The organism is Sphaerisporangium melleum, assembly GCF_014646695.1.
Lineage (GTDB): Bacteria > Actinomycetota > Actinomycetes > Streptosporangiales > Streptosporangiaceae > Sphaerisporangium > Sphaerisporangium melleum.
The window spans coordinates 139,197-196,603 of the sequence record NZ_BMNT01000012.1 but is presented as its reverse complement, the minus strand read 5'-3'; the positions used below and the strand labels follow the sequence as shown (position 1 = coordinate 196,603).

General features: G+C 69.4%; 53 protein-coding genes, 1 tRNA gene and 1 pseudogene (1 of these 55 only partly in view). 28 read left to right on the top strand and 27 right to left on the bottom strand.

Going from position 1 to position 57,407, the window contains the following annotated elements; translation table 11 throughout:
- The 3 genes in view from IEY93_RS13005 to IEY93_RS12995 are tightly spaced (at most 42 nt apart) and all read right to left on the bottom strand, a layout consistent with a single transcriptional unit that may run on beyond the window.
- Window positions 1-616, bottom strand: the 5' portion of a protein-coding gene (locus tag IEY93_RS13005; protein ID WP_189163276.1) for a hypothetical protein. It extends 284 nt beyond the left edge of the window; only the first 616 of its 900 coding nucleotides appear in the window; it begins with the start codon at window positions 614-616; its stop codon lies off the left edge, out of view.
- Window positions 613-1,131: an RNA polymerase sigma factor gene (locus tag IEY93_RS13000; RefSeq protein ID WP_189163275.1), complete on the bottom strand. Its 519-nt coding sequence runs from the start codon at window positions 1,129-1,131 to the stop codon at window positions 613-615. Before IEY93_RS13000 ends, IEY93_RS13005 begins: the two co-directional genes overlap by 4 nt.
- Before the next feature lie 42 nt (window positions 1,132-1,173).
- Window positions 1,174-2,205, bottom strand: coding sequence for a S8 family peptidase (locus tag IEY93_RS12995; RefSeq protein ID WP_189163274.1), 1,032 nt, complete (start codon window positions 2,203-2,205; stop codon window positions 1,174-1,176).
- A 203-nt stretch (window positions 2,206-2,408) separates the two neighbouring features.
- On the opposite strand from IEY93_RS12995, the gene IEY93_RS12990 reads away from it, so the two are divergent.
- On the top strand, window positions 2,409-2,903 hold the full coding sequence (locus IEY93_RS12990) for a DUF3145 domain-containing protein (protein WP_189163273.1): 495 nt from the start codon (window positions 2,409-2,411) through the stop codon (window positions 2,901-2,903).
- 567 nt (window positions 2,904-3,470) lie between these two features.
- Here the strand turns inward: IEY93_RS12990 and IEY93_RS12985 are convergent.
- From IEY93_RS12985 to IEY93_RS12945, 9 genes are all read right to left on the bottom strand, one after another.
- Entirely contained in the window at window positions 3,471-4,898 is a 1,428-nt protein-coding gene (locus tag IEY93_RS12985; RefSeq protein ID WP_189163272.1) for an acyl-CoA carboxylase subunit beta, read from the bottom strand.
- Window positions 4,899-4,911: 13 nt separating this feature from the next.
- The gene (gene fabF, locus IEY93_RS12980) at window positions 4,912-6,174 is read right to left on the bottom strand and encodes a beta-ketoacyl-ACP synthase II (protein WP_189163271.1); all 1,263 of its coding nucleotides are present in this window, start codon (window positions 6,172-6,174) and stop codon (window positions 4,912-4,914) included.
- Between the two features lie 45 nt (window positions 6,175-6,219).
- Window positions 6,220-6,459: an acyl carrier protein gene (locus IEY93_RS12975; RefSeq protein WP_189163270.1), complete on the bottom strand. Its 240-nt coding sequence runs from the start codon at window positions 6,457-6,459 to the stop codon at window positions 6,220-6,222.
- A gap of 73 nt (window positions 6,460-6,532) precedes the next feature.
- Complete coding sequence (locus IEY93_RS12970; RefSeq protein WP_189163287.1) at window positions 6,533-7,480, bottom strand: beta-ketoacyl-ACP synthase III; 948 nt, start codon at window positions 7,478-7,480, stop codon at window positions 6,533-6,535.
- 5 nt (window positions 7,481-7,485) lie between these two features.
- The gene (locus tag IEY93_RS12965) at window positions 7,486-8,427 is read right to left on the bottom strand and encodes an ACP S-malonyltransferase (RefSeq protein ID WP_189163286.1); all 942 of its coding nucleotides are present in this window, start codon (window positions 8,425-8,427) and stop codon (window positions 7,486-7,488) included.
- Between the two features lie 117 nt (window positions 8,428-8,544).
- A complete protein-coding gene (locus IEY93_RS12960; RefSeq protein ID WP_189163285.1) occupies window positions 8,545-9,654 on the bottom strand; it encodes a PucR family transcriptional regulator in 1,110 nt (369 codons plus the stop codon).
- 125 nt (window positions 9,655-9,779) lie between these two features.
- Window positions 9,780-10,229, bottom strand: a complete 450-nt coding sequence (locus tag IEY93_RS12955) for a DUF350 domain-containing protein (RefSeq protein WP_189163269.1) — start codon at window positions 10,227-10,229, stop codon at window positions 9,780-9,782.
- 87 nt (window positions 10,230-10,316) lie between these two features.
- A complete protein-coding gene (locus IEY93_RS12950) occupies window positions 10,317-11,468 on the bottom strand; it encodes a glutathionylspermidine synthase family protein (protein ID WP_189163268.1) in 1,152 nt (383 codons plus the stop codon).
- A gap of 1 nt (window position 11,469) precedes the next feature.
- Entirely contained in the window at window positions 11,470-11,835 is a 366-nt protein-coding gene (locus IEY93_RS12945; RefSeq protein WP_229691089.1) for a hypothetical protein, read from the bottom strand.
- Window positions 11,836-12,096: 261 nt separating this feature from the next.
- Between IEY93_RS12945 and IEY93_RS12940 the strand changes: the two genes are divergently transcribed.
- Both IEY93_RS12940 and IEY93_RS12935 read left to right on the top strand, forming a co-directional pair.
- Window positions 12,097-13,134 carry a PHP domain-containing protein gene (locus tag IEY93_RS12940; protein ID WP_189163267.1) on the top strand — a complete coding sequence of 346 codons (1,038 nt, stop codon included), beginning with the start codon at window positions 12,097-12,099 and terminating at the stop codon, window positions 13,132-13,134.
- Window positions 13,135-13,225: 91 nt separating this feature from the next.
- Window positions 13,226-14,005, top strand: coding sequence for a helix-turn-helix transcriptional regulator (locus tag IEY93_RS12935; RefSeq protein ID WP_189163266.1), 780 nt, complete (start codon window positions 13,226-13,228; stop codon window positions 14,003-14,005).
- Window positions 14,006-14,089: 84 nt separating this feature from the next.
- Here IEY93_RS12935 and aceE read toward each other — a convergent pair whose 3' ends face one another.
- Window positions 14,090-16,846 carry a pyruvate dehydrogenase (acetyl-transferring), homodimeric type gene (gene aceE / locus IEY93_RS12930; RefSeq protein ID WP_189163265.1) on the bottom strand — a complete coding sequence of 919 codons (2,757 nt, stop codon included), beginning with the start codon at window positions 16,844-16,846 and terminating at the stop codon, window positions 14,090-14,092.
- 558 nt (window positions 16,847-17,404) lie between these two features.
- On the bottom strand, window positions 17,405-17,938 hold the full coding sequence (locus tag IEY93_RS38095) for a hypothetical protein (protein ID WP_229691088.1): 534 nt from the start codon (window positions 17,936-17,938) through the stop codon (window positions 17,405-17,407).
- Here IEY93_RS38095 and IEY93_RS12925 point away from each other — a divergent pair.
- Window positions 17,823-18,608 (top strand): ABC transporter permease, encoded by a 786-nt coding sequence (locus tag IEY93_RS12925; protein ID WP_308425752.1) that lies wholly within the window; start codon window positions 17,823-17,825, stop codon window positions 18,606-18,608. The two genes, IEY93_RS38095 and IEY93_RS12925, sit on opposite strands and share 116 nt — an antisense overlap.
- Window positions 18,602-18,832, top strand: a pseudogene (locus IEY93_RS38090) (ABC transporter permease); the annotation flags it as partial. The gene IEY93_RS12925 and the pseudogene IEY93_RS38090, both read left to right, overlap by 7 nt.
- Before the next feature lie 85 nt (window positions 18,833-18,917).
- On the opposite strand, the gene IEY93_RS12920 reads toward IEY93_RS38090, so the two are convergent.
- Together IEY93_RS12920 and IEY93_RS12915 are read right to left on the bottom strand one after the other, a co-directional pair.
- Window positions 18,918-20,270 carry a LuxR C-terminal-related transcriptional regulator gene (locus tag IEY93_RS12920; RefSeq protein WP_189163264.1) on the bottom strand — a complete coding sequence of 451 codons (1,353 nt, stop codon included), beginning with the start codon at window positions 20,268-20,270 and terminating at the stop codon, window positions 18,918-18,920.
- Between the two features lie 59 nt (window positions 20,271-20,329).
- Window positions 20,330-20,746: a hypothetical protein gene (locus IEY93_RS12915; protein WP_189163263.1), complete on the bottom strand. Its 417-nt coding sequence runs from the start codon at window positions 20,744-20,746 to the stop codon at window positions 20,330-20,332.
- A 20-nt stretch (window positions 20,747-20,766) separates the two neighbouring features.
- Here IEY93_RS12915 and IEY93_RS12910 point away from each other — a divergent pair, with 20 nt between their 5' ends.
- From IEY93_RS12910 to IEY93_RS12880, 7 genes are all read left to right on the top strand, one after another.
- Complete coding sequence (locus tag IEY93_RS12910; protein WP_308425751.1) at window positions 20,767-21,063, top strand: DUF1918 domain-containing protein; 297 nt, start codon at window positions 20,767-20,769, stop codon at window positions 21,061-21,063.
- A gap of 10 nt (window positions 21,064-21,073) precedes the next feature.
- A complete protein-coding gene (locus IEY93_RS12905; RefSeq protein WP_189163261.1) occupies window positions 21,074-21,481 on the top strand; it encodes a secondary thiamine-phosphate synthase enzyme YjbQ in 408 nt (135 codons plus the stop codon).
- Between the two features lie 135 nt (window positions 21,482-21,616).
- Window positions 21,617-22,045 carry a DUF3052 domain-containing protein gene (locus IEY93_RS12900; protein ID WP_189163260.1) on the top strand — a complete coding sequence of 143 codons (429 nt, stop codon included), beginning with the start codon at window positions 21,617-21,619 and terminating at the stop codon, window positions 22,043-22,045.
- 284 nt (window positions 22,046-22,329) lie between these two features.
- Complete coding sequence (locus tag IEY93_RS12895; protein WP_189163259.1) at window positions 22,330-22,791, top strand: peroxiredoxin; 462 nt, start codon at window positions 22,330-22,332, stop codon at window positions 22,789-22,791.
- Window positions 22,792-22,884: 93 nt separating this feature from the next.
- Window positions 22,885-23,172, top strand: coding sequence for a hypothetical protein (locus tag IEY93_RS12890; RefSeq protein ID WP_229691087.1), 288 nt, complete (start codon window positions 22,885-22,887; stop codon window positions 23,170-23,172).
- Between the two features lie 192 nt (window positions 23,173-23,364).
- A complete protein-coding gene (locus IEY93_RS12885) occupies window positions 23,365-24,384 on the top strand; it encodes an ROK family protein (protein WP_189163257.1) in 1,020 nt (339 codons plus the stop codon).
- Between the two features lie 34 nt (window positions 24,385-24,418).
- Window positions 24,419-24,493 (top strand) — tRNA-Val (locus IEY93_RS12880).
- Window positions 24,494-24,549: 56 nt separating this feature from the next.
- Here IEY93_RS12880 and IEY93_RS12875 read toward each other — a convergent pair.
- From IEY93_RS12875 to IEY93_RS12855, 5 genes are all read right to left on the bottom strand, one after another.
- Entirely contained in the window at window positions 24,550-25,683 is a 1,134-nt protein-coding gene (locus IEY93_RS12875) for a tyrosine-type recombinase/integrase (protein WP_229691086.1), read from the bottom strand.
- A 29-nt stretch (window positions 25,684-25,712) separates the two neighbouring features.
- Window positions 25,713-26,069, bottom strand: coding sequence for a helix-turn-helix domain-containing protein (locus IEY93_RS39345; protein ID WP_189163255.1), 357 nt, complete (start codon window positions 26,067-26,069; stop codon window positions 25,713-25,715).
- A complete protein-coding gene (locus tag IEY93_RS12865; RefSeq protein ID WP_189163254.1) occupies window positions 26,041-26,814 on the bottom strand; it encodes a DUF2637 domain-containing protein in 774 nt (257 codons plus the stop codon). Before IEY93_RS12865 ends, IEY93_RS39345 begins: the two co-directional genes overlap by 29 nt.
- Before the next feature lie 205 nt (window positions 26,815-27,019).
- Window positions 27,020-28,792: a ParB/RepB/Spo0J family partition protein gene (locus IEY93_RS12860; protein WP_189163253.1), complete on the bottom strand. Its 1,773-nt coding sequence runs from the start codon at window positions 28,790-28,792 to the stop codon at window positions 27,020-27,022.
- A 258-nt stretch (window positions 28,793-29,050) separates the two neighbouring features.
- Window positions 29,051-29,449, bottom strand: coding sequence for a hypothetical protein (locus IEY93_RS12855; RefSeq protein ID WP_189163252.1), 399 nt, complete (start codon window positions 29,447-29,449; stop codon window positions 29,051-29,053).
- A gap of 1,158 nt (window positions 29,450-30,607) precedes the next feature.
- Between IEY93_RS12855 and IEY93_RS12850 the strand changes: the two genes are divergently transcribed.
- Window positions 30,608-31,066: a hypothetical protein gene (locus tag IEY93_RS12850; RefSeq protein WP_229691084.1), complete on the top strand. Its 459-nt coding sequence runs from the start codon at window positions 30,608-30,610 to the stop codon at window positions 31,064-31,066.
- On the opposite strand, the gene IEY93_RS12845 is transcribed toward IEY93_RS12850, so the two are convergent.
- Window positions 31,032-32,795, bottom strand: coding sequence for a hypothetical protein (locus IEY93_RS12845; RefSeq protein WP_189163250.1), 1,764 nt, complete (start codon window positions 32,793-32,795; stop codon window positions 31,032-31,034). The two genes, IEY93_RS12850 and IEY93_RS12845, sit on opposite strands and share 35 nt — an antisense overlap.
- Before the next feature lie 251 nt (window positions 32,796-33,046).
- On the opposite strand from IEY93_RS12845, the gene IEY93_RS12840 reads away from it, so the two are divergent.
- From IEY93_RS12840 to IEY93_RS12825, 4 genes are all read left to right on the top strand, one after another.
- Window positions 33,047-34,000, top strand: a complete 954-nt coding sequence (locus IEY93_RS12840) for a hypothetical protein (RefSeq protein WP_189163249.1) — start codon at window positions 33,047-33,049, stop codon at window positions 33,998-34,000.
- A gap of 602 nt (window positions 34,001-34,602) precedes the next feature.
- Complete coding sequence (locus tag IEY93_RS12835) at window positions 34,603-36,648, top strand: tellurite resistance TerB family protein (RefSeq protein ID WP_189163248.1); 2,046 nt, start codon at window positions 34,603-34,605, stop codon at window positions 36,646-36,648.
- Entirely contained in the window at window positions 36,645-37,997 is a 1,353-nt protein-coding gene (locus IEY93_RS12830; protein ID WP_189163247.1) for an ATP-binding protein, read from the top strand. Before IEY93_RS12835 ends, IEY93_RS12830 begins: the two co-directional genes overlap by 4 nt.
- A complete protein-coding gene (locus tag IEY93_RS12825; protein ID WP_189163246.1) occupies window positions 37,969-40,962 on the top strand; it encodes a DEAD/DEAH box helicase in 2,994 nt (997 codons plus the stop codon). The genes IEY93_RS12830 and IEY93_RS12825 overlap by 29 nt, the downstream gene beginning before the upstream one ends.
- A 440-nt stretch (window positions 40,963-41,402) precedes the next feature.
- Here the strand turns inward: IEY93_RS12825 and IEY93_RS12820 are convergent, their stop codons facing one another.
- The 5 genes from IEY93_RS12820 to IEY93_RS12800 all read right to left on the bottom strand — a co-directional run bounded on the left by IEY93_RS12820 (window position 41,403) and on the right by IEY93_RS12800 (window position 44,616).
- Window positions 41,403-41,837 (bottom strand): helix-turn-helix domain-containing protein, encoded by a 435-nt coding sequence (locus IEY93_RS12820; protein WP_189163245.1) that lies wholly within the window; start codon window positions 41,835-41,837, stop codon window positions 41,403-41,405.
- Between the two features lie 97 nt (window positions 41,838-41,934).
- Window positions 41,935-42,450 (bottom strand): C40 family peptidase, encoded by a 516-nt coding sequence (locus IEY93_RS12815; protein ID WP_189163244.1) that lies wholly within the window; start codon window positions 42,448-42,450, stop codon window positions 41,935-41,937.
- A 496-nt stretch (window positions 42,451-42,946) separates the two neighbouring features.
- Entirely contained in the window at window positions 42,947-43,444 is a 498-nt protein-coding gene (locus IEY93_RS12810) for an MAB_1171c family putative transporter (RefSeq protein ID WP_189163243.1), read from the bottom strand.
- Window positions 43,445-43,502: 58 nt separating this feature from the next.
- Entirely contained in the window at window positions 43,503-43,832 is a 330-nt protein-coding gene (locus IEY93_RS12805; RefSeq protein ID WP_189163242.1) for a hypothetical protein, read from the bottom strand.
- 352 nt (window positions 43,833-44,184) lie between these two features.
- Window positions 44,185-44,616, bottom strand: coding sequence for a helix-turn-helix domain-containing protein (locus tag IEY93_RS12800; RefSeq protein ID WP_189163241.1), 432 nt, complete (start codon window positions 44,614-44,616; stop codon window positions 44,185-44,187).
- Between the two features lie 262 nt (window positions 44,617-44,878).
- Here IEY93_RS12800 and IEY93_RS12795 point away from each other — a divergent pair, with 262 nt between their 5' ends.
- The 11 genes from IEY93_RS12795 to IEY93_RS12745 form a co-directional block, all read left to right on the top strand.
- Window positions 44,879-45,202, top strand: coding sequence for a hypothetical protein (locus tag IEY93_RS12795; protein WP_189163240.1), 324 nt, complete (start codon window positions 44,879-44,881; stop codon window positions 45,200-45,202).
- Between the two features lie 18 nt (window positions 45,203-45,220).
- Window positions 45,221-45,970, top strand: coding sequence for a DUF8175 domain-containg protein (locus IEY93_RS12790; protein ID WP_189163239.1), 750 nt, complete (start codon window positions 45,221-45,223; stop codon window positions 45,968-45,970).
- Window positions 45,971-46,022: 52 nt separating this feature from the next.
- Window positions 46,023-47,528, top strand: a complete 1,506-nt coding sequence (locus IEY93_RS12785; protein WP_189163238.1) for a hypothetical protein — start codon at window positions 46,023-46,025, stop codon at window positions 47,526-47,528.
- Window positions 47,525-49,069 (top strand): SCO6880 family protein, encoded by a 1,545-nt coding sequence (locus tag IEY93_RS12780; RefSeq protein ID WP_189163237.1) that lies wholly within the window; start codon window positions 47,525-47,527, stop codon window positions 49,067-49,069. Before IEY93_RS12785 ends, IEY93_RS12780 begins: the two co-directional genes overlap by 4 nt.
- Window positions 49,070-49,323: 254 nt before the next feature.
- Complete coding sequence (locus IEY93_RS12775) at window positions 49,324-50,568, top strand: VirB4 family type IV secretion system protein (RefSeq protein WP_372444491.1); 1,245 nt, start codon at window positions 49,324-49,326, stop codon at window positions 50,566-50,568.
- Between the two features lies 1 nt (window position 50,569).
- The gene (locus IEY93_RS12770; protein ID WP_189163235.1) at window positions 50,570-52,420 is read left to right on the top strand and encodes a type IV secretory system conjugative DNA transfer family protein; all 1,851 of its coding nucleotides are present in this window, start codon (window positions 50,570-50,572) and stop codon (window positions 52,418-52,420) included.
- Entirely contained in the window at window positions 52,417-53,232 is an 816-nt protein-coding gene (locus tag IEY93_RS12765) for a hypothetical protein (protein WP_189163234.1), read from the top strand. The genes IEY93_RS12770 and IEY93_RS12765 overlap by 4 nt, the downstream gene beginning before the upstream one ends.
- Window positions 53,233-53,334: 102 nt before the next feature.
- Window positions 53,335-54,348: a DnaB-like helicase N-terminal domain-containing protein gene (locus IEY93_RS12760; RefSeq protein WP_189163233.1), complete on the top strand. Its 1,014-nt coding sequence runs from the start codon at window positions 53,335-53,337 to the stop codon at window positions 54,346-54,348.
- 15 nt (window positions 54,349-54,363) lie between these two features.
- On the top strand, window positions 54,364-54,684 hold the full coding sequence (locus tag IEY93_RS12755; RefSeq protein WP_189163232.1) for a hypothetical protein: 321 nt from the start codon (window positions 54,364-54,366) through the stop codon (window positions 54,682-54,684).
- Entirely contained in the window at window positions 54,681-56,408 is a 1,728-nt protein-coding gene (locus IEY93_RS12750) for an RNA polymerase sigma factor (protein ID WP_189163231.1), read from the top strand. The genes IEY93_RS12755 and IEY93_RS12750 overlap by 4 nt, the downstream gene beginning before the upstream one ends.
- 21 nt (window positions 56,409-56,429) lie before the next feature.
- On the top strand, window positions 56,430-57,407 hold a 978-nt coding region (locus IEY93_RS12745), incomplete at its 3' end, for a hypothetical protein (protein WP_229691083.1).

The window sequence follows — 57,407 nt, the reverse complement described above, 5'->3', positions numbered from 1 at the left end:
AGGCTCCGTGACCGCCGGAACGCACCCCGGCCGGGACCCTGGGCAGCGCCGACCCGGGCCCGATGCCCGGCAACGGTCCCGGATCCGGCCACCGCCACGGGTCGGGCGGCATCCCTGGAATCGGCCACGGCTCTGAACCGGGCGGCATCCCTGGAGCCGGCCACGGCTCTGAACCGGGCGGTGGCGCCGAGCCGGGCCGGGAGCCGGTGCCGGATGGGGGCCCTGCGCCGGGTCGTCCCGGCCCTGCCGAGGGCTGTGGACGTGGCGGTGGTCCGAAGCCGGACCAGGGCTCCCATGATCCGGGGTGGGACTGCGGGCGGGAAGGCGATCCGGTGCCGGGCGGAAGTGGCGGCTCCGGCACCGGCCGGGCGCCGGGGAGCGGTGGCGCTTCGTCCGGCCACGCCGTTCCGGGCCGGTGGCCCTGGGCGTCGCCCTCGTGCCCGTCGCCGGTAGGGGCCTGCTCGGCGGGCGAGGGGAGGGGGACGGGGGCCGCTATCAGGGCGCCGGGGAGGCGGAGGGAGTGGACGGCCTGGGCGTCGGAGATGACGCGGGCCGGGACCGGGTCGGCTCCCGCGGCGATGCGCAGGGCGGCCAGCAGGAAGTCGTCGTCGATCACAGTTGGTCCTTCATCAGGGATCGCAGGCGCTTCAGACAGCGGATGCGGGTGGGGCCGATGCTGCCGATGGGCATGTCCAGCCGCCGGGACAGCTGGGCGTAGCTCGCGTCGGGCGCCATGACGATCAGCCGGACCAGCGCGCGGCACGGACCGGGCAGCGTGTCGACGGCCGCCCACAGTCGCCGCCCCTCGTCGTCGGTGAGCGTCATGGTGGCCGGGTCGGCGTCCGGCGCCGCGATCTCGGCGGGCATGCCGGACGGCCCATCGCCGGCCCGTCGCCGGGCGACCCGCACCGCCTCGTGCCGCGTCGTGGTGACCAGCCAGGCACCGACGCGCTCGGGGTCGCGGATGGTGTGCCGGCTCTCCAGCAGGCGCAGCCACGCGGCCTGCACGGCGTCGCCCGCATCGGCCGGGTCGAGGCCGATGGCACGGGCGACGGCCCACATGCGGTAGCCGAAGCGGGCGACCAGGTCACGCCAGGCCGTCTCGTCGAGGTGGTCCAGATCGTATGGCATCGATGACTTCACGTGGTGGGGAGAGTGCGCTGCGTGAGCAGACTAGCGGGGTCCGGGGACATGAACCCCGAGATCGGGGAATCGCCCGGCGCCGGCGGACTGCAGGACGTGCCGTGCGGCCTCCTGCGCGGACATGTGCCGGGCGGCGGACGCGATGGCCCCGGCGACGACGGCGGTCGCGAACGACGTGCCACTCCACATCGCGTAGCCGTCGAACGGGTGAAAGTCCACGAAAGTGCTGGTCAAGTCTTCGCCGCGCGCGCAGGCGTCCACCCAGGGGCCGTAGGCGGAGAAGCGTGCCCGCCCGCTCCCGGCGGCGTCCAGGGCGGCCACGGCGATCACGCCGGGCAGGGCGGCCGGCCAGAACGGGCGCGAGGACCCCGTATTGCCCGCGCAGGCGACGACCACCGTGTGCGGGAAGGCGCCCAGCGCGCGTTCCACAAGAGGCGAGGGCAGGTCGTCGTACGTGTGGCACCCGAAGGAGAGCACGAGGACGTCGACGTGGGTGTCGCGCAGGACGCCGAGCGCGCGCAGCACTCCGGCCTCGTCGCCCACGCCGTTGCCGTCGAGCACCCGCGCGACGCGCAGCCGCGTCCCGGGAGCCTGACGCAGCAGCAGGCCGGCGATGAACGTGCCGTGCCCCGCCTGGGCGTCGAGCAGCCCGTCGCCGTCGGCGTCCGGCACCTCGCCCGGCTGCCCGGCGAACCAGTCGGCGTCCCGGAACCAGGGATGCGGGGCGAGGCCGGTGTCCAGCACCGCGACGGTCACCCGGGACGGCTCGCCGGCGGCGTGCCGGGGCGGTGGCGCCGGCCGCGGGGCTCCGGTGGGACCGCCGAAGAACAGCGGTTGCCCGGTGACGACATGGTTGGGCGAGGCGTCCACCCCTCGCTCGCGGAGCGCGGCGGCGATCTCACACGGGTCGGCGCCGGGCGTCAGGTGCAGCTCGAACAGGTCGCCCGCGCGCTCGGCGGACTGCGTCCACCGCTCGGCGGCGACGGGGGAGCGGGTGAGCAGGACGCCGGGCCGGATGAAGGCGCGGCGGCCCGGCAGATGCTCCACTGCCTGCACGTTCACGACAGGCACCTCCCTGGGATGAGCAAGGAAATGACCAGCACGGAGTGCGTCTTTCCCTATGCGGAGAGTTGCCAAGCGTGATTAGGTATGACCCGGCTCTGGTGCCCCGCCACGACGGACGGTAGTCTCTCCCTCAGTCACTTGTGATCATCCCAGTATGAGGACGTTGGGGAAGGCGCACCTCGTACGAAACGGGAGGTCCGGTGTCTGCTCGTGGCGTGCTGTACGTCCACTCGGCTCAGCCCGCGCTGTGCCCGCATATCGAATGGGCGGTCGCGGGTGTCCTTGGCATACCCGTCGACCTGTCGTGGACCCCGCAGCCAGCCCAGCCTGGCACCGTGCGCACACAGGCCGAGTGGGAGGGGCGCCCCGGCACGGCCGCGGCGATCACCTCGTCCCTCATGGGCTGGCAGCGCATCCGCTTCGAGATCACCGAGGACCCCTCGCCGGGGGTGGACGGCTGCCGGCACGCCTACACGCCGACCCTCGGCGCCTTCACCGCGATGATCAGCGTGTCCGGCGACATCATGGTCCCGGAGGACCGGCTGCGGAACGTCATGCTGATGGCGACCCAGGGCCGGGCGGTGCTGGAGGAGGAGCTCGACAAACTGCTGGGCAAGCAGTGGGACGAGGAGCTCGAGCCGTTCCGCTACGCCGGCGACGGCGCCCCGGTCCGCTGGCTGCACGCCGCCGTGTGACCGCCGCGCCACCATGCCCCGCGTGCCGGTCCCGCCACGCGGGGCGGAAGGCGGACACCTACCGGCCTCGGATGGGCACTCCGCCGGTCCAAGACGGTTCTCGCCCTCGGGAGAACCGCTCTTCACCGCCCCGTAGGCCCCCTCCATGCCCCCGAGCCCAGCCCGCGCCTCATCGGTGTCCTGGCCCGCGGGCACCGATCCTTCCCTCGCGGCGCCGTGTCATCGCCTGCCCGCACCTCCCGGAGCCGCCGCGGCTTGCCGGCTCTTGCCGAACCCCGTCCTCCCGGAGCGCGGCCTTCCCCGGAGGAGGGCCCTTCTCGCGGATCCGGCGCGGCCCGGCCGCCGCGAGCCGATGCGAATGCGCTTCCTGGCGGGCCCTCGCCCGTGCCTCCCCGGAACGTGTCCCCGTGCGCGACCTTCCGGAGTACGGTCCTGCCTCGCCGAGCCGCTCATCGTGCCGTCCGGAAACGGAGCGGGAAGCACCCGTAAGCGCCGCGAGGCCCCGCACCAGAGGGTGCGGGGCCTCGCGGAGGCCGCTGCCGGCCTTCAGGAGGCCGGCCGGGACGGTCAGAGCGGGATGTTGCCGTGGGCGCCGCGGGCCGGGGTGGCCTGGGCGAGGACCTTGGCGATGGCGGTGCGGGTCTCGGCGGGCTTGATGACCTCGTCGATGACGCCGATCTGGATGGCGCGGTCGAGGCCGCCCGAGAGCTTCTCGTGCTCCTCGGCCAGCCGCACCTCCAGCGCGGACCGCTCCTCCTCCGGGGCGGCGGCGATCTCACGCCGCTTGAGCACCCGGACCGCCGCCACGGCGCCCATCACGGCGACCTCGGCGGTCGGCCAGGCGAACACCTTGGTGGCGCCGAGGGCCCGGGAGTTCATCGCGATGTAGGCCCCGCCGTACGCCTTGCGGGTGACCAGGGTGACGCGCGGCACCGACGCCTCCGCGAAGGCGTGCAGCAGCTTGGCGCCGCGCCGGACGACCCCGTCGTGCTCCTGCCCCACACCGGGGAGGTAGCCGGGGACGTCCACCAGGACGACCAGCGGCACGCCGAGCGCGTCGCACATGCGCACGAACCGGGCGGCCTTCTCGGCGGAGGCGGAGTCCAGGCAGCCGGCCAGCCGCATCGGGTTGTTGGCGATGACGCCGACGGTGCGCCCGCCGAGGCGGCCCAGCGTCGTGACCACGTTGGGCGCCCACTTGGGATGCAGCTCGACGCCGGGCTCGTCCAGCAGGCCGTTGACCAGCGGCTGCACCGAGTACGCCCGGCGGGGCTCGTCGGGCAGCAGGCCGGAGAAGTCGACGTCCTGCACGGAGTCCATGCGGACGCGGCCCTGGTGGCCGAGCAGCACGGCCAGGCGCCGGGCCCGCAGCACCGCGTCGGCGTCGGTCTTGGTGACGATGTGCACGACGCCGCTGCGCTTGCTGTGCGGCTCGGGGCCGCCGAGGCCGGCCATGTCGATCTGCTCGCCGGTGACGCTGCGCACGACGTCCGGGCCGGTGACGAAGATGCGGCCCTGGTCGGACAGGATCACCAGGTCGGTGAGCGCCGGGCCGTAGGCCGCGCCGCCGGCCGCGGGGCCGAGGACCACGGAGATCTGCGGCACCACGCCGGAGGCGCGGGTCATCGCGGCGAAGACGCTGCCCACCGCGTGCAGGGACTCGGCGCCTTCGGCCAGGCGGGCGCCACCGGAGTGCCACAGGCCGACGATCGGGACGCGCTCGCGTACCGCGACGTCGTAGGCGTGCACGATGTGCTCGCAGCCGGCGCCGCCCATGGCGCCGCCCTGGACGCGGGCGTCGCTGGCGAACGCCACCACCGGCGTCCCCTCGACGCGGCCCATCGCGGCGAGCGCGCCGCTGCGGTCGTCGGCCGGGGAGAGCAGGTGGATCGTGCCCTCATCGAAGAGGGCGGACAGACGTATATGTGGATCGCGAGGATCAGGGGGCTCCGTCACGGACGGCGGGCCCGCCACCTCGTTGTCGAGCACGGTCACTGGCGCTCCAATATCAGACGCTGGCGAAGGCGACGGCGACGTTGTGGCCGCCGAAGCCGAAGGAGTTGTTGATCGCGGCGATCTGGCCCCCGGGGAGCTTGCGCGGCTCACCGCGCACGATGTCCACCTCGACTCCCGCGTCGAGGTCGTCGACGTTGATGGTGGGCGGGACGACGCGGTCGTACAGGGCCTTGATCGTGAAGACGGTCTCGATGCCGCCGGCGCCGCCGAGCAGGTGACCGGTCATCGACTTGGTGGCCGTGACGACCGGGTGGTCACCGATGATCTCCTGGATCGCCACCGCCTCCACGACGTCCCCGGCGGGGGTGGAGGTGGCGTGCGCGTTGACGTGCAGGATGTCCCGGCCGGTGAGGCCGGAGTCGGTGAGGACGTTGCGCGCCGAGCTGCGGATGCCGGCGCCGCTCGGCTCGGGCTGGGCGATGTGGTGGGCGTCGGCGGAGTAGCCGACACCGGCGGCCTCGGCGTAGATGCGCGCGCCGCGGGCCAGGGCGTGCTCCTCGGACTCAAGGACGATGATGCCCGAGCCCTCACCGAGGACGAACCCGTCGCGGGCCTTGTCCCACGGGCGGGAGGCCAGCCCCGGCTCGTCGTTGCGGGTGGACATGGCCCGCATGGCGGCGAAGGAGGCGATGTTCAGCGGGTGGATGGCGGCCTCGGTGCCACCGGCCACCACGACGTCGGCCCGGCCCGTCCTGATCATCTCAAGGGCGTAGCCGACGGACTCCGCGCCGGTGGCGCAGGCGCTGACCGTGGCGTGCACGCCGGCGGTGGCGCCGAGCTCGATGCCGATCCACCCGGCGGCGCCGTTGGGCATCAGCATCGGGACGGTGTAGGGCGACAGCCGCTGCCAGCCCTTCTCCTTGTAGGTGTCGTAGGCGGCGAGGATGGTGGTGATGCCGCCGATGCCGCTGCCGACCACGACGCCGAGCCGGTCGGGGGCGACCTTCGGCGCGCCCGCGTCCTGCCAGGCCTCCCGGGCGGCGATCAGCGCGAACTGCTCGGCGCGGTCGAGGCGGCGCGCCTCGGGCCGCGGCAGGACCTCGCCAGGTTCGACGGCGGCCCTGGCGGCGAACTTCACCGGCACCGTGTCGACCCACTCCTCGGTGAGGGGCCGCACTCCCGACCGCCCGGCGAGGAGCGCCGACCAGGTCGAGGTCACGTCTCCGCCGAGGGGCGTCGTCACGCCGAGCCCGGTGACAACGACACGTACCCGATCTCTGCTCACTTGGTGCGCTCCTTCTTCGACGCGAAGCATGGGGGGCTCAGACGCCCGGGCCGGAGCCGGACGCCTGAGGTGGATCTAGTTCTGGATGAAGTTGACGACGTCCTTGACGGTCTTCAGGTGCTTGAGCTGGTCGTCGGGGATCTCGACGCCGAACTCGTCCTGCGCGGCGACGGCGATCTCGACCATGGAGAGCGAGTCGATGTCCAGGTCGTCCACGAAGCTCTTCTCCGGGGTCACCTCGGAGGCCGGGATGCCGGTGATCTCGTTGATGATCTTGCCGAGGCCCGCGAGGATCTCCTGCTCGGTCAGTGCCATGTCGCGATTTCTCCTTGGATTCGGGTGCTTCTCTTGCGGTGTACGGCGCGCCGTGCGGGCCTTCCGTACAAGATCAGGGGATCTCGACCACTTGGCCGGCGTAGGTCAGGCCCGCGCCGAAGCCCAGCAGCAGGGCGAGACCGCCCGACTCGACCTCGCCGCGCTCGATCATGCGGCTGAGCGCGAGCGGGATCGAGGCGGCCGAGGTGTTGCCGGCCAGGACGATGTCCTTGGCGATGACCGCCTTGTCCGCGCCGAGCTTGCGGGCGATGGCCTCGATGATCCGGAGGTTCGCCTGGTGGGGCACGAAGGCGGCCAGCTCTGCGGGGTCCACGCCCGCACGCTCGCACGCCTCACGCGCGACCGGGTGAAGGGCGGTGGTCGCCCAGCGGAACACGGTCTGTCCTTCCTGGTGCAGGAAGGAGTCGCGGTCCTTGACGATGATGGCGTCGGACTTGTCTCCGGCGCTGCCCCACACGACCGGGCCGATGCCGGGTGTCTCGGACGGCCCGACCACGGCCGCGCCCGCGCCGTCCGCGAAGATCACGCAGGTGGCCCGGTCGGTCCAGTCGACCCACTGGGAGAGCTTCTCGGTGCCGACGACCAGCACGTTGGTGGCCGAACCGGCCCGCACGGCGTCGCCCGCCGCGGCCAGCGCGTAGCAGAAACCGGCGCAGGCGGCGTTCACGTCGAAGGCGCCGGGGGCCTGGATGCCGAGGCGGTGCGCCACGCGGGCGGCGGCGTTCGGGATCTGCGCCTCCAGCGTGCAGGTGGCGACGATCACCAGGTCGATCTCGCTCGCCGACAGCCCGCTGGCGGCCAGCGCCTTGCCCCCCGCCTGCACGGCGATGTCGATGTCGGTCTCTTCGGGGCCCGCGACGCGGCGCTCCTTGATGCCGACGCGGCTCTGGATCCACTCGTCGTTGGTGTCGATCGTCTTGGCGAGGTCGTCGTTGGTGACCACGCCGGCGGGCTGGTATCCGCCGAAGGCGAGAACCTTCGCGCCGGGGGCGCCTCGCATGATCCTCACAGGCCGGACTCCTTGGTGGTAAGGGCGCGGGCGGCCGCGAGGTCGTCGGGGGTCTTGATCGCGACCGTCTCGACCCCGCGCATCGCGCGCTTGGCCAGGCCGGTCAGCGTACCCCCGGGCAGCAACTCGATCATGGCGGTGACGCCGAGGTCGGTCATGGTGGCCATGCACAGATCCCACCGGACCGGGCGGGCCACCTGGTCGACCAGCCGCTCGACGAACCCCGCGCCGCTCGGGACGGACTCGCCGTCCGCGTTGGACAGCAGCGTCACGCGCGGGTCGGCGGGGGTTATCTGGGCGGCCTCGGCACGCAGGTGCTCGACGGCGGAGGCCATGTGGCGGGTGTGGAAAGCTCCGGCGACCGACAGCGGCCGCAGCCGTGCCCGCGCCGGGGGCTCGGCCGCGAAGGCGGCGAGCTGCTCGGTGGTGCCGGCCGCGACGATCTGGCCGGCTCCGTTGATGTTGGCGGGGGTGAGGCCGTGGCGCTCGATGGCGGCCAGGACCTCCTGCTCGTCGCCGCCGAGGACCGCGGTCATGCCGGTCTCGGTGACCCCGGCGGCCTTGGCCATCGCCTGGCCGCGCTGGGTGACGAGCGCGAGCGCCTGCTCGGGGGTGAGGACGCCGGCGACGGCGGCGGCGGTGAACTCACCCACGCTGTGCCCGGCGAGCACGCCCGGCACGATCGGACCCGCGGGGGTGTCACCCTCGGTAGTCAGCAGCACCTCGGCGACGGCGAGACCGGCCGCCACCAGAAGCGGCTGCGCGACGGCGGTGTCCCGGATCTCGTCCGCGTCGGCCCTGGTGCCGTAGGCGATCAGATCGAGGCCGGTGACGTCCGACCACGCCGACAGCCGGTCGTGAAGACCGGGGATCTCGAGCCACGGAGACAGGAAGCCTGGAGTCTGGGCGCCTTGCCCGGGAGCGACGATGACGAGCACAAAATCCACCATGCCCTGTAGGAGTTCACCACACTGCTAATGATCCGTACGAACTTTGTCGGTGGGTCTTTGTAGGAAACCTCCAGCGAAGGTTTCCGGACCGTTACCGAACCCTGGTTAGGTTACGGTTGCCCGCGACAGTCTCCCGAGGATCAGGCCGACCTGCAGAGTGAAGGCGGACCGGCCCTCGGTGGGCTGGTAGCCGGTCAGTTCTGTGATCTTCTTCAGACGGTAACGCACGGTGTTCGGATGGACGAACAACAGACGGGCCGTGGCTTCCAAAGATGTCCCCTGCTCCAGGTAGGTCGCCAGGGTGTCGAGCAGCGGAGTGCCCTCCAGGGGCTTGTAGACGTTCTCGATGAGCTGCGCGCGGGCGTCCTCGTCGCCGTCGATCGCCCGTTCGGCCAGCAGGTCCTCGGCGAGCACCGGGCGGGGGGCGTCCGGCCACCCCTGCGCGGCGCGCAGGCCCGCCACGGCCGCCCGGGCGGAGTTGGCGGCGGCGTGCAGGTCGGGGACCTCCGGTCCGATGACGATCGGGCCGGGGCCGAAGCGCGGCACGACGTGCCGGGCGGCGTCCTTGATGCTGTCGGCGCCTCCCACGATGACGATCAGCCGGTCGCCCTGCACACCGGCCAGCAGGTCGTGGCCGAGCCGCCGGCCCTTGTCCCGCATGCCGTCGATGACCGTCTGCGGGTCGGCGTCCGGGGCGTACCCGGCCAGCACCACCACGGGGGAGGACGTCCAGCCGAGCGCCGCCGCCCATGAGTGCAGCCCGTCGTCCACCTCACCGCGCACCAGCGCGTCCACGATGAGCGCCTCCAGGCGGGCGTCCCAGGCGCCGCGCACCTCGGCCTCGCGGGCGTAGACCTGCGCCGCGGCGAACGCCACGTCGCGGGTGTAGCGGAGCATGGCCTGCCGGAGCTGCTCCTCGCCGCCGGGCGCGGCGAGCTCCTGCACCTCGGCCTCGACCACCTCGACGACGACGCGCACCAGGTCGACCGTCTGCTGCAGGGAGACCGAGCGCTTCAGCTCGCGCGGGGCGGTGCCGAAGATCTCGATGCTGGGGGTGGGGCGGCCCTCGTCGGCGTGCTGGAACCACTCCACGAAGGCGGCGATGCCGGCCTGGGCGACCAGGCCGACCCACGAGCGGTCCTCCGCCGACAGCGCGCGGTACCACGGCAGCCGTTCGTCCATGCGGTTCATCGCGGCGGTGCCGAGACTTCCCATCGCCCGTTCGAGCCGTCGTGCGGTGTCCTCGCGTACCCGGTCGTTCACATCCCTAGGGTGCCAGGTCGGCTCGAGTGCGGTGGCCGCGCCCGGCGCACATGGCCGCGGCGTGCCACGCGAGCGGCCTAGATGACCGCCACGGCGGTGATCAGCCCGATGGCCAGGTGGGTGACGGCGAGCAGGACGGCGCCAGGCTGGAGCGACGGCTCGCGCACCAGGTCGCGCACCTTGATGCCCGCCACCCGGTCGAACAGCAGCGTGCCGAGCGCCTGGACGACGATGCCGGTCAGGCCGAACACGAGCGTGGCCAGCAGCCCTTCCTGCAGCGCGCCGCCGGACGACCAGATGGACGCGGCGACGATCAGTCCGATGGCGGCCAGGCCGGAGGCGGTGAGCAGCGCCGCGTTCGGGTTGCGGTCGTGCTGGATCACCTTGCTCAGCCGTCCGGGGGTGGCCATGTCGACGACGTAGAAGCCGGCGATCAGCAGCAGCACGCCCAAGATCGCGTACGCGAGGATGGCGAGGGATCCGCGTCCGAGCGCCTCTCCGAGGGGGCCGGCGAGCGCGTTGGTCATCGTGGTGCTCCTTGGACGTGCTAGGCGGTGCGGTGGGGACGGATCGGGTCGAGCGGGTCTGGCGGGGGGCGATCGCCTCCGTCGCGTTCAGGCGATGCGGTGGGGGACGAAGGAGGAGGTGTCGTCGGTGATCAGCCCGGAGGTCTCCCGGATGCCGAGCCCGGCGGCCTCGTCCCCGACGACCCAGGCGCCCAGCACCGGGCGCCAGCCGTCGAAATCGGGCAGTTCCCGGAACTCCTGGTAGACGTGGCCCTCGGCGCCGTAGTCGCCCTCGGTGCTCTGTGTGCCCGCGGGGGTCACGACGCGCATGCCCGCGCCCTCCCGGCCGAGCAGCGGCTTGACGATGTGGGCGGGCAGATCGCGGGGACCGTCGAGGTAGGCGGGCAGCAGGTTGGGGTGGCCGGGATACATCTCCCACAGGACGGCCAGCAGCGCCTTGTTGGACAGCAGCATCTTCCACAGCGGCTCGATCCACGTCATGGAGACCTGCTGCGCCACCGCCCGCGGCCCGAACGGGTCGGCCACCGCCCACTCCCACGGGTAGAGCTTGCACAGCGTGCGGATCACCCGGTTCTCCATGTCGACGAAGCGCAGCGCACGAGCGTCCCAGCCGACGTCCTCCATGGCGACGGCGGCCGTGACCAGGCCCGCCTGCTCGGCGGTCTCCTGCAGGTAGCCGAGCGTCATCGCCTCCTCGCCGGTCTCGTCCATGTTCGTCCAGGCGAAGTGGGCCGGGCCGCTCTGCAGCGGCAGCTCCCGCCACCGCTGGACCAGACGCTCGTGGATGGAGTTCCACTGGTCGTCGCCGGGGTGGACGTCCTTGAGCCAGAACCACTGGACGACCGAGCTCTCCACCAGGCTGGTGGGGGTGTCGGCGTTGTACTCCAGCAGCTTGGCCGGGCCGCGCCCGTCGTAGCGCAGGTCGAAGCGGCCGAACACGTGCGGGTCGCGCCGCCGCCAGGACGCCTCGACCTCCGGCCGTGCCCAGGCGGGGATGGCGAAGTCGCCTTGCCGGCCTGAGGCGATGACGTGCTCGACCGCCTCCAGGCACATGGCGTGCAGCTCCTCGACCTGGCGCTCCAGGTCCAGGACCTCGTCCATGCCGAAGACGTAGTGCACCCCTTCGTCCCAGTACGGGCGGGCCAGGTGCACCGGGTGCGCGGAGCGATGGTAGGCCAGGCCCTGCTCCTCGACGGTCTTCTCCCAGCCGTCCCGGCGCGTGGACGCCTGCCTGCGCACCTCAGCCGCCCCCGGAGCCGCGGCCGCCGAAGCCGCCGCGCTGGATCACGCTGCCCGAACGGGTGCTGATGTGGGCGTCGGAGGGCCTGATGGTGGTGCCGAGGGCGACTCGGCCGGCCTGGCGGCGGCCGCCGTAGTACCAGCCGTAGGCGCCGTGCGAGCCGTGGTAGCCGGACCCGGACGAGCCGGAGTGGGAATCGTCATCGTCGCAGAGGTCGTCGTCCACGACCTCGTACGAGCCGTCGGGTCTGCGGCTGTCGAGGTTCACGCAGTCGGCCGTCACCTGTTCGGAGAACGTGCCCTGCTGGGCGGCGCAGAACCCGACCACCAGCGTGGAGAGCAGCCCCATCGTGCCCAGGGTGATCATGCTGGAGGAGAGCTTCCTGCCGGCCGCCGGATTCGGCGCGGGCCCCGCCGCGCCTTTCGCGAGCGGATGCGGCGGCCGCACGGGCTTCGGCCGGTCTTGCGCCATCGACTTCCATTTCTCGAAAAGTGAGCACAGCGTACCGTTCCGCCGGATCAACGGGCAGAGGGGAATAGAAGTTTCTAGGCGCAGCTAAATGCCGAAATTTCCCTGTCAAACGGCCGTTCAGCGCCCAAGGCCCGGCGTGCGGGTAGATTCGCCTGCGTGGATCCGGTCGAAGCGTTGAAAAGGATCGCCTTCCTGCTCGAACGCGCCGGGGAGCCGACCTACCGCGTACGCGCGTTCCGCGGCGCCGCGGCCACCGTGGCGGCGCTGCCACGCCAAGAGCTCCTGCGGCTCGCCCGCTCCGGCGGCCTCACCGGGCTCAAGGGCATCGGCAAGGTCACCGCCCTGGCGATCACCGAGGCCCTGGACGGGCAGGTCCCCACCTATCTGCGCCGCCTGGAGGACACCGCCGGCCTGGATCTGGACGAGGAGACCGCCGCTCTGCGCGCCGCGCTCAGGGGCGACCTGCACAGCCACTCCGACTGGTCCGACGGCGGCTCGCCGATCGAGGAGATGGCCGAGGCGGCCCGCGGGCTCGGCCACGCCTACCTCGCCCTGACCGACCACTCGCCGCGCCTGACCGTCGCCCGCGGGCTTTCGGCCGACCGGCTGCGCGAGCAGCTCGACGTGGTCGGCGAGCTGAACGACAGGCTCGCGCCGTTCCGGATCCTCACCGGCATCGAGGTCGACATCCTGCCCGACGGCTCGCTGGACCAGGAGCCCGGGCTGCTCGACCGGCTGGACGTCGTGGTGGCCAGTGTCCACTCCAAGCTGCGCATGGACGCCGCCGCGATGACCCGCCGCATGGTCACGGCCATCGCCGACCCGCGCGTCGACGTGCTCGGCCACTGCACCGGACGCGTCGTGCGCGCGGGCGGCCGGCGCGGGGTGCTGCGGCCGGAGTCGGCGTTCGACGCCGAGATCGTCTTCGAGGCCTGCCGCAGGTTCGGCGTCGCCGTCGAGATCAACTCCCGTCCCGACCGGCTCGACCCGCCCAAGCGGCTGTTGCGGCTGGCCTACGAGATGGGCTGCGTGTTCGCGATCGACTCCGACGCCCACGCGCCCGGGCAGCTCGAATGGCAGCACCACGGGTGCGAGCGGGCCGCCCGGTGCGGCGTCGAGGCCGGCCGCGTCGTCAACACCTGGCCGCTGGACGCCCTGCTCGACTGGACCACCGCCACCGCCACCGGCGCCTGACCGGCGAGCACGTACACCTGACCGGGAGGCGAGCCCGTCCTGCCCCCTATCGCCCGGCGCGCCGGCCGGTGATCGGGCGTAGCTTCGGGATGTGAACCGTACCGATCGGCTCTACGCCCTCATCGAGGAGCTGCGCGCGATCTCCCCCCGGTGCCGGTCCGCGCGGGAGCTCGGCGAGCGATTACAGGTCGGCGTGCGCACCGTCGAGCGCGACATCGAGGCCCTGCGCGAGGCGGGGGTGCCCGTGCGCGCCGAGGACGGCGGGTACGCCCTCGGCGAGCCCGTCACGCCCTCCCCGCTGGCGCTCACCGCCGACGAGGCGCTGGCCGTCGCGGTCGCCCTCAGCCGGGCCGGCCGGCGTCCCCTGGCGAGCGGGGCCCGAAGCGCGCTGCGCAAGCTGATGGACGCCCTGCCGGACGACGCGGCGCGGTGCGGCGAGCCGGCCGGGCCCGCCGCGCGGGCGGCGCTCGCCGAGTTCGGCGAGCCCCCGCATGCGGACGCGTCGCCCGGCGCGGAGACGGGCGAGGCCGCGTCCGCCACGGCCGCCGGCGACGAGCGGTGGGAGAGACGACGGGCGGTGGCGCAGGTGATCGACGAGGCGCTGCTGCACCGGCGGGTGCTGCGCATCACCTACGACGCCAAGTCGGGTGAGGTGACCGAGCGGGACGTCGAGCCCGGTGTCTTCATCGGCGGGCGCGGCGGCTTCTGGTACCTCGTCGGGTGGTGCCGGCTCCGGCAGGACGTCCGGGTGTTCCGGCTCGACCGCATCGCCGCCGCCGCGCTCACCGACGAGCAGGCGCGCTCCCGCCGCCCCCTTGAGGAGTACGCCCCGCACATCCCCGAGCTCATGGCGCAGGACCGGCCGGGCTGAAACGGCGGCGGGCCCCCGCGCGTCACGCGCGAGGGCCCGCCGGCGGGCCGCCCGCGAAGGGCGGGCCCGCATGGACCGCGAGGGTCAGACCCCCATCGACTGCGTCTCGTTGCTCTCGGGCGTCGGCTGGGCGACGACCTCGGTGACGCCGTTCTTCAGGTGGTACCGCGAGATGGCCTCGCGCAGGACCTCCTGCTTGATCTCGCCCCGCCTGGCCAGCTCGGTGAGCACGGCCAGGGTGATCGACGCGGCGTCCACGTGGAAGTGGCGGCGCAGCGCCGAGCGGGTGTCCGACAGGCCGAAGCCGTCGGTGCCGAGCGAGGAGTAGTCGCCGGGCACCCAGCGTGAGATCTGGTCGGGTACGGCGCGCATGTAGTCGCTGACCGCGACGAACGGGCCGGTGGCCTGCGACAGCACCGTGGTGACGTAGGGCACCCGCTGCTCGGCCTCGGGGTTGAGCAGGTTGTGCTCATCGCACTCGAGCGCGTCGCGCCGCAGCTCCGACCACGACGGCGCCGACCACACCTCGGCCGCGACCCCCCACTCCTCGGCCAGCAGGCGCTGCGCCTCCAGGGCCCAGCGGCCGGCGACGCCGGAGGCGAGGATGTTCGCCCGCGGGCCCTCGATGTCAGGGGCCTTGGCGAACCGGTAGAGGCCCTTGAGCACGCCCTCGACGTCCAGCCCTTCGGGCTCGGCCGGCTGCGGGTAGGGCTCGTTGTAGACGGTGAGGTAGTAGAAGACGTCCTCGGGCCGCTCGCCGTACATCCGGCGCAGGCCTTCCTTGACGATGTGGGCGATCTCGAAGGCCCAGGCGGGGTCGTACGACACCGCCGCGGGGTTGGTCGAGGCGATCAGCGGGGAGTGGCCGTCCTCGTGCTGCAGGCCCTCGCCGTTGAGCGTGGTGCGCCCGGCCGTCGCGCCGAGCAGGAAGCCACGGCCCATCTGGTCGCCCAGGGCCCACATCTGGTCGGCGGTCCGCTGGAAGCCGAACATCGAGTAGAAGATGTAGACCGGGATCATGTGCTCGCCGTGCGTGGCGTACGCCGTGCCGGCCGCGAGCACCGAGCCCATCGAGCCCGCCTCGCTGATGCCCTCGTGCAGGATCTGACCCTCGGTCGACTCCTTGTACGACAGCAGCAGGTTGCGGTCGACCGCCTCGTAGGTCTGCCCGTGCGGCGAGTAGATCTTCGCGGTCGGGAACATCGCGTCGACGCCGAAGGTGCGGGCCTCGTCCGGAATGATCGGGACGAACCGCGCCCCGATCTCCTTGTCCCGCATGAGGTCCTTGAGCAGGCGGACGAACGCCATCGTGGTGGCGACGTTCTGCTTGCCCGAGCCCTTCTTCAGGTCGGCGTACATGGCGTCGCCGGGCAGCTTGATCGGCTTGGCGCGGTTGACCCGCTTGGGGAGGTAGCCGCCGAGCGCCGCGCGGCGCTCGCGCATGTAGGCGATCTCCTCGTCGTTCTCACCCGGGTGGAAGTACGGGGGCAGGTCGCCCTCGAGGTCCTTGTCCGGGATCGGGAGGTACAGCCGGTCGCGGAACTCCTTGAGCTCGGCCTTGGACATCTTCTTCATCTGGTGCGTCGCGTTGCGCGCCTCGAAGTCCTTGCCGAGGGTCCATCCCTTGATGGTCTGGGCGAGGATGACCGTGGGCTGGCCGACGTGCTCACGGGCCGCCTTGAACGCCGCGTACACCTTGCGGTAGTCGTGGCCGCCACGCGACAGCTTGCGGATGTCGTCGTCGGACAGGTGCTCGACCATCTTGCGCAGGCGCGGGTCGTCCCCGAAGAAGTTCTCGCGGATGTACTCGCCCGACTCGACGGAGTAGGTCTGGAACTGCCCGTCGGGGGTGCTGTTCATCTTGTTGACGAGCACGCCGTCGACGTCCGCGGCGAGGAGCTGGTCCCAGTCGCGGCCCCAGACGACCTTGATGACGTTCCAGCCGGCCCCCCGGAAGAACGACTCGAGCTCCTGGATGACCTTGCCGTTGCCGCGTACCGGACCGTCGAGCCGCTGCAGGTTGCAGTTGATGACGAAGGTCAGGTTGTCGAGCTCCTCGCGCGAGGCCAGGCCGATCGCGCCGAGCGACTCGGGCTCGTCCATCTCGCCGTCGCCGAGGAAGCACCACACGTGGCTGCGGCTGGTGTCCTTCATCTTGCGGCTCAGCAGGTAACGGTTGAACCGCGCCTGGTAGATCGCCCCGATCGCCCCAAGGCCCATCGAGACCGTGGGGAACTCCCAGAAGTCCTGCATGAGCCGGGGGTGGGGATAGGACGGCAGGCCGTGGAAGCCGTGGGACAGCTCCTGGCGGAAGGCGTCGAGCTGAGCCTCGTTCAGCCGGCCTTCGAGGAAGGCGCGGGCGTAGATGCCCGGGGCCGCGTGGCCCTGGATGAACACCTGGTCACCCGACTCGCCGTGGTCCTTGCCGCGGAAGAAATGGTTGAAGCCCACCTCGTACAACGACGCGGCCGAAGCGTAGGTGGCGATGTGGCCGCCCACGTTCGTGCGGGCGTTCGCCCTGGTCACCATCACGGCGGCGTTCCACCGGATGTAGGCCCTGATGCGTCGTTCGACGTACTCGTCGCCCGGGAACCACGGCTCGCGCTCGGGGGGGATGGTGTTGATGTAGTCGGTGCTCCGCAGCCCTGGCACCCCGACCTGATGCTCGCGGGCCCGCTCGAGCAGGCGCAGCATCAGGTAGCGGGCTCGGCTCCGGCCCTCCGTCTTGACGACGGTGTCAAGTGACTCGAGCCACTCCTGGGTCTCGCTGGGGTCGACATCAGGCAACTGGCTGGGTAGACCGTCGCTGATGATCGAGAAACGCTGGCGTCCGGAAGCCACTGGGTCTCGCCTTCCGAGGATGGACTGGTAAGCCTCTTCTTCGATGTCTAGGTCGCCTTCCATCCTGGCCGCTTCCTCCGGAAAGTGCATCTCTACCGTCCGGTAACCAAGATGTCCCTGCTGGCAGGGCCGCACACATGGCCTAGACCACCGATGGTAGGACGATTTTCCCAGGACGCAACAAGCAGGACGATCCGGGGTCCCCGTCCTCATTCCGTCCGGGGCCCCTTGAGGGGGTCCCGCACATCCCTGCCTCCCCCGGGTGGGGGAGTCCCAACCACGCTATCGCGCGATGTGTGCGGCGCTTCGGGCGGCAAGCCTTTGAGGACGGCCCCACCTTAGCCGGGCCCGCCGACCGGCCCGCCCGGCGAGGGGCCGTCCATTCTCCGGAGGGCTTCCGCGCCTCCCGGGAGGACCCGATGTCGTCCTTCGACAAGGCCAGGGATCTCCATGATCAGAACATCCGCGGCGGCCGCCGCGGCCCTGCTCGCCGTCACCGCCGCGCTCACGGGGTGCGGCACCCCGCAGGGCACGCCCGCGCCCTTCGGCGCTCCCGCTTCAGGCACGGGCGCGACGCCCGGCCCGCAGCAGGTACCACGCCGTACGCAGATGGCAGCACGACGCCCGGCTGCCGGTCACCGGAGCCGTGCCGCTCGGCCAGGTGGTCTTCCTGCCCGGCCCGCTGCGCGTCACCGGCCACGACGCCGGCCCCGGCGACCCGGCCAACGGCCGCGTCCTGCACGGAACGGGCGCGATCCCCGTCGTGTCCGTCCAGCTCGACCCGAGCATCGCGCGCCGGTCCGCAAGGGCGACAGGGTTCGCGTCATCCTGCCCGACGGCGGCACGCGCAGGGGAAGGATCTCGGCGGTGAGCACGGTCGCGGTGCCGCCGCCGGAGCCGCAGCAGGACGGCGGCGGCGCGCCGCCGTCGCTGCGCCCGCAAGGCCCGCGCCCTGCTGTCCGCGCTCGGCGTCGCCATCGGGATCGCCGCCATCGCCGCCATCGCCCCCATCGTCGCCGTCCTCGGCGTCACCCGGTCGAGCCAGGCGGCCCTGCTGGAGCAGATCGACCTGCTCGGGACCAACCTGCTCACCGTGGCCGACGGCCGCGAGCTCGGCGGCGCGGAGGCACCGCTGCCGGTCGACGCCACGCGCATGCTCCGCCGGGTGGACGGCGCCCTCGGCGTCGCCCCCACCACCCAGCTGACCGGCCACAACGTCTACCGGAACGACCACGTGCCCGTGGGGCGTACCGGCGGGCTGGCCGTGCGCGCCTGCGACGCGACCCTGGACGGCAAGGTGCGGCAGGGCCGCTTCCTGGACGCCGCCACCGCCGGCCACCCGGTCACCGTGCTCGGCTACGAGGCGGCCAGGACGCTCGGGATCACCCGGGTGGACCCGGCGACGCGCGTCTGGATCGGCGGCCACTGGTACACCGTCAGCGGCATCCTGGACCCGCTGGCGCTCGCCCCGGAGATCGACCGGTCCGCCCTGGTCGGCTTCCCCGTCGCCGAGCGGCTCCTCGGCTACGACGGCCATCCCAGCCGGCTGTACGTCCGCACCGCGCAGGACCAGGTGGACCTCGTCGCCGGCCTGCTCGCGCGCACCACCAACCCCGCCGCCCCCGAGCGGGTCGAAGTGAGCCGCCCTTCGGACGCGCTGACCGCGCGGGTGGCCTCGCCGAGGCGTCCGCGACGCTCTTCCTCGGTCTGGGCGCCATTGCCCTGCTGGTCGGCGGCATCGGCATCGGCAACATCATGGTGATCTCGGTGCTGGAGCGCCGCGGCGAGATCGGCCTGCGCCGCGCGCTCGGCGCCACCCGGGGGCAGGTCGCCGGGCAGTTCCTGACCGAGTCGTTCGTCCTTTCGGCCCTGGGCGGGGCCGGGGGGATCGTGATCGGCTGCGCGGTCACCCTCGCCCTGGCGCGCGCCCGCGACTGGACGATGCTGATGCCGCCCGAAGCGCTAGGGGGCGGCATCGCGGTCGCGGTGGTCGTCGGGGCGCTGGCCGGCCTCTATCCGGCTCTGCGCGCCGCCCACCTCCCCCCCGACCGAGGCCCTGCGCACCACCTGATCAGTCGCCCGTGCCGGGCTCCAGCGCCTCGGCCAGCGGGACGAGACCCTGCTGGAGCGCGAAGATCGCCGCCTGCGTGCGGTCGGTCAGACCCAGCTTGGCCAGGATGCTCGACACGTGCGTCTTCACCGTCTCCCTGCCGAGCGACAGCGCACGGGCGATCTCGCCGTTGGAACGGCCCCGCGCGAGGGCGGTCAGCACCTCGCGCTCGCGCGGGGTGAGGGAGTCCATCGGGGTGCGCCGCCCGCCCTGCCGTACCTGGCGCATCAGCAGTGCCGCGACCCCCGGCGAAAGGACGCTCTCGCCGCGCGCCGCGGCCCGTACGGCCTCGACCACCTGGTCCACCGCCGTGGTCTTCGGCAGGTACGACAACGCCCCGAGGCGCACGGCCGCCACGACCCGCTCGTCCTCCTGGAAAGAGGTGAGCACGATCACCGCGGGCCGCTCGGGGCCGAGCCGCCGCAGGACGTCCAGGCCGTCCATGCCGGGCATGACCATGTCGAGCAGCAGCACCTCCGGCCGCACGGCCCCGTGCTTGATCGCGTTGCCGAGCGCCTCCTGGGTCAGCCGCAGCACGGCGTGTTCCGCGGCGGGGCTCAACGGGACCTCGTCGAGGGACGCGCGCACCGCGACGCCGAGCCGCGTCTGGTAGGCGTGGCACAGCTTCCGGATCGCGGGGACCAGCCCGGCGTCCTCCAGGGCCACCGGGCGCAGCTCGAGCAGCAGCGCCCGCATCTCGCGCATCGTCCGGGCGACGGTGCGCTCCATCGTCTTCGCCTCGCGCTGGAGCCGCTCGGGCGCGGCCCTGCGCATGCCACCGGCGAGCAGGCTCAGCGAGAACAGGTCCTGAGAGATCGAGTCGTGCAACTCGCGGGCGATGCGCGAGCGCTCGGCCTGGCGCGCGTCGGCGCGCGCGGCCCGCCTCTTGGCCTCCACGGCCGCCCCGAGCTGCTCGGTCATCCGGTTGAAGCCGTCCTCCAGCCGGCCGACCTCGTCCGATCCCGACACCGGCACCCGGTGCCCGAAGTCGCCCCTGGCCACGGCGGTCGTCACCCCGGCGAGCCGGGTGATCCTGCCGATCAGCCGGCGGGTGCTGAGCATGCCGAACACCACGCCGACCGGGACGACCAGGGCCAGGACCAGGCCGCCGGGTGCGAGCAGCGGGAGGATCGAGCCGCTGAGGGGGGCGGCGGCGCCCTTCCGGTCCAGATCCACAGGGGCCTGGACATAGATGTACCCGGCCGTCCTCAGGCCCTTGCCGCCCGGCGTCGGGAACGCCGGCTCGGAGCCGTACGAACGACCTGGGGCGCCGTCGACGGCCGGGGCGAGGATCGGGCTGGCCCACCAGGCCACCGGACCCGCCGGGGTGCCGAGCTTCCCGCCGCCGCCCCGGTCCCCGGCGGGGGGAACCTTCAGCTGCCGCGCGCCCGGCGGATGGCCGTCGCGGGCCGTGCTGGCGATGATGAACCCCTTGACGTCGAGCAGCGCCTCGACCGGCGCATCCCCGGACCCGCCCGCGACGATCTCGATGGGGACGCCCTCCGGCCCCGCCTGCCGCCGAACCCGGTGTCGTCCATCGAGGTCTTCATCGCCATGGCGAGGCGGTCCTCGTCAACGGCCGGGGGCAGGGACATCGACATCTTGGTGACCGTCGCGCTGAGCACCTTGGCGTCGTTGCCGGCCTGGTTCTGCAGCCGGGCGGTCAGGCTCGACCCGCCGGCCGAGGAGATCACGAATCCGAGGAGGACCGCCTCCACGATCAGCACGGCGGCCGCGGTGACCAGAACGTTGGACGCCGCCGTCCGCGCCCGGAGCCCGAAGCGCCACATCCTCGCAGAGTAACATTTCGGTGTTTATTTCCCCTCCCTCCGTCGGGGGAGGATGCCTCCCTCTTCCCGCCGGGAACGAGGCGTATGAACCTGGAAGGGATCGGGAGGAAGGAGGGTCGCCCGTGCACGCGACCGCAGGGGATCGGCTCCTCGTCCACGGAAAAACGGTGGGGGAGAGGGACCGGCCGGGCTTGATCATCGAGGTCCGGGGACCCGACGGCTGCCCGCCGTACGTCGTCCGGTTCGACGACGGACACACCGGATTGGTGTTCCCCGGGCCGGACGCGATTGTCGTCCCAGTTCAGCGGGGATCATAAGATCCGTCAGGTGAGATCTCAGACGTTCGAGGTGAGGACCGGGAACAGGGAACGGGTGTACGACATCACCCGGCAGTGCGAGGATTTCGCGCGATCGTGCGGGGGAGACGGGCTGCTTCACGTCTTCGTGCCGCACGCGACGGCGGGGGTGGCTGTGCTGGAGCTCGGCTCCGGCAGTGACGACGACCTCCTCGGCTCCCTGGAGGACCTGCTGCCGGCCGACGACCGGTGGCGCCACGCCCACGGCTCGCGCGGCCATGGCAGGTCACACGTGATGCCGGCGCTCATCCCGCCGTACGCCACGGTTCCGGTTCTGGACGGACGGCTGGCGCTGGGCACGTGGCAGTCGGTCGCCATCGTCGACCTCAACGTCGACAACCCGGAACGGCATGTTCGTTTGTCGTTTTTGTCGGACTAACAGATAACGGTGCGGATCACCGGCCGTGGCGACCGTTGACGACGATGGGTCACAGCGTGTGGACTGTGCCGAAGCGGCCTCGCAGGGGCCGGTGAAACCGCCTAGAGCGGGGCCATCCAAGCAGGAGGGATAAACGTGAGCGCGACCGCGGGTCAGGCGCAGGGCGAGCGCGGCCTGGCCGAGCGACTCGGTCTGAAGCCGGGTCAGGTGGTGCAGGAGATCGGCTGGGACGAGGACGTTGACGAAGAGCTTCGCCAGTCGATCGAGGAGCTGACCGGCAACGAACTGGTCGACGAGGACTCCGAAGAGGTCATCGACGTCGTGCTGCTGTGGTGGCGCGACGGGGACGGCGACCTGTTCGACGCTTTGAGTGATGCCATGGCCGGGCTGGCCGACGGCGGCCAGATCTGGCTGCTGACCCCGAAGGTCGGGCGGGACGGACACGTCGAGCCCAGCGACATCGGGGAGGACGCCACCACGGCAGGCCTCTCGCAGACCAGCAGCGTCAGCGCGGCCCGTGACTGGTCGGGGACGCGGCTCGTGACCCCCAAGGGGCGCCGTTAGTCTCCACGTCAACGGCGCGACCGGCCGGTCGACGGCCGAGATCATCGTGCCACCAGGCCGGTGGTACGGGGCCCGGCCCTCATACGCGCCGCCGGGTCCTGACGGGACGCCCGTCACGGCCATGACTTCCGATCCCTGCCGTACGGCGCACACACCGGCCGTACGGCAGGCTTGGTGGGCGGTGCCGAGTGTGCGCCTATCGACGCCCTCCCGCAGCCACCTGTTCAACTTCCCGGCACCTGCTATGCGTATAGGTGGGAAGTGTCAGACGGGAAAGGACCGGCATGGCGATCGACGTCGGCGACAGGGCACCGGACTTCGAGCTGAAGGACCAGCACGGCACCCCGGTGCGACTGAGCGGCCTGCGCGGCAGGCGGGTGCTGCTCATCTTCTACCCGCTGGCCTTCAGCGCCGTGTGCCAGGGCGAGCTGTGCGCGATTCGCGACGATCTCGTGACCTCGGTGCCCGATGATGTACGAGTGCTGACCGCGTCGGTCGACTCCATGTTCAGCCAACGGGCATGGGCCGACCAGGAGGGCTTCACCTTCTCGATGCTGGCGGACTTCTGGCCGCACGGCGAGGTGGCGCGGGCGTACGGTGTCCTCGATGAGAAGAGCGGTGTCGCGCTTCGCGGCAGCTTCCTCATCGACGGCGAGGGCGTGGTCCGGTGGAAAGAAGTGAACCCCGTCCCCTCGGCGCGCGACATCTCCGGGTACCACAAGGTGCTCGCCGAATTCTCCCAGTGAAGGACGCCGGGCGGCGTTCCGGCGAAGACGAAGGCGGTGGCGACGATGCCCTGCTATCGGTGCGGCGTCCGGCAGACGGACCCGGTCCGCGGCGTGAGCCCCTGGCGGCGCGGCGTGCGGCGGGAGCGGCAGGTGCTCATCTGCCCGTCCTGCCAGCGTGAGCACGACCTCGATCTCGACCTCGACCGCTGCGGGTCCTGCGGCTCCACCAAGCTGATCTGCAGGCTCGGCGAGGTCGAGTGCCGCTCCTGCGGCGCCGTACGCACCGCGGAGGCCGACGCCGACGAATGGCCGTCCCTGCTCCGCGCCGGCACTCCCAGCCTGTCGGAGGAGGTCGAAGCCGCCCTGAGCCGCGTCCTCGGCCGCCACCCCACCCGCTGAACCACCCGGCCGAGGCCCTGCGGCGACAGGACGGCCCGGCCGCGATCGGCCGTGGCGTCAGGTTTTGACTCATGCACCTCCATCGGCAAAACTGCGCGAGAATGCGCAGAACGGCGGGCCAGGTCGAGGCCCGGACCGCCGTGAACGGTGAAGAGGGGAACGTCCGGTGCACGAGTCCAGTCGCGTGATGGCATGAGCCCGGGCGCGTACGTCATCGCCCTCGACGTCGGCGGCACCTCGATGAAGGCCGGCCTCGTCGGGCCGCGCGGCGAGATCCTGCGCACCGACCGCCGGCCCACTCCGCGTGAGGACGGGCCCCTGCGCGTCATCGAAGCCATCCGCACGTTCATCGACGACCTCGCCGAAACCGGCCGCGTCCACGCCGACGACCAGGGACCGGCCGGCATCGGCCTCGCCGTCCCGGGCCTGGTCACCGCCGACACCGCCGTCTACGCGGCGAACATCGGCTGGAAGGACGTCGCCGCCACCGGCTTCACCTCCCTCGACGCGCCGATCCGCCTCGGCCACGACGTCCGCACCGCGGGCCTGGCCGAGCGCGTCCTCGGCGCGGGACGGGCCGAGTCCGACTTCCTGTTCCTGCCCATCGGCACCGGCATCGCGGGCGCCTGTATCGTCCACGGCGAACCGTACGGCGGGTCGGCGGGCTGGGGCGGGGAGATCGGCCACATCCCCGTCTTCCCCGACGGCGAGCGCTGCGCCTGCGGGCAGATCGGCTGCCTGGAGACCTACGCCTCCGCCGCCTCCGTGGCGCGCCGCTACGCCGAGCGCCTCAGCCGCTCGGCCTCCCTGCGGCCCTACACGGCGGCCGTCCCGTCCCCCACCGCGGGCGCCCCTAGGGCCGAGGACGTCGTGGCGCTGGCCATGCGCGGCGACCCGCACGCCTCCGCCGTCTGGGACCAGGCCCTCGAAGCCCTCTCCCTGGCCCTCGCCTCCTACACCCTCCTGCTGGACCCGTCCTCGATCGTCATCGGCGGCGGCCTGGCCGAGGCGGGCCCCGCCCTCTTCGAACCGCTTGCCGAACGCCTGCAGGCCCGGCTGGCCTTCCGCGACGCCCCACCGCTGCGACGCGCGGCCCTCGGCGTGCACACCGGAATGCTCGGCGCCGCCCTCCTCGGCTGGCAGGCGGCCGGCCTCCCCGACGCGGGATCCACCTGGACGCTCGATGTGCTCAGGTCGCCCTCTGTACCGTAAGGTGTAGCCCACCCGCCATTTCCGGATGGGCACCGGGCGCTTAGCTCAGCGGTAGAGCACTCGCCTTACAAGCGAGGGGTCACTGGTTCGAACCCAGTAGCGCCCACCAGCCAAAACGCCCCGCTCCTGATCACAGAAACGGGGCGTGGGAGACAAGCAGGGAGACTACGGGTTTTCGGACATCGGGAAGATCCCGTCCATCGCCCTGGCCCCCTCCTGGATGACCGGGCTGATCTGGTGGCGATAGACCGTTTCGGTGACGACGGTGTTGGAGTGTCCCACCAGCCGGGAGATGTCCTCAATCGGGATGTCGTGGTCCGACAGCAGAGACACGAAGCTGTGCCGTAGCTCCCTGGGTGCCCAGTCCTTTCCGTTGAGTCCGGCATCGTCGAGCACCTTCCGGAAGTCACGGCGCATGTTGTGGGCGGTCACGGGAGAACCGCTGCTGGTCGAGAAGATCAGTTCACGTGTGCCGCCTTGGGCTTGGTGCAGGGTCTTCAGCGCCTCCACGCAGCGTCTGGGCAAGGCGAGGCTGCGGCGGGATCTTGGTGTCTTGGTGTCGCCCTTCTTGCGTACCGAGCGCCAGACGTAGATGGCGAAGTCGGTGTGGTCCCAGCCGGCCTCGCCGACCGGTAGCCACGCCTTGGCCTGCCTGTCGTAGGTGACGACGTGGCTCCAGGCGATCGCCCGCACCTCTTCGGTCCGCGCTCCGGACAGCAGTGAGACCACGATGTAGGCGCGGATGCGCTCCGGGGCGGCGTCGGCCGCTCGGAGAAGGGCGTCGGCCTGGGCAAGGGTCAGTGCCTTGGAGGGCCGGCCTGCTCGTCCTTCGGGTATCTCGCACAGCTCCACGACGTTGCGCTTGACCTTGTCGCGGCGCATGGCGTTCTTCACCGAGCGGTTGAGGACGTTGTGAATCAGTTTGAGCGATCGCGTGGAGAGTTCGCCGGTTTTGCTCTGCAGCCATCGGTCCACGTCTTCCACTGACAGCTCGCGGAGCTTGCGGGCGCCCAGATGAGGGATCACATGGTTGCGGGCGTAAGTCTGGTACATCCGTATGGTCGATGTGTCCCGTCCCTGAAGGCCGTTCTCCAGCCAGTAGGCCACAGCGTCTTTCACGGTGTAGTTGGGCGGCGGGACGGGCTGGCCGTCCTCGTGCTCCCGGATTATCTCCTTCAGTCTGTTCTTGGCTTCGGTCTTGGTCTTGCCGGTGGCCTTCTTCACGATGCGCTTCCCGGCGGCGGTGTAGCCGACCGTTATCGCCGCGACCCAGCGTTGACGGGCCTCCTCCCAGAACACGCTGCCGTCTCCTGGGCTACGTCGGGTGGTCATGAGTTCTGCGCCTCCTGTTCTAGGAGGGCGATGTAGTCGGTGATGGCTGAGGAGGGGATGAGCCGGGTGCGGCCCTGAGTGACCGAGCGGAGGCGCCCGGCCCTGATCAGCTCGTAGATCACGCTGCGGCTCAGGCTGAGCATTCGCATGGCGTCGGCGACGCGATACAGCCGCGGGGTGTCCAGTGTCAGGCCACTCGTCTGGCGATGGCTGCGTGGCGGGGGTGGAAGGGGGGTCGTGATCGTGGCGGTGCGATGGATGCGGTGGTCGGTCAAGCTGGCTGCCTCCGGCGTGCTGGGGTGAATGAATCGTCGATAAATATACTCATATATATGTCGTGTGTTGGGTGGCATGCCCGTTTTGCGTAGTGGTGCTGGTGGGGTGGGCCAGGGCGGCGTGGATCCGTGTCGCCTTGGGATGGCCGATCCGCAGGTCGCGTTTGATGCGGCGGATGGAAGGGATCTCGCCGTCGCTGAGCTCGTCGGTGTAGAGCGTGATCGCCGCGCGGACGTCCGGATCGAGGATCGGTGGCGGGGCGGCTGGAGCGGCGTCGTCGGGTGGGCGTGTAGGAGCAGGTTGTTCCGTTGTTCGAGAGGCGGGCGCATGGTCGGTCGTCCGCTGCGCGGCGGTGGGGCGGCCGTCACGTAGGAGGCGGATCAGTAGCTCGAAAGAGCCGACGGCGACCAGAGCGGGCCAGCCGGCGACGATGGCGCCGACGATGCCGTGTCCGAGACCGTTGGCGACGTTGGCGCCGACCGTGGCGCACACGCCGATGACCAGCAGGCCCCAGGCATGCCAGGGAGCTCTGCGTCTTTTGCGGGTGTAGTGCAGGATCACCAGGGAGCAGGTGGCCACCAGCCCGTCGACGGTGAGTGGGAGGGCCTGGGCGGTGGCGCCGATCTCCCCGTAGCGGGTGACGAGCCGGTAGGCGTGTCCGTAGCTGATCACGGCGGCGATCCCGGTCACCACGAGGACGGAGAACGCCGCTCCCCACCGGATCAGGCGGTCTCCGGTGCTCTCGGAGGCGGTGCCGCGGCGCGGGAGCACCGGTTCTGCGATCGGGACGGCTTCTGTGGGCTGTGCGGGGTCGTTAGTCAAGCAGGCGCTCCATGGGTTCGGGACAGGGGGAGAAGCTCCCGGCGAGCCGGCAGCGGGTGACGGCGTGTTCGGGATCGGGACGGGGAATGGTTCCGATGCCCTCTGGGCCGAAGGACGGCCCGGAAGCGGGTTACGGGGAGAGCCGAGCGGCAGAGGACGACCCGGGGTGTGGTGCTGCCGCCCTCTGCCGGCAAGCCATGCGGAGTTATGCGACTTTCGCCTGCACGTCATCGGTGTCGGCCTCATCGGACCGCACCTCGGCCATCGCGATGTCCGAGTCCGTAGCAGCGTCCAGTTCAGCAGCGGTGTCCGGCGCCGACGACCGGTCCGAGGAGCGGGCGTTCACGCCGGGTGCACCGGGTGCCGGTTCGCACATGTCGACAGACGGGTCGTCGTGCTCGTCGTGCGATTCCGCTGCGATGGACACCGCCCCGGATCTGGTCTCCTCGACGGTGGGCTCGTCGGAGAGATCTTCGGCGGGATTGTCACCGCGGTAGGGCACACCGTCGGCGACGGCCTTCTCGATCGGGCTGGGCTCGTAGCCGTGTGACGCGCCGATCTCGGTGATGAACCGCAGCCAGGCGCCGGCGTCGGTTCGGGTGCAGGGGGAGTACTTGTCCTCGCGCCAGGTGTTGCGTCGTTCGCCGTCTCCGGTGATCTCGCGTTCGTAGGCGGTCGCGATCGGTGCCAGGGCGATCATCCACAGGCCCTGCTGGCTGCTCTTGGCGACGTTCACGGCGGTAGGGCTGCCGAAGGTCTCGAACAGCTGCGAATGACGGGCGCCGGCCAGGCCGCGGCACAACGGTTCCGGCATGGTGACCAGCTGCTCGGTCACGAAGCGGGCGATGGTGGCCGCGACGTTCTTGGGTGGGGTCTTGTGCGCCAGGAATTCGCGCAACCACTGCCGGCGCACCGTGGCGGCGGCGGTCCACGCCTTGTTCCCCTCGACCACGATCTTGCGCTCGACGGCTGGCTTCACCGCCTGCGTAGTGAGCGTGGGTTCCGGCGTAGGCGGCGGGTTGGTGGTGCCGGTCTCGGCAAACACGTGGCCGTAGCGTTCCGGGTCGAGGCAGTAGTGGTTGGGGGATGCGCCTATCCAGGGGGCGAGCCAGGCGCCCCGGCCCGGGCAGGTGGCGTGCGCGTCGGCGTCCATCTTCTGGTCGCCGTTCAGCAGGTGGCCCAGCGGCACGGCGCCGTCCGGCCTGTCGTCGGTGACCGTGACCCCGGCGGCCTCCAGCTCGGCGATCACCCTCGAGCGGCGGGCCTTGGCCTCCCGTTCATCCAGCAGACGCTGCACGGTGTACTTGAGCGGGCCATACCACCTGCGGTGGATGGCCTCCAGCGCTTCGGGGTCATCCTCGAACGGCTTGAGCAGCGCGAGTTCCTCCAGCGTCCACTCGTAGTCCATCCCCGCGGCGAGCTGCTTGGCCGCGCCGCCCAGACCGCCGGCCCGTACCCCGGCCTTGACCTCGCGGGAGGACATGCCGGTCACCCTGCGGATCTCGGTCCGCGTCATCCCGGCCTGCGCCGCCGAGAACAGCGCCTGTGCCTCCTCGTGCACCGACAGACTGGTGCGGAACCTGCTGGTGATGAGCATGTGCAGGTACTGCAGACCCTCGTCGTCGGCGGTGTCGGTGGAGAAGAAGTACGGCACGGCCGGCAGACCGACCTTCAGCGCGGCGTCCAGGCGGACGTTGCCGTCCACCACCCGGTACCCGCCGTCCGGCTCGACGGTGATCTCCAAAGGGGTGATGATCCCCGCCGCGGCCACCGACCGGCAGAACTCCTCACTGGCCTGCCGATCCTGGCGAACATTGCCCGGGTGGGCCACCAGCAGGTCGACCGGGATCATCGGCCGCTCGGTATAGACGGGTTCCGCACCTCGCGGGCCCTCGCCGTCAGAAGCGGGTGGGGCCGGGATGTCGACATCGGTGACCGGGACATCCACGATGTCGGGATTGACGGCCACTTCGTTCATGCGCCCTCCACAGGCTCTTGGAGCCGGGCCGACCAGCCGATCTTGGCGGCTGGGGGACACGAGGTCCGGTCCCTGCCCGGCCCGATGCCCTCGCGACGCACGCGGCCGGGAACGCAACCCGGCGGTCCCGGCACGGCCAAGATGTCGTCCGACGAAGGAGGAGAAGATCTCTGGCCGTACCGGGAAGAGCGCAGCGAGAGCCGGTTGCGGGCACGGCAAGGGCGTCGCACTCTCACAAGCCGGGCAGGGGACCCGGGCTCACCCGCGCATGCTCTGGCCGGCGCCACCGAAAGGGCTGTCGCCGGGAAAGTACGATGGCGGCGAGTTCTCCTGCTCCGCGCTGAGGTCTCGGTCCTCGCACGAGACGATCAGTGGCTGCCGGTGAATCACGCCGAAGACGGGAGTCGACGGACCGGCGTACGCGCCGGTGATGTTGTAGCCGATGTACTCGTCGGCTTCCTCCTCATCCATGCCCCAGCTCATGAGGACCCGGACGCACAGGGACAGGTCGTACAGGGCGACGACCCGATGGGAGTTGCCGAACCAGCCTTCCGCCGTGCCGATCAGCGCGTCCTCCAGGCCGTCGGCCAGCAGCGCCTCACCGTCGCTACGCTCGACCAACTCCTGGCGGATGTCGTCGAAGGAGAGGTCAGTCATGCGCCCCTCCGTCTTTGCGCCGCTGTCGGGATCGATGCACCGGATGACCGGCACACCCCTGCGGAGCCAGTGCCAACGGCAACCCGCTCCTGATGTCGAAGGGCTGCCCCGTCATCACTGCGGCCTGAAGCTGGTCCCGCAGCTCCCGCGCCGCCGAGAGAGAGTGGAACAGCCGGACCCGCCGATGGCCGGCCACGGTCCAGCACACCCGGTGTACTGGACCGCGCCGACCCTCATGACGGCTGATCCAGCCGCAGATCCAGATCTTGTAGGTGACCCCCTGCTGGCGGCCACGAGAGTGAAACGTCGAACGGTCGATGGGGGATGCATTCATGCTGATAACAGCTCTTTCCTGGATAGGGCCTGTCCCAGAGCAAAGCCGCGCGCCGACCCCCACAGGTCAGGTAAGGGGGCACGGCGAACCTCACTGTCGTCGAAGCGACGGCTCCGCTTATATACCGACGTTACTTGCTCGTCAGTAATTTATACTCACATATATGAGCTGGTCAATGACATCCCCGGGCGAGGCGGGCGGAACCCATCCCCGTACGCATGACGATCGACTTCGACACCAGCATCAACGTCGGCTGAGCCCACGGCGCGGCGGAGGACGGTACGACGAAAGAGGGCGAGTAGGTACCGGCCAGCTCACCCTCGCAGGCATGGGAGAACGCAGAGAGCGCAGTTCCCGCTGTGGGGGGCGGAGATCACGGCGGCCGAGCCCTACGGGGTGGCAGGACGCGCAAGTCACGAGCGGTTGACGGATGGTGAACGGCTCACCTCCACTGCCCGTGGGCAGGGTCACGCATCCGCCCGCTATCCCGCCGTGACGGCCGACTTATCCCCGCACAGGGCGGGCAGCAGGGGCATATCTCGCCGGACTTGGCTGTGTCCCAGGGGCGACGCCTTCGATACGTACATGCCCTTCACTGCATCTACAGTGCTCGTTCTCCCTGCTGGGGAGGGGTGAGGCGACGTGGAGGCAACCAGTCGGGCGGTGCACCGAACGCAGCTCACAACGATCGGGAGCGTTGGGCTTCTGGCTGTGATCGCCGCCGTCGTGTCCTTCCGCCACATGCACGAGCTCTGCCTGGTGAAGACCATCTCGCGGCTGTCCTCATCCCGCTCGCGGTCGACGGCACCATTGTGGTCGCCTCGATGTCGATCCTCCTCGCGAGCCGATACGGTTCGCGCGGAGGTGCCCTGGCCTGGATACTCCTGACTGTCGGCAGCTTGGCCAGTCTCGGCGCGAACGTCGCGGTCGCAGAGCCCAGCGTGATCGGCCGCGTCATCGCTGCCTGGCCTTCAGCCGCGTTGATCGGGAGCTACGAGCTGCTGATTTCGCAGATCCGTCGGGTTTTCTCAGACACAGCTAGCGAAGAGCCGGCCGTGGCCGGCGACGAGAACGAAGAGCAGGCCGAACCGCCAGTGGAGGGCCGTGCCCGACTCCGTGACCACGGCATCGTGGATCTCCACAGAGCGGCATGGCGATGGGCGCAGTCGAACCGGCTCCCGGACGGGCTCCCTTCCGGGAAGGCCATAGCCTCCCAGTTCGAGCGCAGTGCGAGGTGGGGCCGCTTGATCAAGAAGGCTGGGCTGGCGGGGGAACTTGGTTGATATTGCCGCTGCTGGCATCCTCAAAAGACCCAGGCGGTTCGGTGAACTCGGGCAGACGCCACGGGGTTGGGGCTATCAGCTTGTGGTCATCTGGCCATTTCGCTGGCAGGAACGCGCGGAAATGCTCGCCATTTTCGGGTTGAAGTCGTATGACGAGGTTCTCGGCGCTCCCTGTATCGAGGGCTGACAGGGCCTCGCGTGAATTCAGAGCCACCACGCGAGGGTGGAGCAGCGTGATATCTCCAAGCCTCAGTTCGTTACCGCCGATCTCAATCGTGAAGTCAGGGACACTGAGAGCGAGGCACTGAGGGCTGCCTCCGAGGACGCGGCGCAGCTCCGGACTGTCGCTGCCGGCGAGTTTCCCGGTGAGGACACGCATCGTCGGATGGATTGCACACTTACCTTCCACGAGTAGCCTCGCTATGCGAAGAAAGACCCGATCCAGCCCGGGAAGTTCATCCGGTATCGGGAAGAAGACGTCGCAGTGGCGTTGGACGACGTCTAAATCATCAGCAAGTGTCCTCCAGCGCCGCACCTCCGCCAGGTGAGCTACCTTCTCTGGCGAATCGTGCCTTGTGAAGGCGAGCAGTCCCAGGCTGAGGCCATTGAGGAAGATCTCCCCCGTGGCTTCCCCGTGAAGCGCCTCGATCAGCTTCATGGCGCGAAACAGATCTGATGGATGGGAGCCAGCGACGGAGTACGAGTAGTCGAGTGTGGAAGGCAGCTCGCGATCGTGAGGGAACAAGAAGAGGAGGTCAGCGACGTTGTAGAACGTCGCCTTAATGGAGCGCCCTTCATATCCATAGCTTCCATGCCGAACTCTGGCCTGGTGGGCGCTGAGCGTTCGACCGTGGGTATCGAGGATCCGCAGCTCCAGCGTGACGTCTCGAGTTTCTGGCATCCGGAGGGGCGACCATTCGAGTGCGATATTCGAGGTCTTCTCGCTGAGCCACGCTGGGCCCTCGATTTCGAAGCTTTGCACTGTTTTCGCAGGTAGGACGATCTTTTCGTCTGTGCCGTACCCGAGGCTTCGGCGCACCTGTTCCGCCAGCCCTGCGTCATCCCGGCTCAGCGCCAGCTGTACTTTGATCTGAATCGGGCTGGTGACATGTGCTTGGGGGTGCTTGGGACGCAGGGCGTACGCAACTTGGTCACCGTTTCTGGAAAAGTCCAAGGTCCAGTCCGGGTCGGACGTGTCCACGACCCTCCCAAGAGCGTGGACGCGATCCACCAGATCAGCAGCTCCACCAGTGAGGATCGCTTTCTCCTGGTTGTAGGTCTTGGCGGCCTCCAGAAGATGGTCTTTCTGGAAGTATCCCTCCAGGTCGGGAAACATGGCCATCAGGTCATCGAGCTCAGCACGACCGATCACGGAGATCCTGATGCTTTGCTCACCGGGAAGTTCATCGATGAACTTCTGCTCGGGATCGGAGAGATTACATGGGACGACCAGGGTCCACTCCCAGGGTCGATGAGCCATGGCGCTCTTGAACGACCTCTTGATCTGATTGCGCCGCTGTTTCATCCCGGAGGAGAAGCCGCCTGGGAAGTACTTAAGCTGGAAGATCCGCAGCCGCGTGCCCTGAGTTACGGTGACATCCCGCCCGCCGTCGCCGCCGCGGCCATCGAAGGCGCGGACATCAGCGATCTCCGAGTATCTCCGTCTGAGTAGGGCCTCCACGATGCGGTCGAATCGCGGCTGCCCAAGGAGCTCCCAGTCGATCGCCATCGATCTCCTTCCACGCCGTCAACGATCGATCGTCCCAGCTCGACCGTGAGTTAGCGAACAGACGGCAATGCCCCTCGCCTCGGGGGAGCCATAGAGCCATTAGTGAGTCGCCCCAGCTTCGCTGGAACCTATACAGAAGAGAGATCCGGAAGAGACCGGACATCGGTGGCGGGCTGAGCGGGGTGGCATTCCTCCCGCGCAGGTGGCGCAGGATGTTCCCTGCCATTCCGCACAGGCCCTACAGTGCTGCGATGACTGCGACCGCGATAGAGCCTGGCACCCCGCTGCCGGCGATCGTCATCTGCTGCGCCGAGGTGCTGGGGGAAGAGTTCGACGCGCTGCTGGCGAGCGTGGAGAGCGCCGGCCAGCAGCCCCAGCCGGGTTCGCCATACCTGATCGAGCGAAAAATCTGGGTGGCCGCCTCCGACAGTCAGGCGGCACTGTGGTCTGAGGCGCATCTCATGGCGCGTGGGATCCTGCTCAACCTGTTCGATCATCTGGCGATGCTGAGAAAGGCGTTCAGCGGACCGGAGCAGCTGCCGCTGTATGCGCATATGACCTTGGCCCGTGTCGTCATGGAGGCCGCGGTGCAGATATGTGAACTGGTGGACCCGGCTGCGGGGTTCGAGCAGCGGGTGCTGCGCGCGGCGCAGCTGGGGTTGCGCAGCCGCACCCTGGAGATGTCGGCGGTGTGGGGCCTCCCGGCCGGGCACCAGGTGCGTGAGGGTGCGCTGGAGAAGACCGTTCGCAGGCGGGAGGAGTTCGCGAGCCTGGTGGAGAAGGCTGGCATCGAGGTGCGCCGCGGGAAGGACGAACGGCCCAAGGGAGTGCGATACCTCGGCAGCGACCGGTTCCTGGACTTGGACCCGAGCATGACCGAGTTGGTGGGGCAGCGGTTCCCCGCTCTGCCGTCCGGCTATCAGCTGACCTCTGGTGTCGTGCACAGCATGGAGTGGATGCTGCGCGACGCGTACGCTGACGACGACGCGGATGCCGTGCGTGCTGAGCCGGATCTGCTGGGCATGGGCATGGCGACGTTGATGGCTTTGAACGCGTGCGCGGCCGTCGCCGAGTCCTATGCAGAGCTGTACGGGCACGATCCGGAGTCTGCGGCCGAGGCGAGCGCGCGGCGGCGAAGGCGCGTCGACGAGGCGTCCGCTCAGGAGTACGCCCGTATGCAGGGGCTAGGTGCTACTAGGCGGTGACGCCCCGGCGCGGTGAAGGAGCAGCGTCAGGTTGGGCCCCGGGTAGGTCGTCTCCATTCGCCCGATCGCCGCGGGTGGGGCCGTTTGGCTAAGAAAGAGAGTTGGCCGGGGAGGCCGAACGGGGTGACTCGGGCTAATGCCGAGCAGCAGTTTCAACTGACCTACCGTCCTGCAGTATGTGGTCGTCTGCCAGGCGGCATCATGCTGCGAACCAGGCACGCCCTCATGGTCGGTGGGCCGCTGGAGCACGCTGCCATCGAGGGCAGTCTTGATGTGAATCAAGATGATAACGAGGCTCGGAACAGGTCGCTCTTGTAGCGGATTGCGCATTACAGTGCGTTCCGTGGTTGCGAGGTCACCTCGCGGATTGCCTGCCACGGCAGGGCAGAGTGATCGTGTAGCTGATATGGGGTGAGCGGATGGGATTTCTCGATCGCTTCCGCCGTAATCCTCATCCTGAGACACCGGTGCGACCAGTTGTGCACTCAAGCTCCGGCAACCTACATCCTCCTGCCCTGGGCCGACATGCTGCGGCCGCGTACATCCGCCTGCCTGTGCCGGTCACTCCGCCGGTTCCTGCGTACCCATGGGTTCCGCCCGGAGTGACGGTCACTATTGCGGGCCAGAACATCATCGGTGGGCTGGTCTACGTCGGATCGGGCCTATTGTCCGCATCCCAAGCCACAGTGGAACCGGCACTCATCGACCCCCGGCTCCCTGTGGACATGCGTCGCCCTGACTGGGCGGGTGCTGGCCTGGATTACTGGCCCTCCTACTCGTCGATCTCGCCGCAGTGCCGTGCCGCATACCTGGCGTGGCTGGCGGATGGACGCCGTCATCCGCAGGTGCCCATTGGCTATGTCTTCCTCTACCTGTACGGCTTAGAGCGACGGGTGTTGCACGATCTGGTGCTGGATCGTTCCAGTGCTGCGCAGGAGTTGTCTGCCATTCATGGTGAGGTGCGGCGTTTGCTCGCCGCCTACGGCCGTAACAACTCCTTCCGTCGTTATGCCGGGCAGCTCGAACAGGTTCTGGATGTCCTCGCCATCACGTGGCTGGGCTTACAAGTTGGAGCGCCGCCTGCTCCGACGCGCGACTCACCGCCTTCGCTGTACTTGCGTGCAGGCCTAGGCACCTTCGCCGCCCGACACAGGCCGGTGCCGGTCGATTGGGCGCTGAGCTGGATTCGCTCGCATCCGGACTATTACCCGCGCACCGCGGCCACGCGCTGTGCGAACGAATTCGACGCGTTGTTCCGGAGGCGTTACGCGGCCCACCATGGTGACGGCTTGGTGGCACGGCCTGGGCGGAAGGAACTGAGCCTCGACTATCGGCCAGCCAGCGCCAGCTTTCGAGGAGTCGCCGAGATCACGCTGCCAGGCATCCCGGACGTGCTGACGCTGGCTGCTCCGACACGCAAGCTCGTGGTGCTGGCCGATGAGTGCACCTCGGAGTTGGAGGCCTACAGCCGGTACCTCGGCCGTACTCCCGACGGCCAGGGGACTGTTCAGGCGCAGGCGCTTCTGCCACCGGAGTTGGTGGACTTGGCCTCTGGCAGTGCTGGTCGGGCCGTGGCCTGGGCGCGACAGCGGTTGGGCGTGGATGAGGTCGTACTCGTCGCGGCGGAGGAGTTCGCTGCGCTGATCTCGTCGCCTGGCGCCAAACCGACCAAGAAGGACACGATCGCTCTCACCACGCTGCTAGGCCAGGCCGGAATCGGTGTCGAGCCCGATCCTCGGCTGGGAGGACCGGTGCCGGTCAGTGGTTCCGTGGTCTTGTTCGCGGCGTCTGGTGGCCCGACGGCGGCGGCATCGGACGCCTATCAGGCCGCGACCTTGCTACTCCATCTAGCTGCCGCGCTCAGCGCGGCTGATGGGGAGACCTCCGAGGCAGAGCAGCGCCACTTGAGCGACCATCTGCAACGAGCACTGCATCTCACTCCGGAGGAGCGGCGGCGCTTGCATGCCCATTTGCGCTGGCTCACCGCCACGCAGGTCAAGATCAGCGGTCTGACGCGGCGCATCGAGGGGATCGACGAGAACCAGCGCGTGGCCATCGCCGAATTCCTCACCGGAGTCGCGGCCGCAGATGGTCATATCTCCGCCAGTGAGATTAAGACACTGAGCAGGATCTATCGCTTACTCGCCCTTCCACCCGATCTGATCAAGTCGATGCTGCCGGACACCCGCGTCCCGCCGCCGGCATCCGACCCGGTGACGGTCCGGCCAGCGGAGCCGGAGAGGGGTTATGCGATCCCTCGGACGCCTTTCATATCTGTCGAGCCGTCTTCGGTACGACTCGACCAAGCGGTGATCGCGGCGAAACTCGCCGAGACCGCACGCGTCGACGCGCTGCTGGGGTTGATCTTCGCCGATGAGGAGCCTGCACCGGCGCACGCTCCGCCGCCGGTAACCGATCCGGTGGCAGGACTGGATGGACGCCACTCCGGGCTGGTTCGCGCGCTGGCAGGTGTCGAGCAGCTCTCCCGCGCACAGTTCGAAGAGCTGGCGGCGCGCTGGAGCCTGCTCCCTGATGGTGCGCTGGACCAGGTGAACGAGGCGGCCTACGACCTGACCGGTGATCCATTGCTCGAAGGAGACGACCCGATCTGGGTGGTCCGACATGTGCTGGGAGAGATGCTGACGTGACCACGACGACTCCGATCCGCCCCCGCGAACGCGATGCTCTGCTGCAGTCGCTACGCGCCGGAGTGGTTCCGCGACTGGGCCAGCGGCACGTACAGGTGGGCAGGGCCCCGGAGGTGGAGGCTCTGGTCACCGACATCGGCCGGATCGCCGCCGGGGGTTCGGCGATCCGGTTCATCATCGGTGACTTCGGTGCCGGCAAGACCTTCTTCCTGCACCTGGTGCGTTCCGTCGCGCTGGAGAAGAAGCTGGTCACCGTACATGCCGACCTCAACCCCGACCGTCGCCTGCACTCCAGCAGTGGCCAGGCGCGCAGCCTGTACGCCGAGCTGATGCGCAACATGGCCACCCGGGCCAAACCGGATGGAGGAGCGCTGAGCAGTGTGCTGGAGCGCTTTGTCTCGACCGCCCTGGCCGAATCACAGCAGACCGGTGTGGACCCAGGGCAGGTCATCCGCGCGCGCTTGGCCCACCTGTCGGAGATGACAGGTGGTTACGACTTCGCTGAAGTCGTCGGAGCCTACTGGCGTGGGCACGACAATGGGGACGAGCAACTCAAGGTCGCGGCCATCCGCTGGCTGCGGGCAGAGTTCGCTACCCGGACCGACGCCCGATCGGCGCTGGGCGTACGCACCATCATCGACGACGCCACCTTCCACGATCACCTGAAGCTGATGAGCCGGTTCGTCCGGCTGGCCGGCTACGACGGGCTGCTGGTGTGTCTCGACGAGATGGTGAACCTGTACAAACTGGCCTCCACCCAGGCGCGTAACTCCAACTACGAGCAGATACTGCGCATCCTGAACGACACTCTCCAGGGCACTGCCGCCCACCTGGGATTCGTTTTCGGCGGTACGCCGGAATTCATCGCCGACACCCGCCGCGGCCTGTACAGCTACGCCGCTCTCCAGTCTCGGCTGGCGGAGAACGGCTTCGCCTCTGGTGGCCTGGTCGACTACTCCGGACCAGTACTGCGGCTGGCGCCGCTGACACAAGAAGACCTCTATGTCTTGCTCACCAAGCTGCGCCACGTCCATGCTTCGGGTGATCCGTCGCGATATCTACTGAGTGACGATGCGTTGCCCGCGTTCATGCACCACTGTTCGGCGCGAGTCGGCGATGCCTACTTCCGCACACCGCGCACCACGATCAAAGCCTTCTGCGATCTGCTCGCCGTACTGGAGCAGAACCCGGGAGTGGGCTGGCGGCAGATTCTGCCGTCAGTCGAACTGCGGCAAGAAGCCAACCCTGACCTGACACCACTTGAGGAGGAGGACGGTACGTCGGCACCCTCTTGGACTCCTCGGACGGAAGCAGCTGACAATGACGACCTCACCTCCTTCCGGCTCTGACGCCTTCGAACGGCTCCATCCCAGGGTTCAACGCTGGATCTGGCAGCAAGAGTGGCCCGAACTACGTCCCGCCCAGGAAGCGGCCGTGGCGCCGGTGCTCGCAGGCGACACCGATGTGCTCATCGCTGCCGCGACCGCGTCCGGCAAGACGGAGGCCGCCTTCCTGCCGATCTGCTCCAGGCTCGTCGAAGAGCCTGCTGCGGCTGCGGGGTTCACGGCCATATACGTGAGTCCGCTAAAGGCGCTGATCAACGACCAGTACGGCCGGCTCGATGACTTGTGCGCAGGCTTGGACATCCCGGTCGCCCGCTGGCATGGCGATGTGGGCGCTCACGCCAAGAGCAAGCTGATCGAACGACCTCGTGGCATCTTGCTGATCACTCCGGAATCTCTGGAGGCGCTGTTCGTTCTACGCGGCTGGAAGATGCGCGATCTCATGGCGGCTCTGCGTTATGTCGTCATCGACGAACTCCACTCCTTCATCGGCACCGAACGTGGTGCCCAGCTGCAGTCGCTCATGCACCGCCTTGATCTGGCGAGCCGTCGCCGCGTCCCTCGCATCGGCCTGTCGGCGACTCTCGGAGATATGCGGTCCGCCGCCGACTTCCTGCGCCCGGGACGAGGAGATCTGGTCACCTCGATCGTCTCGACCGCTGATGCCCAGGAACTACGTTTGCAGTTACGCGGATACATCGAGACGGCTCCCAGAATTGATCCACGAGCCAAGCCCGCACACGACGCCATGGGCGTGGACGTCCGTCCTGATGACGTCGCTTCTGGTGATCGCCTCGCGATCGCAGACCATCTGTTCGCCACCCTGCGCGGCAGTCACAATCTTGTATTCGCCAACTCACGCGGCAGTGTCGAGGACTACACCGATCTGCTCAGCCGCCGCTGCGATGAGGTCGGCGTACCGAACGAGTTCGTCCCCCACCACGGCAACCTGTCCAAGGACATCCGGGAAGACACCGAAACGCGACTTAAAGACCGGACCCGCCCTGTCACCGCCGTGTGTACCTCCACACTGGAGATGGGAATCGACATCGGATCGGTCTCCTCGGTAGCCCAGATCGGGGCGCCGCCCAGCGTGGCCGCGCTGCGGCAGCGCCTGGGCCGGTCGGGACGCCGCGGGGGACCGGCCGTGCTGCGGCTCTACATCAGCGAGTCAGAGCCGACCGGCACCAAGCATCCCGCCGACGAGATCCGAGCCCAGCTCGTCCAGGCGATCGCCACCATCGAACTTCTCCTGCAGCGGTGGTACGAACCTCCGCACGCGAGAGCCCTGCACCTATCCACAGTCGTGCAACAACTGCTCTCGCTGATCGCTCAGCACGGCGGGATCAGCCCACAGGATGCCTACCGTGTGTTGTGCGTCCAAGGCCCCTTCCGCCAGGTGGATGCCCCCACCTTCGCCACGCTGCTGCGGGACCTCGGCGCGGGTGATCTCATCCGGCAGGAATCTGACGGGCTGCTCCTGCACGGCGGAATTGGTGAGCGTCTGGTCAACCACTACACCTTCTATGCGGCCTTCGACGCCCCGACGGAGTACCGGATCACCACGGAAGGGCGAACCCTCGGCAGCCTTCCCTTGGATCACTCGCTTCCTGAGGGATCGCTGCTCATCTTCGCCGGCCGCCGCTGGCGGATTCACAGCATCGACACGCACGCCAAGGTCATCGAAGTGACCCGCTCCTCCGGAGGCCGCCCGCCACGTTTTGCTGGAACCGGGCCCGAGATTCACGACCGCATCAGGACCGAGATGCGACGTATCTACGAGGACACGGCGATCCCGATCTATCTCGATGCGACCGCACAGCGACTCTTGGCCGAGGGACGCGCCGCCTACCACCGCCTCGGCTTGGGCACCAACCCCCTGGTGAGCTACGGCAACGACATGCTGCTGTTCCCGTTCCGCGGAGACACCATCATGACCACAGCAGCCCTGGCCATGCACACCCGTGGCATCGGCGTCGCGAGACAAGGCGTAGCTCTGCTGCTTTGCGACACCTCACCCCAGGCCGCCGCACAACTGCTCACCGAACTGGCGGAGTGCGAACCCCCTGAGGCCGTCGACCTGGCCAGGCTGGTCCCCGAGAAGAGAATCGACAAGTACGACAACGTCATAGGCGACGACCTGCTGGCTTATGCCTACGCGGCCCGTAACCTGGACGTCCCGGCTACCTGGGAAGCCATCGCCTCGCTCGCCGAGCAAACGGTCGACGTTCTTCCGGTAGAAACCGAAAGCCCGACGACCACGACCGCATCCTCACGCCGTCACCGCGTCGGCTCCCTGCCTTACGCCGTCGTTGATGTGGAGACGACCTCCACGGACGCGCGTAAGGCCCGCATCGTCGAGATCGCGGTTCTTCGGCTTCACCCGGACGGCAGTGAGGACCGTTCCTACTCCACGATCGTCGACTCCGGGATCGGACCAGGTCCAACACACATCCACGGACTCACGGCAGGGGACCTCGCAGGCGCGCCACACTTCGCCCAGATCGCCGGGAATGTCGCATCCCTCCTCGACGGCGCGGTCATTGTCGCCCACAACGCCCGCTACGACACCGGAGTTCTCAGCGCCGAATTCGCCCGTGCCGGAGCCGCGCCCGACGACATGCTCGCGCTGTGCACACTGGCGCTGTCGCGACGCTTCGGTAGATCTGCCGGCTGTGGCAGCCTTGCCGACTGCGTTCGAGCCGAAGGGATCCACCTGCGCCGTGCCCATACTGCCGAGGGTGACGCACACGCCTGCGCCGAATTGCTGCGGGTCTACACCGCTCGCGCCATGAAGGAGGGCTGGCAGTGGCTGGATGAAATCGGCGCCGTCGGCCGACTGGGCCACTCCCGATGGGCTCCTTGGCCGATCACCGGCCTCACTCGCCGCAGGCTCCCGGCTTCTGACATTGCGAGTCCTGCTGACAGTGCCGTTACGATCCGTGCACACCCTGGAGGTTTCTCAGCCTGAATAGAGCGTTAAGGAAATCACGCTGGTCGGTCGGCATCTCGCCGTGGGGTGCGGGCCGTTGTTCTGCCGCTGGCCCTCGACGCGGCTTCTCAGATCCGTGGCCTGCCTCTCCTACGTCGGCCTGCGCTTCGACGACCATCTCTTCCGCCGCCACCGCGGCCCGGGCTCGGCGAACGGTGCGGGTAGCGCGCTGGCTCCAGGCCGTTGACTTTCCGGCCGTACGGCTGCACCCGGAAGCGCCGGAAGCATCGCATAGTTACGCAGCGTGGTAGTGGAGCGATGCGCCGCATGCGCGAGGAGCAGGGGCTCGACTCTCGCGTCCTGAACGAGCGGTCGTTGCTCGACTGGGAGAGTGGACATCCTCCAGGAGCGAACTATCTGGATCTGGCGTGCCAGCTCTTCCGACCAGCCATGTGGAGGCCGGTTTCGCCGCCGACTACTCACTGTTCTACGGCGGGTAGTCCTTCGAGGGTTCGGGCGCGGTCGATCATGTCTTGGATGGTTTTCAGGGTTTCGTCGGAGAGGCCGGCGGCGCGTAGGGCGACATCTTTGACTGCGTCGTCCTTCAGTGCCAGGTCGAGCTTGGTGGCGGGGGCGGTGGGGTTGTCGGCGTCTTCGTCGTCGAAGAAGTACAGGACCGAGACGCCGAAGAACGCCGCGAGGGCGGCGAGGTGGCGTTTGGTGGGGTTGTCCTTGATGCCCTTGCGCAGCTGCCATACGTAGGCTTGGGAAATGACCTTCTCGCCGGCGGCGGCGTTGATCGCTTCGGCGACCTCGACGTTGGTGTAGGGCTTGCCGCCTTTGGGGTGGACCGTCTGGAACAGGTGCTCCAGGCGACGCGCCAGGGGGCCGGGGTCTGAAGGCGTGGCGCTCATCGGTGGTCCCACTCCCTCGGGTATGTGGTCGGTGCGCTGCGTGCGCTCGCGTAGACCGTGGTACTGATCAACGAGGATGCGTATACGTGGGTTTATCTTAGCCGGTGATGCGGGCGCCTGCGATGAAGGTCTGGTAGCGGTAGGTGCCTGGTGCCATGGAGTCGAAGCGGAGCTTGGCGCCGGTGAACGGCGCGTTGAAGAAGCGCTGGTCGCCGGCGTAGATGCCCACGTGTGACGGCGCGCTGGGGGTCCCTGAGCTGCCTGGCCAGAAGACCAGGTCGCCGACCTGGAGTTGGTCGTAGGGAACGTGCCGCCAGCGGCGGTCTTGGAATTGTGTGGCCGCGGTCCGGGGAAGGAGCACCTTGCCGTTGGTCGCCTGATGGACCGCCCAGACGGTCAGGCCGGAGCAGTCGAAGCCCGGATTGCCGCTGCCGTTGGAGTTCGTCCCCACTGTCGGGCCGTTCTGGTCGCCGCCGCCGTACTGGTAGGCCAGTCCGATCCATTTTTGTGCCTGGGCCAGGATGGCTGCGCCGGTATCCCCGGCTGGGACCGGCGAGGGACAGGTGGGTGTCGCTGTGGTGAGGGCGGCCTGCGTGCGGGAGGCGTCGGGCATTGCGCCGTCTGGCGTCTTCGTAGGTGGCCGGGTGGTGTTCTGGCATGCGGGCTCGACGTCAAGCGGCGGTGAGTTGGTCGTCGTGCTTGAAGCCGAGCCGAGTGCGATTCCCAGGACCAGCGTGAGCGGTGCGCTGAGGAACACGACTGCGGCGATGACGACCCTGCCGCTCACGAGCGGGTCCGGGCACGCGGAGCAGAAGGGATGGCGGGCATGTGGAAGTCCCTCGCGCATTCCGGGAGTCGAGCCAGGCGAGCTGACGCTGTTTGCCGTGGCAAACGGATGGAAGCACGGTAGCGATGTCGCCGAAGTGGCGTCAACTGTGGCGAACAACAAACGTCTGACTGCGATGGTCACGTTTGCCGGCCTGGTGTTTGCGGTCGGCGGTACGGCTCCCGCCCTGATGGTGTGGCGACTGCTCGGGCAGCTCGGACTCTTGAGGGTGGCGCGGCTACGAGCAGGTGAGAAGCTGCCGCGTGCGTGTTTCAGGGGGAGCTCACCGCCGCCGTTTGGCCATCCGCTGGTCGAGTTCGTGGAGGACGGTCGCGGCTGCCCGGGATCGGCGTGCGTGTTCGATGAGGCGCAGCCAGCGGACCTCGCTTGGCAGGTCGCCGCCCCCGTGGGCTGGTCTGGCGGAAGGCGGGGTGAAAGCCGTGCCGCGATGCTTGGCGGTGACCGCGGCGGTGAGCCAGACGGCTTCGACGGCCGCGTCGAGCTGTTCCCCCGCGAGCCCGCGGCCGGTGAGTGTGTCTTGGATCCACTGGTAGTCCTCGTCGGTGACATAGCCGCGCAGTGCCAGCCGGGCGTCGTGTATCTCGATGGTGCGGCGCAGTAGGCGGACGCGGAGATCGGCCAATGAAGCGAGATCGGTGAGCCGGCTGGGCGGGGTGAAGAGGATGACCTGGGGGACTGCGCCGGTGAGGTGCCGCCACAGTGGGCGCAGGGCGTTAAGGCTCCGGTAATCCCGTTGAGCAGCCAAGATGATGCTGATCAACGGGGTGGAGTCTTCGGCGAGGCGCACCGTGAGCCGGTCGAGGGCCGGTGGGCCACGGTCAGCCGGTCCGGCGGGAACGGGAACGGGTGGTGGTGGCTCGCTCCAGGATCAAGGTGGAGAACAGCTCGGCCTGGAGCTCCTGGGTGGTGGGGACGGTGAGGCCGGTGTGCCGGCTCAGCCAGTACCGGACCTTCGCCGGATCGACATCGGGCAGCATTTCGGCGAGGTCGGCCACGTCGGAGGGGTGGCCGAGCAGTATGTGGGAGACCTCGTGCAGGATGATCGCGGCCTGGTGCAGAGGGCTGGTGTTCTGCTCGTAGTAGATGTGATCGGCGTGGTCGAAGCCGACCCACAGGCCGTAGGGGCAGGAGTCCGCGGTGGGGGTCATGGGGGCCGCTGTCAGGACCAGGGGTTTGCCGCGCGTCAGAGATACCGACTCGCAGAACGCGGTGATCTCAAAAGGATGTGGAACTGTCAGCTCACGCAGGCGTTCCTCGCAGAGGGCCCGAAAGCTCTTACGCACGTTCACCCCGAACTCCCCCCCGCTCGGTGGAGAGGGAGGCCGACAGGATGGGACTCCACGGCACGATTGCGGCAATCCACCCTCTCCGAGTAATGGGAGAGTAAAGGAGATCGCGGGCGTTGCGCACCTGGTAAACGCTTGCTTGCAGCGGAGACGCCGTACAGAGCGGGAGATCCGAGTCAGGTAGATCTTTACGAGCGCGGTTGCGGAGGGCCGATCATGGAGTCGGGTCGTCGTCCGGCAGTCCTTCGATCTTCCTGGCCTGCTCGACCATGCTCAGCAAGGCCTGGAGGGTCTCGGGGGAGAGCCCTGAGGCTCGCAGGGCCAGCCGGCGCACGCCGTTGTCGCGGACCGCGTTGATGACCGCGAGCTGGTTGTCGGTACGCTCGGCCACCTCGTCGTCGGTGAAGTAGGTCACGTCGACGCCGAAGAAGCGGGCGATGGCGGCCAGCCGCTCGTGACTGGGATTGGTCTTCTCACCCGTCCGCAGCTGGGACAGGTAGGCGGCGGAGATGACCGATCTGCCCGTCTCGTCGTTGATCTCTTTGGCCGCCTCGCGCAGCGTGTAGGGTTTACGCCCCTTCGGGTGGACCGTCCGGAACAGATGGTCCAGGCGCTGGGCGAGCATGCCGGGTTCGCTGTCGGTCATGTCGCCGTAGCCCTCCGTCGGCTCACCATCGCAAGATCGGTGTCCGATCCATCATGCAGTGTTCACTGCAGCGGGGCAAACCATCCACCTACCCCTACCGGTTGTTTGCCATGGTTGACAGGAGCTGGTCAAGCGCCCTATAACCGTTCCAGGTTGTTTGCTGAGCAAGCATCGCAGCTCAGATTCCTCTTCCGTTGCGATCGAGCCGCTCCCGTACGCGTACCGACGGGCGAGCGGGCCCTGTCCCCCCAAGGAGCCCGATATGTCCTTTTTGTTGTCTCTGCATGATGGCGTCCATGCCGCTGTCCAGACTTTGGCGGCGGACATCGACAATCCCGCCCCCCAGGACCCGACCGCCGGCAGCAACGGCGTCACACTTCTGCTGGCCTACGCCAAATGGGGAGCTCTGATCGCGTGCGCGGTCGCGGCCGTGGTCTCCGGTGGCTTGATGGCCGTCGGCGCCCTGTCCAACCGGCCTGACCATGCGGACAAGGGCAAGCGCGCCCTGGTGTGGAGCCTGGGAGGCGTGGTCGTCACGGCGATCGCGATCCCCATGGTCAACACGGTCTTCGGTGCAGCTTCCTAGCGCGACGCGGAAGAGTACATGAGCAACATCTTCCTCCGGCGGCGCCGGCCGGTCCTCTTCTACCTGTTCGTGATCGCGCTTGGCCTGGTCACTTACGTGATCGTCGGCCTCGTAGTCCAGACGGCCCTGATGCCCGAACGCCCCTCGGACAACCGTATCCCCGCGGCCGCAGTAGGGCCGGGGTCGGTCATCGGGATTCATCAGGATGGTTCCTTGGTCCCGTTCGGGGAGCGCCCGCCGCCGTTGCGGCTCTTGCCGGGAAGTCGAATGGTGCACGAGGTCTCGGTCGGGTATCCGCACTCGATGCTCGGCGCGATCTCGGCCGCGGTGGAGTACTGGGGGCAGATCGCCTCGACGCTCGACCGGGCCCGCGCGGCGCAGGTCGGCACCGTCGTCGCGGATCCGGTCTGGAGAACTGCCGCCGCGGAGCTGTCCGAAGGGCCGGTCAACACTCGCAGGCGGCTGGGTCTGCCGACCAGCGGACCGGTCCCTGATGGCGCGTCGGTGCTGCTGACTCCGGTGGCCTACCAGATTCGGCAGATCACTGCCGATTCGGTGACCGTCATCCTGCTGGGCTACTACCAGACCACCCTGCCGGGCCGGGATCCGCAGAACCGCATCGGTGTCTTTCCGCTCCAGCTCCGCTGGGTCGCCGACGACTGGAAGATGCCCGCCCCTACCTTGAGCGCGAACTATTCGGATCTCCAGACCACGCCGGGATCGGATGAGGCGGCTGTGTTCGGATGGCTGCCGTTGGCCTCGTCGTGAACCCCAGACGCCGTAACGCATCGTCTTCGTCCGACCATCGAGGAGGCCAACCGTGGAGTGTCCGCCCTTCGACCCTGCCGGGTGCCTCGGGGATGTCATCGGCGGAGGCGTCAGCGGCATCGCCGGCACGGCCTTCAACGCGATCGTGCACAGCTTCATGGTCGCAGCGAACACGCTGTTGGAAAGCTTCGGCAGCGCGTTCGTCGCTATCCCGCCAATCGATCCCACCTCTCCTGCGGTTCGCAGCGTCTACCTGATCTCCATCTACATCGCCGGTGTGATCGCCGCTCTGCTGCTACTGGGCCAGGTCATCAGAACGGCCGTCACACATGACGGCTCTGCGCTGGCCCAAGGGCTGATCGGTGTCGGGAAGGCAGGGCTGGCGTTCCTACTGACTACGGTCATCGCCGGCGCTTCGCTCAGGGCCGCGGACGAGTTGACCGAGGTCATCGTCGTACGGAGCTTCGGCAGCACGCGCGCCCTCACAGCGAGGTTCACCGGTCTGATCGCGTGGAACGCCGTAGGGCAGCAGGGTGCGCTTCTCCTGCTGCTGGCCGTGATCGCAATCTTGCTCACGCTGGTGCTGTGGTTCGAATTGCTGCTGCGAAACGCGGCCGTCGCCGTCCTGGTGGCGACCTCGCCGATCGCGGCGGCCGGGCAGGTGTCGGAGGCCACCCGATCGTGGTGGACGAAGTTCGCGGTGGCCACCGGGCAGCTGATCGTCCTCAAGCCGATCATTGCGCTGGTCTTCGCTGTGGGATTCGGGCTGACCGGAAAGGGGAAGGACGTCCAGTCCGTTCTTGCCGGGATGCTCGTGCTGATCCTGGCGGTTTTCGCCTGGCCGGCCATCGCCCGGTTCTTCTCCTTTGCCAGCGTTGAGGTCGGCGGCAGTACGGGACTGGGCGCTCTTCTCGGGTTCGCCGCCGGTAGGGCCGGTTCGGGCGTGGGGAGCGGTGCACCGGCTGGCGTCGACCCCGACGAATTCAGCCAGGCGTCCGAGGCCCGCACGATGGCGTCGTTCGCACACTCCGGCGATGGCGCATCAGCGGCCGCGGGCGCAGGTACGGCTGCCGTGGCCGGTCCGGCAGCGGTGATGGTTTCGGCCCTCCAGGCAGCTCAGAGGGCGATCAACAGTCTCAGCGGTGGCATGGACCAGATGGCGGCACATGCCGGAATGAGCGGGAGACCCGCCACCTACGCGGCAGGAGCACCGCACTACGCCGGTCGCGCCCGCTATCGGCACCCCTACGGCAGCGGGACTTCCGCTCCCGGGAACGGCAGTCTCGGCGGCGTCCCCGTTCCCGTACCCGACTCGAGCGCGTCGGGAGAGGGGTGGATCGTTGCGAACTCATCGTGGGTGGAGCCCTTTGCGCAGCAGCCGTCCGCAGCGGAATCACCCGCCGAGATCCCGGTCGGTCAGGTTCCGGCCGAAGAGGCCAATCCCGCAGCGCCGGATCCACCTGCTGTGCCGGCTCAGCCTGAGATCGAAGAGGTTGTTTCAGCGCCGCAGCCGCGGCCCATCGACGACCGTCAAGCACCCGAGGGAGAAGCGATATGACCGCCGGTGGCGGCAACGGTACGCCGGCCTCGCGGACGTATTTCGGCTGGCAGGAGGAGAAGGTCGCCTTCATCTTCGGGGTCAGTGGCCAGCGTGCTGCGATGCTCGCCGCCGGGGTGCTTTCCGCCGCGTGGCCGCTGGCCGTCTCCGACATCACTGCGGGCGCGGTGTGCTGGCCGGTCGCCGGTCTGTTGATCACTCTGGTGTTCGTCCGCATCGCCGGCAGGACGGTCGATGAGTGGATCGCGGCCGCCACCTCGTATGCGTTGCTGCGGTCGCGGGACCAGAACAAGTTCGCCAGCGCCGCGTTCGCGCCGCGCTCGAAGGCTCGTCCTAACGCGCCCGCTCGGATGGATCTGCCGGGCATTCTGGCGCCGTTGACCATCATGGAAGCCGGCTTCGGGAGCGGCGCCGCCTTGGCGGTGGTGCACAACCGGTATGAGCGGACCTTTACCGCGGTGGCCAGGATCCGCTTTCCCGGGATCGGGCTGGTCGACTCCGCGCGCCGGGACCTGCGGGTGGCCGGTTGGGGTGGCTTGCTGTCCAGCCTGTGCACGGAGGGCAATCCGATCGTGCGGGTGCAGGCGCTCCAGCGGCTGGTTCCCGAGTCCGGTGCGGCGCTGCGCCGGTGGCACGCCGACCATCTCAGCGGGGAGGCGCCGCCTGTCGCTGTGCAGGTCACCGGGACGTTGCTGGAAACCTCGACGCTGGCGACGTCGCAGCGGGAGGCGTTGTTGTCCTTCACCATGGACCACAAGCGGGCAGCGTCGCAGATCAGGGCCGCAGGCGGTGGTGCGGCGGGGGGCGCTGTTGTCCTGGTCCGGCATCTCAAAGCGCTGAGTTCAGCGATCAGCGGCGCGGACCTGCAGGTGGAGGGCTGGCTCGATCCGCGTGAACTGGCCGAGGTGTTGCGGACCGCCTTCGACCCCCACTCGGCCCGCGTGCTGGCGGAGCAACGCGCCGGGGCGCTGGCCGGCGTCGAGGACGGCGAGTTGGCGGGCGTCGACCCGGCCTTGGCGGGTCCGGCGGCGGCCGAGGCCCGGTCGGGCTCTTATCTTCACGACGGTGCTCAGACGGTGAGCTATGTGGTTCATGACTGGCCGCGTCACCAGGTGTACTCCACTGCGCTGGCGCCGTTGCTCGGTGAGGGCGACCATCGGCGGGCCTTCTCGTTGCATGTTGAGCCGCTCGGCCCGCGTAAGGCCGAGCAGGAGGTCATGCGGGAGCGCACCGCTCGTGATGTCGCGATCAGGATGCGGCAGCGCACCGGCCAGATCGTGCCCGAGCACGAGCGGGCCGCTCTGGACCGTGCCCGTGCCCAGGATCGGGAACGTGCGGCCGGGCACGGGCTGGTCCGGTTCTCCGCCTATGTCGCGGTCACCGTCACCGATCCGGCCAAGTTGGACGATGCCTGCGCTGCGTTGGAGGCCGACGCCGCGGCGGCGCGGATCTCGATCCGCCGGATGTGGATGGCCCAGGACATCGGTTTCGCGCTCAGCGCGCTGCCGCTGGGCATGGGCCTGCCGCGGAAGAGGTGGTGACCATGGGCCTGAGAAGGAGGAACCGCGCCACGCTGCCGACATTCGACCTCGCCGAAGTTGTCGGTACTCGGGCGGCCGAAACGAAGAAGCACCCGGAAAGAGCCGATCGGCAGCACCACAAAGCTCCGAGTCCGCCCCGTCGCGGTGACGCCCGACCGTTCGGCGGACGTGCTCCTCGTTTCCCGGACATCCCCGTCTTCCGGGGCAGCACCGGCCAGGTGCAGGGCCTGTACCCGTGGCTGTACGGGGCGAGCATGCCGCCGGTGGGCGTATACGTCGGTGTCGACTGTCTGTCGGGCGGGGCTTTCGCCTGCCATCCGATCGAGTGGCTGCGACGGGGGTTCATCAGCAATCCGAACATGCTCATCACCGGAGTTCCGGGCGCCGGCAAGTCGGCCACGATCAAGGCGCTGATCACCCGGCTGAGCGCCTACGGCGTCAAGACGTTCGTGCTGGGCGACATCAAGAACGAGTACGCCCCGCTGGCCCGCGCGTTCGGTGTTGCGCCGGTCGAACTCGGCCCCGGCCTGGGCGCCCGGCTCAACCCGCTGGACGCCGGGCCGCTCGGCGCGCACCTGACCGGCGACATCGAGCAGTTGCGGGAGCGGCTGGAGGAGATCCACCGCCGCCGGATCACCCTGCTCTCATCGCTACTGGTCATGCGGCTTGGCAGCGATCTCACCCCGACCGAGGAGGCGGCGATCAGTCTGGCGATCAAGTACGCCTCCGGACAGGCTGCCGGCGCGACCGTGTTGAAGGACCCGACCATCCCGCAGGTGTGGCAGCTCATGCGCGACCCGCTGCCGGAGATGGCCGGCGAACTCCGGGTACGCGGCCAGGACGTCGGAGAGCTGCGGGAGATGATCCGCCGGGCCACCGACGCCCTGGGCAACATGGTGCGCGACTCGCTGTCGGGGTTGTTCGACGGGCCGACCAGCGTCCGGCTCGACTTCGACGCGCCGATCCAGACCGTCGACCTGTCGCGGATCAACGGCCGGGGGGATGAGACCGTGGCCATGACGCTCGCCTGCGTCTCCTCCTGGGGGCAGGCGGCCATCGACGAACCTGGCGGCCCGCTCCGCCTCGTCGTGCGGGACGAGTTGTGGCGCGCCATGCGCGTGCCCGCCATGATCCGCAAGGTCGACTCCGACCTGCGGCTGTCGCGCGCGCAGGGCACCATCCAGGTCCTGGCCACCCACCGGCTCGCCGACTTCGAAGCGGTGGGCCCGGAAGGGTCGCAGGAGGTCACGATTGCCAGGAACCTGATCGCGAGCTGCGATGTGCGGATCTGCCTGCGGCAGGACACCGCTCCGCTGGCGATGACCCGGGATGCGATCGGCCTGACCGACACCGAGTGCGCGCATATCGCGGCCTGGTCCGGTGAGCAGCTGGGCCGGGCGATCTGGAAGATCGGCCGCAGCGCCAGTCATGTCGTCCAGGTCGTCTTGACCCCGCTGGAGCGGCGGTTGTACTGGACCAACGAGCGCATGGCGGTCTGAGATGGCACGAAACGAGACCATCGCCGGCCGCGCAGTGTTCGACGGCCCTGCCGACTATCTGTTGTTCGGGGGGCTGGCATGCATTGCCGTCTCGGTGGTCGGGGTCTGGCTGACCGGCCAGATCGCCGGGCTGGTGTTCGCCTTCTCCTGGCCGGACGCCGACCTCGGCGACTGTTTCTCGGTACTGACACGGCTGCCGCACCATCTGTCCGATCCCAAGCAGGCTTGGCCGGCCTCGGCACGCGCATCCCTGCCTGGCTGGCCAGGCTTCCTGCTCTCGGCCTTGGCCACCTTCACCGGTCTGGTGGCCGCAGCCGTTGCCGGTATCCGCCGGTTCGGCGGGCGCTCCCATCGCGGGTTCGCCTCGCGCCGCGAGCTCGCCCGATCGATGTCGCAGCAGGCGGTCCTCGTCCGAGGGGCGGTCGTGCGCCCCAGCGTCGCCGGCACCGACTTCACCGTGGAGGACGTCGGCGTCCGTCTCGGTCGCGCTCGAACAGGCGGCATGCCGCTGGCCGTCAGCTCTGAGTCGTCGGTCCTGTTGATGTCCGCGCCCCGCCAGGGCAAGACGAGCATGGTCATCATCCCCTGGCTGCACCGCTGGCCGGGGCCCGCTCTGGTCACCTCGGTCCGCAAGGACGTGGTCGAGGCCACGGCGCTGCTGCGCGCCGAAGGCGACCGCCCCGTGTTGGTGATGACGCCCACTGGCATGATCGGTTGGCCCGACCTGGTGCGCTGGTCACCCACCTCGGGGTGCGAAAGCTTCGACAAGGCCCGGGCACGGGCGGATGTCATGGTCACCGTCGGCAAGAGCGGCGCCCAGCAGGATTCGGGCAACGCCGCCTACTTCGGTATGACGGCCACCAACCTGCTCGCCGGCTGGTTGCACGCCGCCGCCCTGTCGGGCCGCTCGATGGCTGATGTGCTGCGGTGGGCGTTGGACGAACGCCTGGACCAGCCGGTGAAGATCCTGCGCGATCACCCCGGTGCGGCGCCGGGCACCGCCGCGATGCTGGACGCCGCCTACCGGTCCCCCGAGGGCACCCGCTCCAATCTGTGGACCACCGTGCAGACGGCCGTGGCGCCGCTGCTGTCAACCGCTGCGCGCGCCACCTTCACCCCACCGGTGGGGGAGGGCATCGACATGGAGGCCTTCCTGGGCCGCCGCGGCACGATCTATCTGCTGGTCTCGGAGAAGCAGGCCAGCGACCTGGCACCGTTGATCTCGGCGTTCGTCGACGAGCTCACCGAGACCGCCAAAAGACTCGCCGACGCCTCACCGGGCGGTCGGCTGGATCCGCCGCTCGGCCTGATCTGCGACGAGGTCGCCAACGTCGTCCCGCTACCGCACCTTCCGGCGCTGATGTCGTATGCGGGCGGTTCGGGCATCTTCGTCGTCGCGGTGCTGCAGAACATGGCGCAGGCCGAGAACCGCTGGGGCCGCGAGGGGGCGGCCATGTTGTGGGGCGCCTCCACCGTCAAGATCGCCCTCGGTGGCCTGTCCGGCGATGAGCTGCGGGATCTGTCCACCCTGGCCGGTGAGTACCGCGAGCTCCTCACCACTCACCAGCGCGGCAGCAGCGGCCATACCGTCCAGTCCACGCTGCACGATCGCAAGACCCTCCCGCCCGAGGCGATCCGCACCCTGTCGGAACGGCGGCGGGAGGCCCTGGTCATCCACGCCACCACCCCGGCCGTGCTGGTGCGGATGACCCGGCACTACGAAGGCGCCGACCGTGACGCCTACGCCCGCTCCGCCGCCGCGGTCGCCCAGCTGATCCACGCCGCCGAATCAGATCCGCCCAGTGACACACCCCGCACCGCAGCCGACCAGACGCGAGAGAGCCGACGATGACCCAGCCGCCTGACCACACCGCCAAAGTCCACGTCTCCGTACCGGTGAGGTTGTCGCTGGACACCGGCTACCGCGACCAGCACGTGAGCACCTTGAAACGCGGCCCCCGCAAGCCCAGGCACCGCCGCCCGCGCCTGGTCGAGTGGCACCGCATGGACCCCACCCAGCGCCGCACCAGCTGGAGCGAACTGGTGGCCTGGGTCACCTGGCTGCACGACCGGTACGAACTCGGCGTGGAGGAACGCCTGCCGTACTGCTGGGCCCACCACCCCGGCCTGATCGAAGAGCTGTGGGCGCTCAAAGCCTGGCGCGAGGAGATCTACGACGCCGACCAGCCGTCCGGTCAGGCGGCACGCTACTGGCACGCAGAACTCCGCCAGACCATGCACGCGGCCATCACCTTCTATGCCGCTGGCTGCCGCGCCGGACACCGCGGCGCCGACGGCACGGCCGCCGAAGACCCGGCCCTGCAACGGCGATGGCAGCAAGCCGATCCCGCCGCCGGCATCCCCGCCCACCGCCTCATCGCCGGCACCCCTGCACCCGGGCGCCGTGACGGCTACCTGTTCCTGACCCCCGCCACCATGGACACCCACCGGCAGAATCGCACCGCCGTCCCGTTGAGCACGACCGTCACCGACCTGCTCCGTCATGACGGCTCCTGGTGGGTGCCCGGCCAAGGCGGCTGGCTCCGGGTCACCGACCCCGAACTCGCCCACCGCCTGGACCAACGCCGCGTCGCCCTGGCCCTGGCCGATCGCAGCGTCGAGCACCGCCGCGCCGGCCGGACGGCACGCGGGGGACCGCGATGACGGCCGGGGACCCCGCCCTCGTAAGGGCGCGCGGCGCCATTTCCGTGGACCTGCCGGCCAGGAGGTCCGGCGGGTCGGACAACGACAGAAAGCCCGGCAAGGATGCCTGATCTGGTCCACCGCACCGAAGAAGCACTCATCGGCGCGCTCATCTACGACCCCAGCCTCGTCAACGACGTGCCCTACCTGCTGCCCCGGCACTTCCACCGCCTCGACCACCAGGCCGTCTTCGCCGCATTCCTCGACGTCCACGCCAATGAACCGGCCATCTGGGGCGCGGCGCTGGCCGACCGGATCATCGAGCACGCCAACGTGCCCGGAATCGACGCCACCCGGCTCGCCACGCTGGCACTGTCCGGCCCCGACGTCTCCTCCATCGCCGTGTACGGCCGCATGATCCAGGAAGCCTCCCTGCATCGGGAACTCCTCGGCCACGCCGACCGCCTGGCCGAGGCGGCCGGTCCGACACGCGGCCTGGACACCGAACGCGACCACATGGCTCTGCTGTCGCAGGCGCTGCGCTCCAACGCCGTCCGCTTTGACATCGAGACCGACGCTGCCCTGCCCGCGCAAGCCGTCCGGCAGGATCTGCGGATACTGCGAGAGGAGGCGCTGCTGGCCGATCTGATCCAGCATCCCGAGCACCTACGCGGGGTCGCGGCCTGGCTCGATCCCGAGGTGTTCACCAGTACCGACCGCCGCGACATCTACGAGGCGATCGTCGCCGTCGACCGGTACGGAGAACCGGTGCAGGAGCTGACGCTCGCCTGGGAGCTGGCCCGCGCCAGATCCGCCGCCCCGCCCGCGACGCACGAGACATCAATCCGCCCGGACGCTCCGCCGGCCGCTTCGGGATATGTCGCCCGCCTGGCCCGCACCGCGGTGGAGTCGGGCATCGCAGTGGAGATCGGACGTGACCTGCTGGCCGACCACACCCGCGCCGAGTTCACCACCGGCACCTCACAGCGCACCACCAACACCGAGGTGACCATGAGCGAGCACACCACGCGCGAGGCACTGCAGCGTGAACACGGACTCAGCAGGGCCCCGGCAGGACCCCACCTTGCGCCTCCCCATCGAACGCTCGGCCTCGACGGCCCCGAGCTGCGCCAGTAGAAGGAGCAACCCGCCATGTCGCTCCCCGCGCACCCCGCAGACCAGCCGTCCTCTCGCGAACCGGACACCCTGCCCGTGATCATCAGTCACGCCGACATGAACAAGGCGTTCGACCGCGGCCTGGTCTCCCCCCTCGGCCAGACCATCGCCTACGCCGTCCACTACCAGAACACCTGGTGGATCCATTTCGAGAAGGGATGGATCCGCACCGACAAGAAGCTCGCCGACATGCTCGACGCCGAAGCGGCCCGCATCACCGCCCAGGACGCCATCGTCGCCCGCAACGCCGCAATCCGCGCCGCCACTCAGGCCGAGCCACAGGAACGACAGCAGTGACACACTCCCTTTCCGGCGCAGCTCCACAGCCCGCATCAGGGTCCGCCACAGCGCACGCCGACGCCCCCGCCACGCTGCGAGACCTCTGCCGCGAGTACGCGGACCGTCTCTACGACTACTGCCGCTTCCTGCTGACCGACGACGAAGCCCTGTCGGCCACGGTGGGCACCTTCCACGGCGCCACCGCTCACGCCAGACGGCTGTCGGACTCCCGGCTTCAGCGCGCCTGGCTGTATGCGCTGGCCCGCGCCGAGTGCCAGGCCAGACTCGCCGGCACCACAGCAACCGGCGGGAACATCGCTCCGGCCAATGACGGGCCCGCCGAGCTCGCGCATGAGGTACTCGCCTGCCTGGACCCGCGCGAACGCGAGATCCTCGACCTGACCCTGCGCCACGATCTCACCCTGGACGAGGTCGCCCGGATCCTCGACATCGCGACCGACGCCGTGGCCGCAGCGGCGCTCCAGGGCAAACGCAACGCCGAACGCTGGCTCGCCGCCGTCATGGACGCCCGCCGCCCCAACCCCCGGTGCACGCTGCTGGCCGACCTGGTCACCTCATGGGTGACATCACCCACGCGGCTGATACGGGCCCACATCAGCCGGCACGTAGGCGCCTGCCCCGTCTGCCAGGCCGCACCAGCCAAGGCGACGATCACGACGCTGCTGACACGCCGGCCCATCCTGGCGAGCCCCCTCCCGCCGGACGAGATCCTCACTGCACCGAAGTCATCGATGGCCACCGCTGAAACCGGCGGCGAAGGCTGGCACCCCGACGGGTTCCCCGTACAGCCCGACGCGCTGGAGAACCCGCCGCCGCCTGGCCAGCCACTGACCATGGACGAAGGCTTCACACCCGAACGGCCCACCGGGGGACCGTCGCCCGCGGACTTCTGGGAACCCGACCTGGACGCCGCTGACCCGGAAAGCCGCATCCGGTGGGGGCGTCTGAGCATGATCACCGTGGCCGCGCTGGCCGCGACGGCGGCCACCTGGTCACTGGTCTTCGCACCCGACACCGGCAGGCCAGCCCGTGTGACCGCCGCCGACGACACGCTCGTCGTGACGCCCGGCGACCGGTTGCCCCCCGTCGTGGAGTCCCCACCTCCGCCGCCGCTGCCGCTGACCACCGGCACGCAGGTCTCCCATCCCACCACCACGCCGTCCCTCACTCCGCTCGCTGCATCCCGCCCGACCACACGCCGTCCGCCACCACCGCCGCACTCCGCACCCCCGACCAAGCCCAGCAGCACGCCCAGACGCAGCAGCCCGCCACCCCTAGGCACCGGCCCCGACACCCCACCGCCTCCGCGCCACTCCACGCCACCGAAAACGTCCGCCACGCCGACACCCCAGCCACAGATCAGCACCCCGCCGCCCCCACCACCGCCACCTCCACCGTCGCTCTCCGCCTCCACCTCCTCGGTCGACCTGGGCACCAGCCGCCAGGGAAGGGTGACGCTGGCCAGCCGAACCGGGGCGATCACCTGGCGCGCCGGCGGCTCCCACCTCGCCACGACACCCGGCAGCGGCAGCATCGGCGACGGCGACAGCATCACTGTTGACTTCTCGCTCCAGGTCGGACCGGGAACCACAGCCGACTGCGGCAAACCCCTCAGCACGTACCTGTCCATCTCGTGGTCCGGTGACAACAAGGGCACCAAGGGCTCCGGAACCGTCGGCGTGACCGTCACCTACACCAAGACCTGCCCCCAGCCTCTCTGACCGACCAGGAGAACACCGGCCATGCTCCACCTCCGTAAACGCGAATGGATCATCGCGCTCACCGCCGTGCTCCTCACGCTGACCATCGGCATCCCCACCGGCATCGCCCTCGCCGCCCCCAACACCGACGACGTCTCCAACAGCGAATGCGACGACATCCTCGGCACCGGCACCCCCGAGTACATGTACTGCTCCTGGATGGCCAAGACTCCCAAGGACGCCCTCGACATCGTGCGGTTCTGGGCGCGTAACGACGGCGAGAAGCTCAAGGAGGGCGTCCCGTACCCCGGCCCGGTGCTGTTCTGCACCGACTCGACCAACAAGGGCCCCGGCATGCAGGACTGTGCCGACAAGGACCAGGTGCTGTGCAAGTACGACCACAGTGCGGGCAAGTACGTCTGCAAGGACGTCGACGGCAACATCACCAAGCCGCCGGCCAAGGCGTGCCAGGGCGGCGAGTTCGACTGCTCGGGCGGCGGCGGTTCCTCCGGGACGTCGTCGACCACCTCGGGTGAGACGACCGCGTCCCCCGGTCCCGACGACACCACCCAGAACCAGCAGAACCGGCAGACCCAGGCGGATCCGGACCTGCAGACCCTGGAGGATCCGAACGCGCCGCCCGCCGACACCACTCAGACCCAGGGCGAGCCGCGGACGCAGAGCGACACCAATGGCGAGGACGCGCCGAAGGTGGAGACCTCCACCGCGCCCGAGCAGGACGAGGTGACCCCGCCGTCCGACGATCCGCAGCAGCCGGACACCACCCAGCCGCAGCCCGACCCCTCCACCGCGCCCAAGCAGCAGCAGACGACGGCGCCGAAGGCGAACCAGCAGACGCTCACCGCGCCGAACGACGCCACCGGCAAGGCCGCCGCCGCCGCGATCAAGCTCGGTATGCGGGTGTGGATCGAGAGCGAGCTGGCCCCGGCCTGGACCGCGGGCAAGGACCAGTTCGACGCCGCCGTCGCCTCCATGGCCGCGCAGGCGAGCCGGCCGGGA

Bases quoted from the DNA above. Each gene is read 5' to 3' on its own strand.
- IEY93_RS39345 (WP_189163255.1), bottom strand. From the start codon at position 26,069: ATGCCACCCAACACACGACATATATATGAGTATATTTATCGACGATTC.
- IEY93_RS12790 (WP_189163239.1), top strand. From the start codon at position 45,221: ATGAGCAACATCTTCCTCCGGCGGCGCCGGCCGGTCCTCTTCTACCTG.
- IEY93_RS12945 (WP_229691089.1), bottom strand. From the start codon at position 11,835: ATGATCACCCTGGGCACGATGGGGCTGCTCTCCACGCTGGTGGTCGGG.
- IEY93_RS12850 (WP_229691084.1), top strand. From the start codon at position 30,608: ATGTCGATCCTCCTCGCGAGCCGATACGGTTCGCGCGGAGGTGCCCTG.
- IEY93_RS12825 (WP_189163246.1), top strand. From the start codon at position 37,969: ATGACGACCTCACCTCCTTCCGGCTCTGACGCCTTCGAACGGCTCCAT.
- IEY93_RS12820 (WP_189163245.1), bottom strand. From the start codon at position 41,837: ATGAGCGCCACGCCTTCAGACCCCGGCCCCCTGGCGCGTCGCCTGGAG.
- IEY93_RS12970 (WP_189163287.1), bottom strand. From the start codon at position 7,480: ATGCGAGGCGCCCCCGGCGCGAAGGTTCTCGCCTTCGGCGGATACCAG.
- IEY93_RS12960 (WP_189163285.1), bottom strand. From the start codon at position 9,654: ATGGGAAGTCTCGGCACCGCCGCGATGAACCGCATGGACGAACGGCTG.
- IEY93_RS12795 (WP_189163240.1), top strand. From the start codon at position 44,879: ATGTCCTTTTTGTTGTCTCTGCATGATGGCGTCCATGCCGCTGTCCAG.
- IEY93_RS12855 (WP_189163252.1), bottom strand. From the start codon at position 29,449: ATGACTGACCTCTCCTTCGACGACATCCGCCAGGAGTTGGTCGAGCGT.
- IEY93_RS12775 (WP_372444491.1), top strand. From the start codon at position 49,324: ATGCCGCCGGTGGGCGTATACGTCGGTGTCGACTGTCTGTCGGGCGGG.
- IEY93_RS12765 (WP_189163234.1), top strand. From the start codon at position 52,417: ATGACCCAGCCGCCTGACCACACCGCCAAAGTCCACGTCTCCGTACCG.
- IEY93_RS12760 (WP_189163233.1), top strand. From the start codon at position 53,335: ATGCCTGATCTGGTCCACCGCACCGAAGAAGCACTCATCGGCGCGCTC.
- IEY93_RS12895 (WP_189163259.1), top strand. From the start codon at position 22,330: ATGGCGATCGACGTCGGCGACAGGGCACCGGACTTCGAGCTGAAGGAC.
- IEY93_RS12975 (WP_189163270.1), bottom strand. From the start codon at position 6,459: ATGGCACTGACCGAGCAGGAGATCCTCGCGGGCCTCGGCAAGATCATC.
- IEY93_RS12780 (WP_189163237.1), top strand. From the start codon at position 47,525: ATGACCGCCGGTGGCGGCAACGGTACGCCGGCCTCGCGGACGTATTTC.
- IEY93_RS12955 (WP_189163269.1), bottom strand. From the start codon at position 10,229: ATGACCAACGCGCTCGCCGGCCCCCTCGGAGAGGCGCTCGGACGCGGA.
- IEY93_RS12770 (WP_189163235.1), top strand. From the start codon at position 50,570: ATGGCACGAAACGAGACCATCGCCGGCCGCGCAGTGTTCGACGGCCCT.
- IEY93_RS12800 (WP_189163241.1), bottom strand. From the start codon at position 44,616: ATGACCGACAGCGAACCCGGCATGCTCGCCCAGCGCCTGGACCATCTG.
- IEY93_RS12755 (WP_189163232.1), top strand. From the start codon at position 54,364: ATGTCGCTCCCCGCGCACCCCGCAGACCAGCCGTCCTCTCGCGAACCG.
- IEY93_RS12860 (WP_189163253.1), bottom strand. From the start codon at position 28,792: ATGAACGAAGTGGCCGTCAATCCCGACATCGTGGATGTCCCGGTCACC.
- IEY93_RS12815 (WP_189163244.1), bottom strand. From the start codon at position 42,450: ATGCCCGACGCCTCCCGCACGCAGGCCGCCCTCACCACAGCGACACCC.
- IEY93_RS13000 (WP_189163275.1), bottom strand. From the start codon at position 1,131: ATGCCATACGATCTGGACCACCTCGACGAGACGGCCTGGCGTGACCTG.
- fabF (WP_189163271.1), bottom strand. From the start codon at position 6,174: ATGCTTCGCGTCGAAGAAGGAGCGCACCAAGTGAGCAGAGATCGGGTA.
- IEY93_RS12805 (WP_189163242.1), bottom strand. From the start codon at position 43,832: ATGACCCCCACCGCGGACTCCTGCCCCTACGGCCTGTGGGTCGGCTTC.
- IEY93_RS12915 (WP_189163263.1), bottom strand. From the start codon at position 20,746: ATGTGGCGCTTCGGGCTCCGGGCGCGGACGGCGGCGTCCAACGTTCTG.
- IEY93_RS12840 (WP_189163249.1), top strand. From the start codon at position 33,047: ATGACTGCGACCGCGATAGAGCCTGGCACCCCGCTGCCGGCGATCGTC.
- IEY93_RS12885 (WP_189163257.1), top strand. From the start codon at position 23,365: ATGAGCCCGGGCGCGTACGTCATCGCCCTCGACGTCGGCGGCACCTCG.
- IEY93_RS12845 (WP_189163250.1), bottom strand. From the start codon at position 32,795: ATGGCGATCGACTGGGAGCTCCTTGGGCAGCCGCGATTCGACCGCATC.